The sequence below is a fragment of the Salinispora vitiensis genome (assembly GCF_000378825.1).
GTDB lineage: Bacteria > Actinomycetota > Actinomycetes > Mycobacteriales > Micromonosporaceae > Micromonospora > Micromonospora vitiensis.
This window is the reverse complement of record NZ_KB900388.1, coordinates 460,000-517,034: the sequence shown is the minus strand read 5'-3', so window position 1 is coordinate 517,034 and position 57,035 is coordinate 460,000. Positions and strand designations below refer to the sequence as shown.

General features: G+C 69.6%; 55 protein-coding genes, 3 rRNA genes, 1 pseudogene and 1 riboswitch (2 of these 60 only partly in view). Of the genes and pseudogenes, 10 read left to right on the top strand and 49 right to left on the bottom strand.

All coding sequences use genetic code 11. From position 1 onward, the window contains the following. The 9 genes from murJ to SALPAC2_RS0102440 form a co-directional block, all read right to left on the bottom strand. Positions 1-503, bottom strand: the start of a protein-coding gene (murJ, locus tag SALPAC2_RS0102480) for a murein biosynthesis integral membrane protein MurJ (protein ID WP_018215046.1). The gene continues 1,204 nt to the left of window position 1, outside the view; 503 of the gene's 1,707 nt are visible here — the first part of the coding sequence; the start codon lies at positions 501-503; its stop codon lies off the left edge, out of view. Between the two features lies 1 nt (position 504). Then, entirely contained in the window at positions 505-1,371 is an 867-nt protein-coding gene (locus tag SALPAC2_RS0102475) for a hypothetical protein (protein WP_018215045.1), read from the bottom strand. A gap of 123 nt (positions 1,372-1,494) precedes the next feature. After that, a complete protein-coding gene (locus SALPAC2_RS0102470; RefSeq protein WP_018215044.1) occupies positions 1,495-2,442 on the bottom strand; it encodes a copper transporter in 948 nt (315 codons plus the stop codon). Between the two features lie 31 nt (positions 2,443-2,473). Next, positions 2,474-3,652: a putative cytokinetic ring protein SteA gene (gene steA, locus SALPAC2_RS0102465; protein WP_026184334.1), complete on the bottom strand. Its 1,179-nt coding sequence runs from the start codon at positions 3,650-3,652 to the stop codon at positions 2,474-2,476. 117 nt (positions 3,653-3,769) lie between these two features. Next, positions 3,770-5,527, bottom strand: a complete 1,758-nt coding sequence (recN, locus tag SALPAC2_RS0102460) for a DNA repair protein RecN (protein WP_018215042.1) — start codon at positions 5,525-5,527, stop codon at positions 3,770-3,772. 70 nt (positions 5,528-5,597) lie between these two features. Then, the gene (locus SALPAC2_RS0102455) at positions 5,598-6,524 is read right to left on the bottom strand and encodes an NAD kinase (RefSeq protein WP_018215041.1); all 927 of its coding nucleotides are present in this window, start codon (positions 6,522-6,524) and stop codon (positions 5,598-5,600) included. 22 nt (positions 6,525-6,546) lie between these two features. Beyond that, the gene (locus tag SALPAC2_RS0102450) at positions 6,547-7,392 is read right to left on the bottom strand and encodes a TlyA family RNA methyltransferase (RefSeq protein WP_018215040.1); all 846 of its coding nucleotides are present in this window, start codon (positions 7,390-7,392) and stop codon (positions 6,547-6,549) included. Between the two features lie 17 nt (positions 7,393-7,409). Beyond that, positions 7,410-7,682, bottom strand: a complete 273-nt coding sequence (locus SALPAC2_RS0102445) for a hypothetical protein (protein WP_018215039.1) — start codon at positions 7,680-7,682, stop codon at positions 7,410-7,412. A 40-nt stretch (positions 7,683-7,722) separates the two neighbouring features. Further along, positions 7,723-8,349, bottom strand: a complete 627-nt coding sequence (locus tag SALPAC2_RS0102440) for a phasin family protein (RefSeq protein WP_026184331.1) — start codon at positions 8,347-8,349, stop codon at positions 7,723-7,725. 111 nt (positions 8,350-8,460) lie between these two features. On the opposite strand from SALPAC2_RS0102440, the gene SALPAC2_RS0102435 reads away from it, so the two are divergent. Continuing rightward, on the top strand, positions 8,461-8,808 hold the full coding sequence (locus tag SALPAC2_RS0102435) for an SCP2 sterol-binding domain-containing protein (protein WP_018215037.1): 348 nt from the start codon (positions 8,461-8,463) through the stop codon (positions 8,806-8,808). 38 nt (positions 8,809-8,846) lie between these two features. Here the strand turns inward: SALPAC2_RS0102435 and SALPAC2_RS0102430 are convergent, their stop codons facing one another. Both SALPAC2_RS0102430 and SALPAC2_RS0102425 read right to left on the bottom strand, forming a co-directional pair. Next, positions 8,847-9,869, bottom strand: coding sequence for an HAD-IIA family hydrolase (locus SALPAC2_RS0102430; protein WP_018215036.1), 1,023 nt, complete (start codon positions 9,867-9,869; stop codon positions 8,847-8,849). Continuing rightward, positions 9,866-10,723, bottom strand: coding sequence for a Replicase polyprotein 1ab (locus SALPAC2_RS0102425; protein ID WP_026184330.1), 858 nt, complete (start codon positions 10,721-10,723; stop codon positions 9,866-9,868). Before SALPAC2_RS0102425 ends, SALPAC2_RS0102430 begins: the two co-directional genes overlap by 4 nt. Between SALPAC2_RS0102425 and SALPAC2_RS24295 the strand changes: the two genes are divergently transcribed. Beyond that, entirely contained in the window at positions 10,712-11,917 is a 1,206-nt protein-coding gene (locus tag SALPAC2_RS24295) for a hypothetical protein (protein WP_223874884.1), read from the top strand. The genes SALPAC2_RS0102425 and SALPAC2_RS24295 overlap by 12 nt on opposite strands. Positions 11,918-12,073: 156 nt before the next feature. Here SALPAC2_RS24295 and rrf read toward each other — a convergent pair. The 4 genes from rrf to tyrS form a co-directional block, all read right to left on the bottom strand. Beyond that, a 5S ribosomal RNA gene (gene rrf / locus SALPAC2_RS0102415) occupies positions 12,074-12,190 on the bottom strand. A gap of 84 nt (positions 12,191-12,274) precedes the next feature. Next, positions 12,275-15,381 (bottom strand): 23S ribosomal RNA (locus SALPAC2_RS0102410). Positions 15,382-15,796: 415 nt separating this feature from the next. Then, positions 15,797-17,312 (bottom strand): 16S ribosomal RNA (locus SALPAC2_RS0102400). The 16S, 23S and 5S rRNA genes sit together here, the layout of an rRNA operon. 629 nt (positions 17,313-17,941) lie before the next feature. Beyond that, complete coding sequence (tyrS, locus tag SALPAC2_RS0102395; RefSeq protein WP_018215032.1) at positions 17,942-19,228, bottom strand: tyrosine--tRNA ligase; 1,287 nt, start codon at positions 19,226-19,228, stop codon at positions 17,942-17,944. A 57-nt stretch (positions 19,229-19,285) separates the two neighbouring features. On the opposite strand from tyrS, the gene SALPAC2_RS0102390 reads away from it, so the two are divergent. Further along, complete coding sequence (locus SALPAC2_RS0102390) at positions 19,286-19,714, top strand: PaaI family thioesterase (RefSeq protein ID WP_188115868.1); 429 nt, start codon at positions 19,286-19,288, stop codon at positions 19,712-19,714. Positions 19,715-19,732: 18 nt separating this feature from the next. Here the strand turns inward: SALPAC2_RS0102390 and SALPAC2_RS0102385 are convergent, their stop codons facing one another. Then, positions 19,733-20,356, bottom strand: a complete 624-nt coding sequence (locus SALPAC2_RS0102385) for a hypothetical protein (RefSeq protein ID WP_018215030.1) — start codon at positions 20,354-20,356, stop codon at positions 19,733-19,735. 18 nt (positions 20,357-20,374) lie between these two features. After that, positions 20,375-20,878 (bottom strand): GNAT family N-acetyltransferase, encoded by a 504-nt coding sequence (locus SALPAC2_RS0102380; protein WP_018215029.1) that lies wholly within the window; start codon positions 20,876-20,878, stop codon positions 20,375-20,377. A 132-nt stretch (positions 20,879-21,010) separates the two neighbouring features. On the opposite strand from SALPAC2_RS0102380, the gene SALPAC2_RS0102375 reads away from it, so the two are divergent. Together SALPAC2_RS0102375 and SALPAC2_RS0102370 are read left to right on the top strand one after the other, a co-directional pair. Beyond that, a complete protein-coding gene (locus SALPAC2_RS0102375) occupies positions 21,011-21,895 on the top strand; it encodes a universal stress protein (protein ID WP_018215028.1) in 885 nt (294 codons plus the stop codon). Between the two features lie 126 nt (positions 21,896-22,021). Next, a complete protein-coding gene (locus SALPAC2_RS0102370) occupies positions 22,022-22,861 on the top strand; it encodes a universal stress protein (RefSeq protein WP_018215027.1) in 840 nt (279 codons plus the stop codon). A gap of 11 nt (positions 22,862-22,872) precedes the next feature. Here SALPAC2_RS0102370 and SALPAC2_RS0102365 read toward each other — a convergent pair whose 3' ends face one another. Next, positions 22,873-23,613 carry an ABC transporter permease gene (locus tag SALPAC2_RS0102365; protein ID WP_223874041.1) on the bottom strand — a complete coding sequence of 247 codons (741 nt, stop codon included), beginning with the start codon at positions 23,611-23,613 and terminating at the stop codon, positions 22,873-22,875. Between the two features lie 255 nt (positions 23,614-23,868). On the opposite strand from SALPAC2_RS0102365, the pseudogene SALPAC2_RS24285 reads away from it, so the two are divergent. After that, positions 23,869-25,070 (top strand): annotated as a pseudogene (locus SALPAC2_RS24285) (sensor histidine kinase). Next, a complete protein-coding gene (locus SALPAC2_RS0102355; protein WP_018215025.1) occupies positions 25,067-25,723 on the top strand; it encodes a response regulator transcription factor in 657 nt (218 codons plus the stop codon). Before SALPAC2_RS24285 ends, SALPAC2_RS0102355 begins: the two are co-directional and overlap by 4 nt. Before the next feature lie 32 nt (positions 25,724-25,755). Here the strand turns inward: SALPAC2_RS0102355 and SALPAC2_RS25645 are convergent, their stop codons facing one another. Beyond that, the gene (locus SALPAC2_RS25645; RefSeq protein ID WP_080636854.1) at positions 25,756-26,028 is read right to left on the bottom strand and encodes a flavin reductase; all 273 of its coding nucleotides are present in this window, start codon (positions 26,026-26,028) and stop codon (positions 25,756-25,758) included. Beyond that, positions 26,025-26,222 (bottom strand): hypothetical protein, encoded by a 198-nt coding sequence (locus SALPAC2_RS0102345; protein WP_018215024.1) that lies wholly within the window; start codon positions 26,220-26,222, stop codon positions 26,025-26,027. Before SALPAC2_RS0102345 ends, SALPAC2_RS25645 begins: the two co-directional genes overlap by 4 nt. A gap of 450 nt (positions 26,223-26,672) precedes the next feature. Between SALPAC2_RS0102345 and SALPAC2_RS0102340 the strand changes: the two genes are divergently transcribed. Together SALPAC2_RS0102340 and SALPAC2_RS0102335 are read left to right on the top strand one after the other, a co-directional pair. Beyond that, entirely contained in the window at positions 26,673-27,482 is an 810-nt protein-coding gene (locus SALPAC2_RS0102340) for a helix-turn-helix domain-containing protein (protein ID WP_026184326.1), read from the top strand. Then, complete coding sequence (locus SALPAC2_RS0102335) at positions 27,479-27,664, top strand: DUF397 domain-containing protein (protein WP_050563070.1); 186 nt, start codon at positions 27,479-27,481, stop codon at positions 27,662-27,664. Before SALPAC2_RS0102340 ends, SALPAC2_RS0102335 begins: the two co-directional genes overlap by 4 nt. A gap of 365 nt (positions 27,665-28,029) precedes the next feature. On the opposite strand, the gene SALPAC2_RS0102330 is transcribed toward SALPAC2_RS0102335, so the two are convergent. The 25 genes from SALPAC2_RS0102330 to rpe all read right to left on the bottom strand — a co-directional run bounded on the left by SALPAC2_RS0102330 (position 28,030) and on the right by rpe (position 52,049). Continuing rightward, positions 28,030-28,674, bottom strand: coding sequence for a DNA-3-methyladenine glycosylase (locus SALPAC2_RS0102330; protein ID WP_018215021.1), 645 nt, complete (start codon positions 28,672-28,674; stop codon positions 28,030-28,032). A gap of 70 nt (positions 28,675-28,744) precedes the next feature. Then, positions 28,745-30,175 carry an argininosuccinate lyase gene (gene argH, locus SALPAC2_RS0102325; protein WP_018215020.1) on the bottom strand — a complete coding sequence of 477 codons (1,431 nt, stop codon included), beginning with the start codon at positions 30,173-30,175 and terminating at the stop codon, positions 28,745-28,747. Continuing rightward, a complete protein-coding gene (locus SALPAC2_RS0102320) occupies positions 30,172-31,380 on the bottom strand; it encodes an argininosuccinate synthase (RefSeq protein WP_018215019.1) in 1,209 nt (402 codons plus the stop codon). The genes argH and SALPAC2_RS0102320 overlap by 4 nt, the downstream gene beginning before the upstream one ends. Next, the gene (locus SALPAC2_RS0102315) at positions 31,377-31,892 is read right to left on the bottom strand and encodes an arginine repressor (RefSeq protein WP_018215018.1); all 516 of its coding nucleotides are present in this window, start codon (positions 31,890-31,892) and stop codon (positions 31,377-31,379) included. Before SALPAC2_RS0102315 ends, SALPAC2_RS0102320 begins: the two co-directional genes overlap by 4 nt. Then, on the bottom strand, positions 31,889-32,854 hold the full coding sequence (gene argF / locus SALPAC2_RS0102310) for an ornithine carbamoyltransferase (protein WP_018215017.1): 966 nt from the start codon (positions 32,852-32,854) through the stop codon (positions 31,889-31,891). The genes SALPAC2_RS0102315 and argF overlap by 4 nt, the downstream gene beginning before the upstream one ends. Further along, positions 32,851-34,212, bottom strand: coding sequence for an acetylornithine transaminase (locus SALPAC2_RS0102305; RefSeq protein WP_018215016.1), 1,362 nt, complete (start codon positions 34,210-34,212; stop codon positions 32,851-32,853). Before SALPAC2_RS0102305 ends, argF begins: the two co-directional genes overlap by 4 nt. Further along, positions 34,209-35,096 (bottom strand): acetylglutamate kinase, encoded by an 888-nt coding sequence (argB, locus tag SALPAC2_RS0102300; RefSeq protein WP_018215015.1) that lies wholly within the window; start codon positions 35,094-35,096, stop codon positions 34,209-34,211. The genes SALPAC2_RS0102305 and argB overlap by 4 nt, the downstream gene beginning before the upstream one ends. A 58-nt stretch (positions 35,097-35,154) precedes the next feature. Next, positions 35,155-36,327: a bifunctional glutamate N-acetyltransferase/amino-acid acetyltransferase ArgJ gene (gene argJ / locus SALPAC2_RS0102295; protein WP_018215014.1), complete on the bottom strand. Its 1,173-nt coding sequence runs from the start codon at positions 36,325-36,327 to the stop codon at positions 35,155-35,157. Next, positions 36,324-37,325 carry an N-acetyl-gamma-glutamyl-phosphate reductase gene (argC, locus tag SALPAC2_RS0102290; protein ID WP_018215013.1) on the bottom strand — a complete coding sequence of 334 codons (1,002 nt, stop codon included), beginning with the start codon at positions 37,323-37,325 and terminating at the stop codon, positions 36,324-36,326. Before argC ends, argJ begins: the two co-directional genes overlap by 4 nt. Positions 37,326-37,510: 185 nt before the next feature. Beyond that, positions 37,511-40,096: a phenylalanine--tRNA ligase subunit beta gene (pheT, locus tag SALPAC2_RS0102285; RefSeq protein WP_018215012.1), complete on the bottom strand. Its 2,586-nt coding sequence runs from the start codon at positions 40,094-40,096 to the stop codon at positions 37,511-37,513. A gap of 36 nt (positions 40,097-40,132) precedes the next feature. Further along, positions 40,133-41,200, bottom strand: a complete 1,068-nt coding sequence (gene pheS / locus SALPAC2_RS0102280; RefSeq protein WP_018215011.1) for a phenylalanine--tRNA ligase subunit alpha — start codon at positions 41,198-41,200, stop codon at positions 40,133-40,135. Positions 41,201-41,366: 166 nt separating this feature from the next. Continuing rightward, entirely contained in the window at positions 41,367-42,329 is a 963-nt protein-coding gene (locus SALPAC2_RS0102275; protein ID WP_018215010.1) for a TrmH family RNA methyltransferase, read from the bottom strand. 29 nt (positions 42,330-42,358) lie between these two features. Continuing rightward, complete coding sequence (gene rplT / locus SALPAC2_RS0102270) at positions 42,359-42,751, bottom strand: 50S ribosomal protein L20 (RefSeq protein WP_018215009.1); 393 nt, start codon at positions 42,749-42,751, stop codon at positions 42,359-42,361. Positions 42,752-42,784: 33 nt separating this feature from the next. Beyond that, positions 42,785-42,979 (bottom strand): 50S ribosomal protein L35, encoded by a 195-nt coding sequence (rpmI, locus tag SALPAC2_RS0102265; protein WP_011905775.1) that lies wholly within the window; start codon positions 42,977-42,979, stop codon positions 42,785-42,787. A gap of 20 nt (positions 42,980-42,999) precedes the next feature. Then, positions 43,000-43,614, bottom strand: a complete 615-nt coding sequence (gene infC / locus SALPAC2_RS0102260) for a translation initiation factor IF-3 (RefSeq protein WP_011905774.1) — start codon at positions 43,612-43,614, stop codon at positions 43,000-43,002. Positions 43,615-44,002: 388 nt separating this feature from the next. Beyond that, complete coding sequence (locus SALPAC2_RS0102250) at positions 44,003-44,482, bottom strand: PH domain-containing protein (protein ID WP_018215008.1); 480 nt, start codon at positions 44,480-44,482, stop codon at positions 44,003-44,005. Between the two features lie 77 nt (positions 44,483-44,559). After that, the gene (gene hisG, locus SALPAC2_RS0102245) at positions 44,560-45,405 is read right to left on the bottom strand and encodes an ATP phosphoribosyltransferase (protein WP_018215007.1); all 846 of its coding nucleotides are present in this window, start codon (positions 45,403-45,405) and stop codon (positions 44,560-44,562) included. A gap of 51 nt (positions 45,406-45,456) precedes the next feature. Next, a complete protein-coding gene (locus SALPAC2_RS0102240) occupies positions 45,457-45,720 on the bottom strand; it encodes a phosphoribosyl-ATP diphosphatase (protein ID WP_018215006.1) in 264 nt (87 codons plus the stop codon). Positions 45,721-45,791: 71 nt separating this feature from the next. After that, complete coding sequence (ribH, locus tag SALPAC2_RS0102235; protein WP_018215005.1) at positions 45,792-46,289, bottom strand: 6,7-dimethyl-8-ribityllumazine synthase; 498 nt, start codon at positions 46,287-46,289, stop codon at positions 45,792-45,794. Between the two features lie 2 nt (positions 46,290-46,291). Then, positions 46,292-47,554, bottom strand: coding sequence for a bifunctional 3,4-dihydroxy-2-butanone-4-phosphate synthase/GTP cyclohydrolase II (locus tag SALPAC2_RS0102230; RefSeq protein WP_018215004.1), 1,263 nt, complete (start codon positions 47,552-47,554; stop codon positions 46,292-46,294). Next, the gene (gene pnuC / locus SALPAC2_RS0102225) at positions 47,551-48,249 is read right to left on the bottom strand and encodes a nicotinamide riboside transporter PnuC (protein WP_018215003.1); all 699 of its coding nucleotides are present in this window, start codon (positions 48,247-48,249) and stop codon (positions 47,551-47,553) included. Before pnuC ends, SALPAC2_RS0102230 begins: the two co-directional genes overlap by 4 nt. After that, the gene (locus SALPAC2_RS0102220) at positions 48,249-48,932 is read right to left on the bottom strand and encodes a riboflavin synthase (RefSeq protein WP_018215002.1); all 684 of its coding nucleotides are present in this window, start codon (positions 48,930-48,932) and stop codon (positions 48,249-48,251) included. The genes pnuC and SALPAC2_RS0102220 overlap by 1 nt, the downstream gene beginning before the upstream one ends. 1 nt (position 48,933) lies before the next feature. After that, positions 48,934-49,995, bottom strand: a complete 1,062-nt coding sequence (ribD, locus tag SALPAC2_RS0102215; RefSeq protein ID WP_018215001.1) for a bifunctional diaminohydroxyphosphoribosylaminopyrimidine deaminase/5-amino-6-(5-phosphoribosylamino)uracil reductase RibD — start codon at positions 49,993-49,995, stop codon at positions 48,934-48,936. Positions 49,996-50,154: 159 nt separating this feature from the next. Next, positions 50,155-50,328, bottom strand: a riboswitch (FMN riboswitch). A 58-nt stretch (positions 50,329-50,386) separates the two neighbouring features. After that, positions 50,387-51,367: a GGDEF domain-containing response regulator gene (locus SALPAC2_RS0102210; protein WP_018215000.1), complete on the bottom strand. Its 981-nt coding sequence runs from the start codon at positions 51,365-51,367 to the stop codon at positions 50,387-50,389. Between the two features lies 1 nt (position 51,368). Then, entirely contained in the window at positions 51,369-52,049 is a 681-nt protein-coding gene (gene rpe / locus SALPAC2_RS0102205; protein ID WP_018214999.1) for a ribulose-phosphate 3-epimerase, read from the bottom strand. A gap of 294 nt (positions 52,050-52,343) precedes the next feature. Here rpe and SALPAC2_RS0102200 point away from each other — a divergent pair, with 294 nt between their 5' ends. Further along, entirely contained in the window at positions 52,344-53,222 is an 879-nt protein-coding gene (locus SALPAC2_RS0102200; protein ID WP_018214998.1) for a septum formation family protein, read from the top strand. Positions 53,223-53,267: 45 nt separating this feature from the next. On the opposite strand, the gene SALPAC2_RS0102195 is transcribed toward SALPAC2_RS0102200, so the two are convergent. The 4 genes in view from SALPAC2_RS0102195 to SALPAC2_RS0102180 are tightly spaced (at most 47 nt apart) and all read right to left on the bottom strand, a layout consistent with a single transcriptional unit that may run on beyond the window. Beyond that, a complete protein-coding gene (locus tag SALPAC2_RS0102195; protein WP_018214997.1) occupies positions 53,268-54,797 on the bottom strand; it encodes an RsmB/NOP family class I SAM-dependent RNA methyltransferase in 1,530 nt (509 codons plus the stop codon). Then, positions 54,794-55,720 (bottom strand): methionyl-tRNA formyltransferase, encoded by a 927-nt coding sequence (fmt, locus tag SALPAC2_RS0102190; RefSeq protein WP_018214996.1) that lies wholly within the window; start codon positions 55,718-55,720, stop codon positions 54,794-54,796. Before fmt ends, SALPAC2_RS0102195 begins: the two co-directional genes overlap by 4 nt. A 7-nt stretch (positions 55,721-55,727) precedes the next feature. Beyond that, entirely contained in the window at positions 55,728-56,288 is a 561-nt protein-coding gene (gene def, locus SALPAC2_RS0102185) for a peptide deformylase (RefSeq protein WP_018214995.1), read from the bottom strand. A gap of 47 nt (positions 56,289-56,335) precedes the next feature. Next, on the bottom strand, positions 56,336-57,035 hold the 3' portion of the coding sequence (locus tag SALPAC2_RS0102180; RefSeq protein WP_018214994.1) for a cytochrome P450. 566 nt of this gene lie beyond the right edge of the window; only the last 700 of its 1,266 coding nucleotides appear in the window; its start codon lies off the right edge, out of view; its stop codon occupies positions 56,336-56,338.

The window sequence follows — 57,035 nt, the reverse complement described above, 5'->3', positions numbered from 1 at the left end:
GGCCAGGCGAACCGTCGGTGGGCCTGGAGCACCCCGGTGAGCACGATGCCGACCCCGTACAGCGGCAGCTGCGGGGCGAACACCCGCAGCATCCGCTCGCCGCTGGCCTGCTGGGCGGGGTCGAGTCCGCCGCCCAGCAGCTCCACGATCGGGCCGGCCAGCAGCGCCACCGCCAGCGCGAGCGGCACCAGCAGGGTGAGAACCCAGGTGAGCAGCGCTCCCGTGGTCCGGGCAACCGCGTCCCGGTCCGCCGCCGCCACCGGAGCGGCCAGCAGTGGCACGACCAGGCTGGCGAGGGCACCACCGGCGACCATCTCGAAGATCACGTTCGGAGCGGCGTTCGCCACCACATACGTGCCACCAAGATCGGTGGGCGCGAGCGTCCAGGCAAACACGGCGGTACGGCCAAAGCCGGCGAGCCGACTGACCACGGTGAGTACGGCGATCAGCGCGGCGGCCCCGGCTACTCGGCCGGCGGCGGCGTACGGGGCCGGGTTCGTCACGTCAGTCGGCGCGACGGCCCAGCGCGTCCAGCTCGCGCAGCCCGGGGGTCTGCTGAATGACCTGGGTGAAGCTGATCCGCTCGCTGGCGGCGGTGAGCCCGGCGAGGACGGCGAGCAGACCGGCCCGGCCGACCGGGCCGGTGCGCGCCGCGAGGGTGACGCCGAGCAGCGCACCGAGCGCGTTGGCGCCGCTGTCGCCGAGCATCACCTCCTCGTCGAGGTCAGCGGGGAGCAGCCCAGCGGCGGCACCAGCCGCACCGGCGACGATCCCGCCGTGCGGGCTTGTCACCAACGGTGAGCCGAGCAGCAGCCCGGATTTCACCGCCCGGCCGGGCCGCAGGTCGAGCAGGTTGACCAGGTTGGCGGTGCCGGCGATCACGCCCGCACCGAGGAGGACGTCCATGCCCCGGCCGACCGCGCCCTGCCGCTGCCGGCGCGGGTGCCGGGCGACGTCCGGGTCACCGGCGAGCAGCGTGGCGGCGGCGAGCCCCGCCGCACCCACACCAACGATCTTGACCAGGCCGGCGGTGATCCGCCCTTCGCGCAGCCCAGCGAGGTGCCCGGTGAAGCCCTTGGCGGACTTCTGCTCCGGCCGCGCGCCGACCACGTCGTCGTAGAGCCCCACCGCCCCGGCGCCGAGGCCGGCGACCAGGGCAGCTCCGCCGGCAGCGGGACCCGGTGCGCCGGCGGCACCGGCGACCGCGGCACCGGTAGCGAGCGCCGGGCCAGCCGCCAGGGTCACTGACCGGCCCCGAAAGTTCGTCCGCTCCAACGCTGGGCCCGCCGGTGAGGTTTGTACCGCACGCAACGCGTAGCGAGCGACGGCGGCACCGGCGCCGGCGACGACGAGCCGACCGAACCACCTCACGCCGTCACCTCGTGCCTCGCGGCGACCAGATGATCCGCCTGGCTGTGGCCCGCGACGGGTTGCTCGGCACGCTCACTCACACCGACTCCTTCCGGTTGGCGGGACAGAACCCGATGTTGATCGTCACGATTCCTGGGGCAGGGTGGGAACCAACGACCCGGCGTTGTCACCGACACCGTAGTGACCCGCCTTGTCCTCGGTGACCTGCTGCGCCAGGGCGAGCGCGGTGACCAGTTGCCCCTGGACGGTGTTGGCGTTGTCGACTGTGGAGATTTTCGCGGCCAGTACCGCGTCGTCCCGGACGAAGGCCACCAGGTTCCCGCCTTCCGAGCCGGTGCCGCCGACCACGGTCGTGCCGGTCCGATCAAACTGCTCAGTGATCTTGACTACCGACTCATCCTTCTCCGAGGAGTCCTTGTCCGTGTACGGCGGGCCGCTGACCACCACGACCGCCTCTGCCGACTGGGTGAGCCGCTCGGAGGTGGTGAGATAGTTGGCGTTCGCGTACGCGGCCAGCACGGCCCGCCGGTCGGCCTCACTGATCGGCGTCGCCTCCGGCACCCCGTCCAGCAGCACCGTGGCCAGCAGCGCGCTGGAGGTCTCCACACCATGCCCGTTGCCGGGCAGGTTGGTGGTCGGCGCGTTGGTGGGACGGGCCGCGGTGACGGCCAGTTCCAGCAGGTCGTTGTTGTTGTCCGGGTTGATGAACTTGTCCTGCAGGTCGACCCGGCCGACCACGTCGGCGTTGCCGAGCTGAAGCATATTGACCACGCCGTCGGTGTGCTTACGCCCCGTCGGCAGACTGAGCACCAGCACTCTCTTGCCGGTGAGCCGGCCTGGCATGACCACCCCGGCCAACTCGGCGGCGAAGTCATCCTCGCGGGTCAACTCCTCCTCGAGGTTGTTGACCGTCTGGCGCAACACCTGGTTGTCTTTCCGCAGCTCATTGACGTTGTCATTGAGAGCGTCCGCCACCGGCCCGTTGAGCGCGGTGGTACCAACCACCAGGCCGATCGCCAGCGCCAGGAAAACCGCGGTCAGGGACACCACGTGGTACCGGAAGTTGATCACACCTGCAGCCTCTTTGTCGGGTGGACCGGCGTCAGAAGAGCCGTTCCAGCTGGAACACGAAATTGTTCCACCACTCGGAGACCACACCCAGGTACGCCTTACCGACGGTGGAGACCGCCACGGCCGAGGCCATCGCGGCAATCGCGGACAGCACCAGCAGCAGCAGCGAGGACCCGGAGATGTTCTGCCGGTAGAGCCGGCTCACGCCCTTGGCGTCAACCAGCTTGCCGCCAACCTTCAGCCGGGTAAGGAAGGTCGACGCCATCCCGCCCCGCCCCTTGTCCAGGAACTCGACGAGCGTGGCGTGCGTGCCGACCGCCACCAAGAGCGAGGCACCCTTCTCGTCGGCGAGCAGCATCGCCAGGTCCTCGCTGGTGGCTGCGGCGGGAAAGGTGACCGCCGGGACGCCGAGACCATTGACCCGGGCCAGCCCGGGCGCCCGTCCGTCCGGGTAGGCGTGCACCACGACCTCAGCGCCGCACCGCAGCACGTCATCGGTCACCGAGTCCATATCACCGATGATCAAATCGGGTGGGTAGCCGGCCTCAACCAGGGCGTCCGCCCCGCCGTCCACGCCGATGAGTACCGGCTTGAACTCCCGGATGTACGGGCGCAGCACATCCAGGTCGGCCTTGTAGTCGTAGCCGCGCACCACGATCAGGCAGTGCCGGCCCTGAATTTCGGTGCGGATGTCCGGAACGCCCACCCCGTACAGCAGCAGGTCCCGCTCCTGCTTCAGGTAGACCATGGTGTTCGCGGCGAACGCCTCCAGCTGGACCGAGAGCCCTTCCCGAGCATCGGCCATCGCCTTCCCGATGGTCTCCGCATCCTGCAGATCACCGTGGGCCACCGGCTCTTCGCCCAGATAGACCGTGTTGCCATCGATCCGGACGGTGTCACCCTCCTGGATCCGTTCGAAGACGCCCTCGCCCAGATCGTCCAGGAGCGGAATACCGGCTTCGATCAGCACTTCCGGGCCGAGATTGGGATAGCGGCCCGAGACCGACGGCTTGGCGTTGAGGACTGCACCGACACCAACCGCCACCAGCGAATCGGCGGCGACCCGGTCCAGGTCAACGTGATCGATCACCGCAATATCACCGGGACGAAGCCGGCCAACCAGACGTTTTGTCCGACGGTCCAGGCGGGCAGTGCCGCTGGCCCGGCCCGGCTCAGCGGGTCGGTTCCAGCGCAACATGGGTAGACGCATCGTGACCATCCTGGCATGTAAAGCGGGCGACCTTCACGCGACATGCCTGCGCGGGCCGCCAGTCCAGACAAGCACACTACGGCGAAGCGGCGTGCCGGTGGTGCTACCGGCGCGCGGTTACGCCCGCCGCTCTCGCGCGGCCACCGCCAGCAACTCCTCAGCGTGCGCGATTCCCAGATCCGAATCCGGCAACCCCGCAAGCATACGGGCGAGTTCCCGCGCCCGTTCCGTGTCCTCGACCACCCGCACTCCACTGGTCGTCACCGCACCGCCGGTGTCCTTCGCCACCACTAGATGCCGGTCGGCGAAGGCAGCAACCTGGGGCAGATGGGTGACGACAAGCACCTGGTGGCTGCGAGCCAGCCGGGCCAGCCGACGGCCAATCTCCACCGCGGCCTGGCCACCAACCCCGGCGTCAACCTCGTCGAAGACCAGCGTGGGCGGACCGCCCGAGCCGGCGAAGACCACCTCGATGGCGAGCATCACCCGGGACAGCTCACCACCGGAGGCACCCCGCTGCAGCGGCAGGGCTGGCGCGCCCGGGTGGGCCAACAGGCGCAGCTCCACCTCATCGCCGCCGTCTGGCCCGAGCCCGACCTCGACACCATTGACCGAAAGGCCGGGTTCGGACTTCCCCACTGGGCGGGGCAGCACCCCCACCTCCACCCGAGCGTGCGGCATGGCCAACCCCGCCAATTCCGTCGTGACCTGCGCCGCAAACCGGGTCGCCGCCTCCTGTCGCGCCACCGACACCCGACCCGCCAACTCGGCCACCTCGCCGGCCAGCCGGGACACCTCCCGGTCCAACTCGTCGAGCAGTTCGTCCGAAGAATCCAGATCGGACAGTTGGGCCCGCGCCCGCTCAGCCCAGGCGATCACCCCGTCGGTGTCGTCGGCGTACTTGCGGGTCAGCGCCCGCAACGCGACTCGTCGCTCGTAGACCGCCTGCAGCCGCGCCGGATCAGCGTCGAGCCCCGCCAGATACGTCGACAACTCCGCGGAGACATCCGCGACCAGGGTCGCCGCCTCCTCCAGGCGCGCCGCCAGCTCCCCCAGGGCGGGGTCGGTACCGGACTGCCCGTCCAAGGTACGGCGGGCGGTGCCGAGTAGCGTCGTGACATCCGGGGTGTCCTCGGCGGCCTCCATTCCACCGGACACGCACTGCTGGGCCAGCCGCGCCGCCGTCCGCAGCCCCTCGGCGTGCTCCAGCCGCTGCGCCTCCGTCTTCAGCTCGTCGTCCTCGCCCGGCTGCGGATCAACCCGGGTGATTTCGTCGAGACCGAGGCGCAGCAGGTCGGCCTCCCGATTCCGCTCCCGCGCGTTTCGACGCCGGCTGGCCAGGTCGTCCACCACCGACCGCCACCGGGTGAACACCTCGCGCAACGCGTCGAGCAGCTTCTCGTGCTCCGGACCGGCAAACCGATCGAGCGCGGCGCGCTGCTCGGCCGGGCGCAACAACCGCAGTTGGTCGGACTGACCGTGCACCGCGAGCGCCTGCTCACCCACCTCGGCGAGCATCGACACCGGCATGCTCCGGCCGCCGAGGTGGGCCCGCGAACGGCCTTCTGTGGTGACAGTGCGGCTGAGCAACACCGAACCGTCCTCGTCCGGGTCACCGCCCGCGTCAATGATCCGGGCAGATACGGTCTCGGCAGCCCTTCCGGCCAGCCGCAGTCGACCCTCGACCACCGCGCGGCCGGGCTCGGCCCGCACCCGCCCGGCGTCGGCGCGCCCGCCAAAGAGCAGACCGAGACCGGTCACCACCATGGTCTTACCCGCACCGGTCTCACCAGTGATCACGTTCATTCCGCCGGTCAACGGCAGCGTCGTGTCCTCGATGACACCCAGTCCGGTGATGCGTAGCTCTTCCAGCACAGCACCCGACAGTAGACGCGGTGCCCGACGCTTGACCAGTCGACAGCCGCGGGCACCGGCGGTGGCCTGCTCAGTGTCGGCTGCCCCGCCAGCCCTGCACCGGCAGATCAAACTTGGCCACCAGCCGGTCGGTGAACGGCCGGGCGGTCAGCTGCACGATCCGCACCGGCAGGGCCCCGCGCCGCACCGTCACCCGAGCGCCCGGCGGAAGGTCGTACACCCGCCGTCCGTCACAGCAGAGCACCGCGAGACTGGTAAAGGGGTCCACGGTGATGACGAGGGTGGACGTGGGCGCGGTGACCAGCGGCCGGCTGAAGAGCGCGTGCGCGCTGATCGGCACCAACAACAAGGCCTCCACCTCGGGCCACACGACCGGGCCACCGCCGGAGAACGCGTACGCCGTGGAGCCGGTGGGAGTGGCGCAGACGACTCCGTCACAGCCATAGCGGGACAGCGGCCGCCCGTCAACGTCAACGAGGAGCTCGAGCATCTGGGCCCGCTCCCCCTTCTCGACGCTGATCTCGTTCAACGCCCAGGACTCGATCGTCGGTCCATCGTCGAACTCGGCGGTCACGTCCAGGGTGAGCCGTTCGTCCACCGTGTAGTTACGACGCACCACGTCCCGGACCACCGAGTCCAGGTGGTCGATCTCAGCCTCGGCGAGAAAGCCGACCTTACCCAGGTTGATCCCGAGTAGCGGCACCTTCGCCGGCCGGGCCAGCTCGGCCGCCCGCAGAAACGTACCGTCCCCACCCAACGCGAAGACGATCTCAGCGCCCTCCGCGGCTTCCGGACCGGTCACCGGAACCGCCCCGGGCAGGTCGAGATCCTCGGCCTCCTCGGCGAGAACGCGAATAACGAAGCCGGCCGCGATCAGATCCCCGGCAACCGCCCGCGCGTGTTCGGTGCTGCGCCGCCGCCCGGTGTGCGTCACCAGCAGCGCGGTCCGGTTCACCACGCCCGCCGTACCGTCCGAGGCCCGCTGTCGGCCCCACACGCCACCCGGCCCACCCGACCGCTCACCCCGCTACCTCCTCCGTAGCCGTGCCGGACCGACCGCCGGTGGCCCCGGCCGCCACGACCGCCCGCACCCGCTCCGGATCAGCCGCCGGCGCACCCCGGCGTAACCATACGAAGAACTCGACGTTCCCGCTGGGCCCCGGCAACGGGCTGGCACAGACATCAGCGAGACCCAACCCGAGCTGGTCCGCCGCAACCGCCACCGCCAGCACCGCCTCGGCCCGCAACGCTGGATCACGCACCACGCCCCCGGCGCCGACCCGATCGCGCCCCACCTCGAACTGCGGTTTCACCATCAACGCCAGATCGCCGTCCGGTCGGGTACAGGATGCCAGGGCCGGCAACACCAGCCGCAGGGAGATGAACGACAGGTCGGCGACGGTAAGGTCGACCGTACCGTCGATGGCCGCTGGCGTGAGAGTACGCACGTTGGTCCGCTCGAAGACGCGTACCCGCTCGTCGTTACGCAGTGGCCAGGCAAGCTGCCCGTACCCGACATCAACCGCCACCACCTCAGCCGCGCCGGCACGCAGCAGCACGTCGGTGAACCCACCCGTGGAAGCACCAGCGTCGAGGCAGCGCCGCCCAGCCGCGGCCAGCCCGCGCGGGCCGAAGGAGGCCAGTGCGCCAGCCAGCTTGTGCCCGCCCCGCGAGACGTACTCCGAAACCGGATCCGCTCCCGTGACCAGCAGCGGATCTGCAGGGTTGACCAGCGCGGCAACCTTACGGGCGGGGACCCCGCGTAGCTGAACGCGGCCAGCCTCCACCAAGGCGGCGGCCTGCTCACGCGAGCGGGCCAGGCCACGGCGGACGAGTTCCGCGTCCAACCGGGTACGACGTGCCATACCTGTTTCTCCGGGTCTTAGGACTGGTCAATGCTGGCGAGGGTTTCCCGCAGCGTTTCGTATGCCGCCTCGTACTGCGCGATCTGGTCCGCCAGGGGTAGTCCGGCGGCGTTGACCATCGCCTGCACGGCGGCGTCAACCGCCGGGTTCGGCGCCGCCGTCTCGACACCGGCCGTCTCGACACCGGCCTTCTCGGCGGCGAACCCAGCCGGCGGCGCTGGTCGCGGTGCCCCCGGTCCGGCGCCTGGCGGAACGCCCGGTGTTGGACCGGGGCGGGGCAGGGCGGTCACGGCCGCCCGCCAGCGGAGCCCAACCAGCGGTGGACGGCGCTCACTCCGGGCCGCCTGGCTGCTGCTTACCCGGCGCCTTCTTCGCGACCGTCCGCTTCTCGACCGCCTGCTTCGCGACCGTCCGCTTCGCGGCCGCCTGCTTCGCGACCGTTTTCTTCGCGAGTGTCTGCTTCGCCGGGCTGGTTGTGGTCACGGTTGTTCCGGGCGAAGGGTCCGCTGCCACGGTAGGCAGAGCAGTCAGCGGCGACACCGCCGGTTCCGCAGCACCACCCGACGCCATCGGATGGACTGCGTCCACGTCCGTCGGATGAACTGCGTCCACATCCGCCACAGCGTCGCTGTCGGCGAGCGTCGTCGCCGATCCGGTTGGTGCCTCCCGTAGCTGCCGCTCCAACTCGCGTACCCGCCGGGTCAGCTCGGTCACCTCGTCGGCGGTGGCGAGGCCGACAGCGCCGAGTGCCCGTTCGACCTCGAACCGGACCAGCTTGGCTAGCGCTTCCCGGTTGGCCGCGCTGGTGGAGACCAGTTCCTCGGCAAGCGCCTGAAGCTGGACCGCGGTAGCGCCGCCCGCGCCGACCACCCGCCGCGCCGTCTCCTGGGCCTTCCTCCGAGGTGCCTCCGTCAGGCCCATGGCCAACGCAAGGTAGGAACGCCACGCGTCCTGCATGCCTGAGTCCTTCCGCGAGAGGGGAGTGTGCGGTCCTCACGCTACCGGCGTGGCCAGGCCACCCGTGCGGTACGGTGCCGGAGAGTGGGTGTGGCGAGTCGTGGAGGCGATGTGGCTAGCGTTGACGAGTGCCGGCAGGCGTTGCGGGACCTCACCGCCCGGCTGAACGGCAACGCCGAGACGGTACGCGAGCACGTCGGCTTGGACCGGACGCTGGCCTGCCGCATCACCGACCTGAACGCCGCCTTCCACGGCCGCCTCACCGACGGCCAGCTGACCGACCTCACCGACGGTGACGATCCGAAGGCCAAGATCGCCCTGAGTACCACCAGCGAGGATCTCCTCGCCCTGGTCCGCGGGGAACTGGACATCACCCGCGCGGTGGCATCCAGACGGGTATCGGTCAAGGCCAGCCCGTTTGACCTGATTAAACTTCGCAAAATCCTCGGAGCGAGCTGAGCACGGCCCTAATCCCCGCGCCCCGATGCTGGAGCTGCTCAGCTGGACGACAGGTCGAACGTCGCCAGCGCCCGCTCAGCCGCCGAGGAGACCGCCCGCACCGGGGATGACCGCCCGGTGGACCAGGCCGCCGCGCAGAGCGCCGGCAGCGCGTCCAGCGGGCGTCCCGCACCAGACAGCTCCAGCCGGCCGTCACGAACCACCGCCGACCACCCATCGGCCTCCGCCGGACCCGACACCCGCACCACCGCGGCCGGCTCGAAGAGCCCCGCCAGGTCCACTGACACAAATGTCGGTCGATGCTCTGGTCCGGCAGCCAGCAACTCGGCCACGTCGCTAACCCCAGTCAGCACAAACAAGCTGTCCAGCCCCGCTCGGACCGCGCCCTCGATGTCGGTGTCCAGGCGGTCGCCGACGACCAGGGCACGCCCCCCGCTGGCCCGCCGGGAGGCAGCGACGAAAAGCTCCGGCGCCGGCTTACCCACGACCAGGTCTGGATCCCGACCGAGCGCGATCCGCACCGCGGCGACCAAGGCACCGTTGCCGGGTAGGGGACCCCGTTTGCTGGGCAGCGTGCGATCGGTGTTGGTAGCAACCCAGGTCGCCCCGCCCCGAATCGCCACCGTTGCCTCAGCCAGGTCGGCCCAGCCAACCTGCGGGCCGTACCCCTGAACCACCGCGACCGGATCCTCCTCGGCCCGCGCGACCGGGGTAAGCCCGGCAGCGCGGATCTCGGCACGCAGCGCCTCCGCCCCCACGACCAGGATCGGTGTCCCCGCCGGATACCGTTCGCGGAGCAACTGAGCGGTGGCCGCCGCAGAGGTCAGCACCTCCTCCGGGCGGGCGACGATGCCCATGCCGGTAAGCAGGTCGGCCACCTCACTGGACCGGCGAGAGGCGTTGTTCGTGGCGTACGCGACCGCCCGGTCTTCGGTATGCAGCTGGCGCACCGCCTCGATCGCCCCGGAGATCGGCTGGTCGACCAGGTAGATCACCCCGTCCAGGTCGAAGATGACCAGGGCGTACCCGTCAACCAGCCGCCTTCCGCCGGTCCGCGTCACTTCCCGGTACCCGCCTCATCGCCGTCAGCCGGGCTTTCCGGGTCGCCACCGGGCCGCTGCGTACTGGGACCGCTCGGGTCACCAGTACCGGCCTCCGAGGTGTCGTCGGCACTGCCGACCGACGCATCGTCCGAGGCGTCGTCAGCACCGTCACGGGCCCCGGCAGAGTCAGCGTCGGGCATATCCCCGTCAACGGATTCGGCATCCGGCTCTTCCGAACCCGTGCCGAGGCCACCCGGGCCAGCGGCGACGTCCTCGACGTCCTCCTCCTCGTCGCCTTCGATCATCACCCCGTCGAGCTCCAACAGGCGCTCAGCCGCGTCGGTCGCTCCGTCAGTGTCGACCTCCGCAGCACGGGAGAACCACTCTCGGGCCTCCTCACGCCGGCCAACCGCGAGCAACGCATCCGCGTAGGCGTACCGCAGCCGTACCGTCCACGGCTCCGCCGCCTCCCCGGTCAGTTCCGGCACCTGGAGCATCGCCACCGCAGCGTCCTTCTGGCCCAGGTCGCCCCGTGCGCCAGCCGCAACGATCAGCAGTTCCCCAGCGACCGCGCGGTCCAACTCCTTCCGGTCTGCCCCCCGGTACAGATCGACCGCACGCTCCGGGCGGCCGAGCGCCCGCTCGCAATCAGCGAGCACCGCGAGGTGACTCTGTAGGCCGGTCATCCGGTGGTACGTCCGCAGCTCGGCGACCGCCGTCTGCCATTCACCGGCGTGGTACGCGGCCAGGCCGACTGCCTCACGGACGGCAGCGATACGGGCGGCGAGCCGCCGGGCTGCGAGGGCATGCGCCAGCGCTTCAGCCGGGTCTTCGTCAATCAGCTGACCGACTGCAACCAGGTGCCGGGCCACCTTCTCGGCGGTCGGCTTGGCCAAGGCAAGCAGTTCGGCACGAACGTCTTTGTCCAGGTCGGTGGCGACAATCTCGTCAGGAAGCTCCGGTCCTACCGGGGCGTTAGGCTCAGACCGGCGTTCCGCACGACGGTCGCCACCGCGGTAGCCGCCCTCACGGCGGTCACCACCGCGGAAGCCATCCCGGTCACCACCGCGGTAGCCACCCTCACGACGCTCACCACCGCCGCGGTAGCCGCCCTCACGGCGCTCACCCTCTCGGTAGCCGCCCTCACGGCGCTCACCATCCCGGTAGCCGCCCTCACGGCGGTCACCACCGCGGAAGCCATCCCGGTCACCACCACGACGCTCACCATCGCGGTAGCCACCCTCACGGCGGTCACCACCGCGGAAGCCATCCCGGTCACCACCCCGGTAGCCACCCTCGCGGCGGTCACCACCACGACGCTCACCATCGCGGTAGCCACCCTCACGGCGGTCACCACCGCGGAAGCCATCCCGGTCACCACCGCGGTAACCACCCTCACGACGCTCGCCACCGCGGTAGCCGCCCTCACGGCGGTCACCACCGCGGTAGCCGCCCTCGCGGCGGTCGCCACCGCGGTAGCCGCCCTCACGGCGGTCACCACCGCGGAAGCCACCCTCGCGGCGGTCACCACCACGACGCTCACCATCGCGGTAGCCACCCTCACGGCGGTCACCACCGCGGAAGCCACCCTCACGACGCTCACCACCACGGAAGCCATCCCGGTCACCACCCCGGTAGCCACCCTCGCGGCGGTCACCACCACGACGCTCACCATCGCGGTAGCCACCCTCACGGCGGTCACCACCGCGGAAGCCATCCCGGTCACCACCGCGGTAGCCGCCCTCGCGGCGGTCGCCACCGCGGAAGCCATCCCGGTCACCACCGCGGAAGCCATCCCGGTCACCACCGCGGAAGCCACCCCGGTCACCACCGCGGAAGCCACCCTCGCGGCGGTCACCACCACGACGCTCACCATCGCGGTAGCCACCCTCACGGCGGTCACCACCGCGGAAGCCATCCCGGTAACCGCCCTCGCGGCGGTCACCACCGCGGTAACCACCCTCGCGGCGGTCACCACCACGACGCTCACCACCGCGGTAACCACGTTCGCCGCCACGCTCAGCGGCTCGGTCATCCCGGTAGGAGGGACGGCCGTCACGACGTGACGCGCCGTCACGACCAGCTGGTCGGTCTTCGTGTCGACGGGTGCGGTCGCCGCCGTGCGGTCCTGAGTTCACAGGTTCATCCTCCCTGATTAGGCCGGTGGTGGCGGCACGCAGTGAGGGCCGACCCGGGTAGGGTCGGCCCTCAACTGAAGTTTTGCCCGGCGGTGTCCTACTCTCCCACACCCTCCCGAGTGCAGTACCATCGGCGCTGGAGGGCTTAGCTTCCGGGTTCGGAATGTAACCGGGCGTTTCCCCTCCGCCATGACCGCCGTAACACTTATCGACATATCAAACACACCCAACACCACAGGCAATGTTTGTTTGCCAAGAGTTACACAGTGGACGCGTAGCAACTTAGTAGTCAAGTCCTCGGCCTATTAGTACCGGTCAACTGAACCCGTTACCGAGCTTACATTTCCGGCCTATCAACCCAGTCGTCTAGCTGGGGGCCTTACCCCACCAAAGGTGGATGGGATACCTCATCTTGAAGCAGGCTTCCCGCTTAGATGCTTTCAGCGGTTATCCCTTCCGAACGTAGCTAACCAGCCGTGCCCCTGGCGGGACAACTGGCACACCAGAGGTTCGTCCGTCCCGGTCCTCTCGTACTAGGGACAGCCCTTCTCAAGTATCCTACGCGCACGGCGGATAGGGACCGAACTGTCTCACGACGTTCTAAACCCAGCTCGCGTACCGCTTTAATGGGCGAACAGCCCAACCCTTGGGACCTGCTACAGCCCCAGGATGCGACGAGCCGACATCGAGGTGCCAAACCATCCCGTCGATATGGACTCTTGGGGAAGATCAGCCTGTTATCCCCGGGGTACCTTTTATCCGTTGAGCGACACCGCTTCCATTCGCCAGTGCCGGATCACTAGTCCCGACTTTCGTCCCTGCTCGACCCGTCAGTCTCACAGTCAAGCTCCCTTGTGCACTTACACTCAACACCTGATTGCCAACCAGGCTGAGGGAACCTTTGGGCGCCTCCGTTACCCTTTAGGAGGCAACCGCCCCAGTTAAACTACCCACCAGACACTGTCCCTGAACCGGATAACGGTCCGAAGTTAGATACCCAAACCAACCAGAGTGGTATTTCAAGATTGCCTCCACATGCACTGGCGTGCACACTTCACCGGCTCCCACCTATCCTACACAAGCTAATTCGGATACCAATGTCAAGCTATAGTAAAGGTCCCGGGGTCTTTCCGTCCTGCCGCGCGTAACGAGCATCTTTACTCGTAATGCAATTTCGCCGGGCCTGTGGTTGAGACAGTGGGGAAGTCGTTACGCCATTCGTGCAGGTCGGAACTTACCCGACAAGGAATTTCGCTACCTTAGGATGGTTATAGTTACCACCGCCGTTTACTGGCGCTTAAGTTCTCCGCTTCGCCCCGAAAGACTAACAGGTCCCCTTAACGTTCCAGCACCGGGCAGGCGTCAGTCCATATACATCGAATTACTTCTTCGCATGGACCTGTGTTTTTAGTAAACAGTCGCTTCCCCCTGCTCTCTGCGGCCATACAACGCTCCAGCAGCACGTGCCTTCACGTCTCCGGCCCCCCTTCTCCCAAAGTTACGGGGGCAATTTGCCGAGTTCCTTAACCACAGTTCACCCGATCGCCTTGGTATTCTCTACCTGACCACCTGTGTCGGTTTAGGGTACGGGCCGCTCGGAACTCGCTAGAGGCTTTTCTCGACAGCATAGGATCACTGACTTCACCTGAATCGGCTCGGCATCACGTCTCAGCCACACGCGCCGCGGATTTACCTACGACACAGCCTACACGCTTACCCCGGCACAACCACCGGCCGGGCTCAGCTACCTTCCTGCGTCACCCCATCGCTTGACTACTACCCGCCAGGTTCCCACGCTCCCCCAGCACAGTCCGAAGACCACACCAAGCTCGGATGGTTAGCACAACGAGGTTCATCAGGGACGCTCCTTCGCGGGTACGGGAATATCAACCCGTTATCCATCGACTACGCCTCTCGGCCTCGCCTTAGGCCCCGACTCACCCAGGGCGGATTAACCTGGCCCTGGAACCCTTGGTCATCCGGCGGAAGGGTTTCTCACCCTTCATTCGCTACTCATGCCTGCATTCTCACTCGCACCGCGTCCACAACTCGATCACTCGGCTGCTTCACCCCCGGCACGACGCTCCCCTACCCATCCACACACCTACACACAACCCAAAGGCCATGCGAAGTACACGCGTGAATGCCACAGCTTCGGCGGTGTGCTTGAGCCCCGCTACATTGTCGGCGCGGAACCACTTGACCAGTGAGCTATTACGCACTCTTTCAAGGATGGCTGCTTCTAAGCCAACCTCCTGGTTGTCTATGCGACCCCACATCCTTTTCCACTTAGCACACGCTTAGGGGCCTTAGCTGGTGATCTGGGCTGTTTCCCTCTCGACTACGAAGCTTATCCCCCGCAGTCTCACTGCCGCGCTCTCACTTACCGGCATTCGGAGTTTGGCTGATTTCGGTAAGCTTGTAGGCCCCCTAGACCATCCAGTGCTCTACCTCCGGCAAGAAACACACGACGCTGCACCTAAATGCATTTCGGGGAGAACCAGCTATCACGGAGTTTGATTGGCCTTTCACCCCTAACCACAGGTCATCCCCCAACTTTTCAACGTTGGTGGGTTCGGCCCTCCACGCAGTCTTACCCACGCTTCAGCCTGCCCATGGCTAGATCACTCCGCTTCGGGTCTAGGACACGCGACTCTAACGCCCTATTCAGACTCGCTTTCGCTACGGCTCCCCCACCCGGGTTAACCTCGCCACATGCCACTAACTCGCAGGCTCATTCTTCAAAAGGCACGCCGTCACCCCTAAAGGCTCCGACGGATTGTAGGCGAACGGTTTCAGGTACTATTTCACTCCCCTCCCGGGGTACTTTTCACCATTCCCTCACGGTACTATCCGCTATCGGTCACCAGGAAGTATTTAGGCTTACCAGATGGTCCTGGCAGATTCACGGCAGATTACAGGAGTCCGCCGCTACTCGGGAACACCCACAGGAGACTGGCAGTTTTCACCTACCGGACTTTCACCGTCTACGGTCAGCCATTCCAGACTGTTCAACTAACCACCAGCTTTATAACTCCCCACACGAGTGTCAGCCCGTGCCGCAGGGTCCCACAACCCCAACCACGCAACCCCTGACAGGTATCACACGCAGCCGGTTTAGCCTCAATCCGCTTTCGCTCGCCACTACTCACGGAATCACAATTGTTTTCTCTTCCTACGGGTACTGAGATGTTTCACTTCCCCGCGTTCCCCCCATACACCCTATGAGTTCAGGTGCAGGTGACATCACATGACTGATGCCGGGTTTCCCCATTCGGACATCCTGGGATCACAGCTCGGTTGACAACTCCCCCAGGCCTATCGCGGCCTCCCACGTCCTTCATCGGCTCCTGGTGCCAAGGCATCCACCGTTCGCCCTTGACAACTTGACCACAAAGATGCTCGCGTCCACTGTGTAATTCTCAACAAACAACCAACCCGCAACCACCACCCCGCACCAGCAACACCAACCCCACCCCCAAAAGAGGCAAAACCAGCATCCGGTATACGAGACAAGCCACGCCAGGCAACACCGCCACCCCCGCAACACCACCAAACGGCAACATCACAGGAACAACGGCCCAAGAAACAACCACACGGTCATTCCTTCAGGACCCAACAGGGTGTCCAACGCCAACCCCAGCCGCATCATCAACCCCTTCCAACCACCCCCCGAAGAGAGCGTGTACAAGAGCATCAAACCGCTGCCAAAACTGACTAGCCAGTGTCTCCGACCAATGAGCACCCCATCACCCAACACAGGCAACCGAGGCTCCATACCGCCCTTCGACGGATGGCGCTCCTTAGAAAGGAGGTGATCCAGCCGCACCTTCCGGTACGGCTACCTTGTTACGACTTCGTCCCAATCGCCAGCCCCACCTTCGACGGCTCCCCCCACAAGGGTTAGGCCACCGGCTTCGGGTGTTGCCGACTTTCGTGACGTGACGGGCGGTGTGTACAAGGCCCGGGAACGTATTCACCGCAGCGTTGCTGATCTGCGATTACTAGCGACTCCGACTTCACGGGGTCGAGTTGCAGACCCCGATCCGAACTGAGACCGGCTTTTTGGGATTCGCTCCACCTCACGGTATCGCAGCCCATTGTACCGGCCATTGTAGCATGCGTGAAGCCCTGGACATAAGGGGCATGATGACTTGACGTCATCCCCACCTTCCTCCGAGTTGACCCCGGCAGTCTTCGATGAGTCCCCGCCATAACGCGCTGGCAACATCGAACAAGGGTTGCGCTCGTTGCGGGACTTAACCCAACATCTCACGACACGAGCTGACGACAGCCATGCACCACCTGTCACCGGCCCCGAAGGACCCCCCATCTCTGAAGGATTTCCGGCGATGTCAAACCCAGGTAAGGTTCTTCGCGTTGCATCGAATTAATCCGCATGCTCCGCCGCTTGTGCGGGCCCCCGTCAATTCCTTTGAGTTTTAGCCTTGCGGCCGTACTCCCCAGGCGGGGCGCTTAATGCGTTAGCTGCGGCACAGAGAACCGGAGAGGCCCCCCACACCTAGCGCCCAACGTTTACAGCGTGGACTACCAGGGTATCTAATCCTGTTCGCTCCCCACGCTTTCGCTCCTCAGCGTCAGTATCGGCCCAGAGACCCGCCTTCGCCACCGGTGTTCCTCCTGATATCTGCGCATTTCACCGCTACACCAGGAATTCCAGTCTCCCCTACCGAACTCTAGCCTGCCCGTATCGACTGCAAGCCCGCAGTTGAGCCACGGGTTTTCACAGTCGACGCGACAAGCCGCCTACGAGCTCTTTACGCCCAATAAATCCGGACAACGCTCGCGCCCTACGTCTTACCGCGGCTGCTGGCACGTAGTTGGCCGGCGCTTCTTCTGCAGGTACCGTCACAAACGCTTCGTCCCTGCTGAAAGAGGTTTACAACCCGAAGGCCGTCATCCCTCACGCGGCGTCGCTGCATCAGGCTTCCGCCCATTGTGCAAGATTCCCCACTGCTGCCTCCCGTAGGAGTCTGGGCCGTGTCTCAGTCCCAGTGTGGCCGGTCGCCCTCTCAGGCCGGCTACCCGTCGCCGCCTTGGTAGGCCATTACCCCACCAACAAGCTGATAGGCCGCGAGTCCATCCCAAGCCGAAAAATCTTTCCACCAACCACCATGCGGCAGCCAGTAATATCCGGTATTAGCCCCGGTTTCCCGGGGTTATCCCAAAGCCTGGGGCAGGTTACTCACGTGTTACTCACCCGTTCGCCGCTCGAGTACCCCGAAGGGCCTTTCCGCTCGACTTGCATGTGTTAAGCACGCCGCCAGCGTTCGTCCTGAGCCAGGATCAAACTCTCCAACAAAAACTTGAAGAAAATCCCAGCAACAAAAAACAATTTGCTGCCAAATTCAAGCCCAAGCCAACCCACCAAACAGCAGGCCAACCCAGACCAAAACGGCACTGGCTTTCCAAACACCCTGTTGAGTTCTCAAAGAACAACCACACACCATCAGAACCCCAAACCAGGGCCCCTCCGGAGGCAACCGCTCCAGCCTGTCACTCTCGCGTCAGGCACTTTTACTACGTTACCCGGTGGTTTCTGCCGTGTCAAACCGCTTTGTGGCGATCTGTCGACTTCGTCCACTTTTGGGCATCACAACGTCACCGACTGTCCGTCGCCTTCGTCGTGATTTCGGCAGACCGGCCGCTTGCGGTTTCCCGCTAGCGCGCCCGGCTCCTGCCGGCGGCTAACCTTACCCGGTCGGTTTCGCCTCACCAAATCCGCCTATCGGCGAGTCTGGGGCACCGCCCAAGCGAACAGTCCGGGCCGTGCGGCTCGGTCAGTCCGAAAGGTCGCTTCCAGCGCTCCGGCCACCCGGGGCGACCGCCCCGTTTTTGTCCGTTCCGCGCTGGCAGAGAGAAAGTTACGCGTCCGAGGGAGTTGCCGTCAAATCCGCCGGACGCGTCCCCGGTCACATCATCAGGATCTCGCTATTTTCGCAGCTCAACACCGGCGAAGGAACGCTTCCCCCGACGCAGGACCAGGTAGCGGCCGTGCAACAGGTCCGCCGGGGTGACGACCGCGTCCGTCGAGGACACCCGGTTGTTGTTCAGGTAGGCACCGCCCTCGGCGATCACCCGACGGGCCTCCTTGTTGCTTGGCACCAGACCAGACTCCTTGAGCAACCCGACCACGTCGGGCAGCTCGTCGAGGTGGACCAGGCCCGCCTCGGTCAGGGCGGCGCGCAGCGTCGCGGGGGCGAGTTCCGCCAGCGACCCCCGCCCGAATAACGCCTGGCTCGCGGCGACCACCTGGGCCATTTCCCGCTCGCCATGCACCAAGGTGGTCAGCTCCTCGGCGAGCGCCCGCTGGGCGACGCGAGCGGCGGGCCGCTCCGCGGCCTCCTTCTCCAGGGCCTCCAGCTCGGCCCGGGAACGGAAGCTGAAGTAGCGCAGGTAGCGGACGACGTCGCGATCATCAGCATTTACCCAGAACTGGTAGAACGCGTACGGACTGGTCAGCTCCGAGTCGAGCCAGACCGCCCCACCCTCGGTCTTGCCGAACTTCGTACCGTCCGACCGGGTGACCAACGGCGTGGTGAACGCCTCCACCGGCCCCGCGCCCCGGCGACGAATGAAGTCGACGCCGGCGGTGATGTTGCCCCACTGGTCGGAGCCGCCAAACTGCAGCTGACACCCGTGGCGTCGGTGCAGCTCGAAGAAGTCGTTGGCCTGGAGCAGCTGGTAGCTGAACTCGGTGAAGCTGACCCCGCTCTCCAATCGGGCCCGCACCACCTCGCGCGCCAGCATCCGGTTGACCGGGAAGTGCTTGCCGACGTCCCGCAGGAACTCCACCACCGACATCTCGCCGGTCCAGTCCAGGTTGTTGACCAGCTGTGCCGCGTTCGCACCCTGGTACGACACGAAGGGTGCCAGCTGGTCCCGAATCCGGGCCACCCAGCCGGCCACCACCTCGGGTGGGTTGAGAACCCGCTCGGCACTCTCCTTCGGGTCACCGATCTGCCCGGTCGCCCCGCCTACCAGCAGCAGCGGCCGGTGGCCGGCGAGTTGGAACCGCCGGGCGGTGACGACCTGCATGAGGTGACCGGCATGCAGGCTCGACGCGGTCGGATCGAAGCCCACATAGAAAGCCGCTCCCGGGCCGTCGAGCAACGCGCGCAGCTCGTCGAGGCCGGTGGAGTCCTGGATCAGGCCACGCCACCGAAGATCGTCGAAGAGTGTTTCCCGCTCTGCCGGCGGGGGGCTGGTGTCGGTCACAGTCCCCGATTCTCCCGCATGACCAGCCGGCACCACTACCGGGATTACCAGCCGGCTATGCTGGCCGCCCCTGCAACGACGAAGGGCTATGCCGTGGACGAGCCAGATCTGACCGGCGGCTTCGTGGGCCTGTTGGGATTGAACTACGAAGAGGTCAGCGCCGACCGGGTGATCCTCCGCTGGCAGGTCCGCCCCGAGCTACACCAGCCGTACGGCATCCAGCACGGCGGCGTCTACTGCTCGGTGGTCGAGACGGCGGCGAGCATCGGCGGGGCCACCTGGCTGGGCGACCGAGGGCAGGTCGTCGGCGTGTCGAACCAGACCGATTTTCTGCGGGCGGTCCGGTCGGGTGAGCTGACCGCCGTCGGCACCCCGGTCCACCGCGGCCGTAGTCAGCAGCTGTGGCAGGTGGAGATCACCGATGACGGGGACCGGCTGGTGGCACGCGGCCAGGTTCGGCTGCAGAACCTGACGGCGACCGGATAGCCACCACCGGTGGCCCCGCTATGCGGCGGCGGGGAGGTCCAGCACGTACGCGTCGCCCTGTCGGCGGAAGCCGAGCCGGTGATAGTAGGGGGCGACCATGCCGGGCGGGGTGACGACCTGCCGAAACCCCTTGTCGGTGAAGAGGCGGCTGCGCCGGTACACGAACTCGCCCGGGGTGAAGTCCCGGAACCGCTGGGTGACATAGTCGAGGTCGACCTGGGCCACCCCGCCCGGCTCCGCGTGCGCCAGCACCACCCCGACCACCTCGTCGGCCTTGACGACCAGGAACGCGGACCGCTGCTCGCTTCGGTGCCAGGTGAAGCCGGGGTTGAACCGGGCGATGTCGGCGGCGTGCACCCGCAGCGTGTGGGCCAGGAACTGGTCGTCGACGCCCACCTCAACCACCTGGTAGGTCGCGGCGTCGTGGCGGGTCGTCAGCATGCCACGCAGGTGCCACACATTGATGGCGGCCAGCACGACGTTCAAGCCAACCATCGGCCACACCGGGACCGCCGCGTTGTAGCCGATCAACACGACGCACCCGACCAGGTTCAGGGCGCGCAGCCGGAGGACAGCGGTCTGCAGCAGTGACCAGACCAGCACCGCTGATCCGGTCCAGCCGATCAGTTCCAGCCAGTTCACCTCGGAGAGAGTAGTACCTCAGCTCCGCGCGGCTGCCGGGGCCGGGCCGGCGAGCTCCAGAACCCACTCCTGGACCTCGACGCCCCGCCCTGGGGCGTACCCCTGATCCTCGCCGGTGACGACGAAGCCGCACTTGCGTAGCACGGCGAGGGAGGCGCGGTTGTCCTTGGCCACGCGGGCGTGCACGGGCCGGCGCGGCAGCTCACCCAGGAGGACGACGAGCGCACCGGTCGCGTACCCCCGGCCCCAGCGACCTGGATCGATCCAGTAGCTGACCTCGGTGCGTCCGTCGGCGGGGAAGGCGTTCACATGGCCTACCACCTCATCGCCGACCACCACCGTCCGCGACACCACCGTCGGGTCGGCGCGGATCCGCGCCCAGTGCGCCTCGAACGCGGTGCGGTCGGCCGGGTCGGCCGGGCCGAAAGCCGCCATCCAGTTGGCCTCGGCGTCCTGCTGGTGGGCGAAGAAAAACGGAAGATCACTATCGAGTACGGGACGCAGGCGCAGATCGGTGGGCATCGCGCGATGGTAGCTCCGTTCGAGGCTGCCGCGGCGGGGGACCAATGGCCCCCGGCTTGGGCCGACCGACCCTGATTGGGCGATTACCGGACCGGCAGGCTGAGGGTGAGCCAGCCGAAGGAGGCAGACATCATGACGAGAAACGCCGGAGCCCCGGTCGTGGTGGGTGTGGACGGTTCCGCCGCCGCGCTGGACGCCGTCCGGGTAGCGGCGCGCGAGGCGGAGTCGCGGCAGCGCCCGCTCCGGGTGGTGCACGCCTTCATCTGGCCGTTGACCGGCACCCCGTTGACCCCGGTTCCCGGTGCCCCGGTCACCGCCGGGCTGCGCAACCAGGCCGAACAGTACGTACGGGAAGCGGTGGAACAGGCCCGCAAGATCTCCCCCGAGCTGCGGATCACTGGCGTCGTGGTGGACGGTGCACCGACCCCGGTGCTGGTCGAGGAGGCGCGGGAGGCGGTGCTGACGGTGCTCGGCCACCGGGGTCTGGGCGGCTTCGCCGGGCTGCTACTCGGCTCGGTCACCGTGCAGGTCGCTGCCCGGGCGAAGGGCCCGGTGCTGGTCGTCCGCGGCGAGCCGCGGGCGGACGGCCCGGTCGTGGTGGGTGTGGACGGTTCGCCGCTGTCCACCGCGGCAGTCGCCTTCGCGTTCGAGGAAGCGACCCGCCGGGACGCTCCGCTGCTCGCCCTGCACGCCTGGCTCTTCCCCACCCCGGTCGGACCGGGGGACGTCCTGCCCCTGGTCTACGACCTGGACGCCGTCGAGGGCGAGGAGGAGCGGGCCCTCGCCGAGTCGCTCGCCGGCTTCGCCGAACTGTATCCGCAGGTCCAGGTGCGGCACCGGGTCGTACGTGGCTCGCCGGCCCGGATGCTGGTGGAGGCGTCGAGGGGCGCGCAGCTGGTGGTTGTCGGCGCACACGGGCGCGGTGCCCTCGGCGGGCTGCTGCTCGGCTCGGTCAGCCACGCCGTCCTGCACCACGGGCACAGCCCACTGGCCATCGTCCGGCACCCCGCCGGATAACCGCACCGGCGCGAGCGGCTACGCACCGGTGGACCACGCCCGGACAGCCGCCGCTGACGTCGTTGCCGGTAACCGGGTCAGCCACGTCGGCCCGGGGGACAATAGGTCCGATCGAGCCTGAAAGAGGTGCTGATGAACCGAGCCGTGGTGGTAGGGGTGGATGGCTCGCCGCCGAGCCTGGTGGCGGCGGAGCACGCCGCCCGCACCGCGGTGCGGCGGTCGCGACCGTTGTATCTGGTGCACGGCTACCTGCACCCGTCCGGGTACGGGGTTCCCATCAACCCGTACGAGTTCGGGGTTCCGGCCCCGAACGACGAAGCGCAGTCGATGCTGGACCGGGCCGCGACCGAACTGGCCGACCGCTGGCCGACGCTGACCATCCACGCGCGGCAGGTCGCCGGCGGGCCGGGAGCCACGCTGATTGAGGAGTCCCGCCGGGCGGAACTGGTCGTGGTGGGCAGCAGGGGGCACGGCGGCTTCGTCGGGCTGCTGCTCGGCGCGGTCGGTTCGCAGGTCGCGGCGCACGCGCACTGCCCGGTGCTGGTGGTCCGGCCCACCGAGAAGCCCATCGGGGCGGGCGGACCGGTGCTGGTCGCGGTGGACGGTTCGGAGTCGGCGGAGGTGGCGGTCGGGCAGTCCGCCGACGAGGCCACCCGGCAGCAGACCGAGCTGGTGCTGGTGCACGTGCACACCGCCGGTGCGAGCGATGCCACGAAGGTGCTGGACACCGCGGTGGCGTCGGTGCGCGGCAGCCATCCGGGGCTGACCGTGACCGCCCGGCAGCTACGGGCAGAGAAGCCGGACCAGGCGCTGATTGACGCAAGCCGGGACGCTGCCCTGATCGTCGTCGGGAGCCGAGGGCGAGGCGGATTCACCGGGATGGTGCTCGGCTCGGTCAGCCAGTCCCTGGTGCAGCACGCCCACTGCCCGGTGCTCGTGGCGCACGCGTACGGTCGAGGACGCTGACCGGTCCGGGCTCAGTGGTCCCGGCGCTGTGCGACAACCACCGTGAGGATGGTGGCGAGAGCCGCCCAGACGGCGTAGACCGTCCATGCGCCGGATGTCGTCCACGGATACGGTCGGCTTCCGAACTCGATATCGGCGATGCGCACCCACGCGCGGTAGGGCGTCAGGTGGCCGAGCACGGCCGTGGCGTAGAGCCGTTCGCTGAGGGCGAGCGGCAGGAGCATGAAGGCACCTACGAAGGTGGTCAGCGTCCCGATACTGTGCCGCACCAGGACACCAATGACCATGGCGACCAGCGCGGTCAGCGGCGCCATCAGCACCGAGGCGAGCAGCCGTTCCGGTACACCCGGGTCGGTGATCGACAGACCCACGCCCTTGCCGTCGAGGATCGCCTGGGTGACGAAGAAGGAGCCACCGACGACCACCAGGCCGTAGCTCAGCGACACCGTGGCGACGACCGCCAACTTCGCCGCCATCACCCCGTGCCGCGCCGGCACCGCGACGAAGGTAGCGCGGATCAACCCGGTGCTGTACTCGCTGACCACGACGTTCGCGGCGATGATGCCGACGGACAGCATGAGAACCATGCAGGAGACCCCGGTGAAGGCGTCGAACATCGCGTATCTGCTGAAATCCGCGCGAGCGGCGGCTGAGAAGTTTTCCAGATTCACCAAGTCGCCGTACGCCGAATAACAGTTGAACCCAAGAATCGCGAAGGCACTCACCAGCAGCGTCCAGGCAGTCGAACGCAAAGACCAGAGTTTAATCCATTCCGAAGCGAGAAGATCGCGGAAGCTTACCCGAGCCCTCAGGAACGCCTCCTCCGGGGAGGTCGGCCGAGGACTGAGCTCGTGTACTGGTTTCATTTCGATCACGGAAACCATCGTCCTGATAGGCGTGCCCCGGCGCGTCCCGCCAACGCTGACACTTTGCGGCCCTCAGGTCATCCTCAGTCGTACAACCGTGGTCGGATGCGTCCGGACGATCCGCCCGACTAGATTCGAGCCGTGCACGCGGCGCGGAGTCTCCTCCCCACCCGGTTCCGTTCCGACGAGCTCGGATCGTCCTGGCTCAGCAGCCTCCTGATCTTTACCAGCTGGTTGGTGACGGTCTACCCATGGATCTGGTTCCTGACCGAACCGCCCGATCAGCGCTGGTCGCGGCTCTTCGCACCGGACGTTCTCTCCCCCACCACAAGCCAGGGGATTCTGCTGGTGGCTGCAGCGGCCGCGCTGGTCGGAGGCATCCGGTTGCGACAGACGCCCCTGCCCGCCTTCACGCTCCTGCTCGCGAGCGTTGCGATACCCACCCTGGTGTGGCGGCAGCCGGAGATCGGGTCGCCGCAGATCCTTCCGATCGACATCGCTCTGGTGGTCCTCACGCTCCACCACCGACGTCGGGTGGCACTGACCGCGGCCGGCCTGGCCCTGCTCCTCCTCGCCACCTATCTGACGGCTCGTTTGATGCTCGGCGGCGAGGGCGGCATCCCATCGGAGCCCGGCATGGCTCTCTCCGTTTGCACGGCCGTCCTGCTCGGCACGGTGATCCGCCAAGCACGAACGCAGGCCGCTGTCGCACGCGAACGGGCGACCGCCGAGGCGATCAGCGCCGAACGGCTTCGGATCGCCCGCGACCTGCACGACATGGTGGCGCACAGCCTGGGGGTTATCGCGCTGCAGGCAGGCGCAGCGGGCCGCGTCATGCGAACGCAACCAGAAGCGGCCCAAGAAGCAGTCGGCAGCATCGAGAAGGTCGGTCAGGAGACTCTCGCGGGCCTGCGGCGGGTCCTCTCCTCCCTGCGCGACACCGACCCTGACACCCAGAGCTCCCCTCGCTCTCCACCCTCGACCGGCTCATCTCCAGCACCCGGGCAGCGGGCATCGACATCGAACTGCGGCAACAGGGCGAGCCCCAGACGCTGCCGATGGAGGTCGACGCCGCCGCCTACCGCATCGTCCAGGAGGCCGTCGCCAACGTGATTCGCCATGCCGACACCGATGTTTGCCGAATCCTGATCAGTTTCCGCAAGGCGGAGTTGTTCGTCGAGGTAGTCGACGATGGCTCCGGTCGCAGTCAACAGCCCGGGAGCGGATTAGGGTTGGTCGGCATGCGGGAGCGAGTCGAGATACTGCACGGCAGGATAACCACCGGTCCACGCCCGGAGGGCGGCTTCCGGGTGGCAGCCCACCTCCCGCTCCCGGTCGCATGACAATCAGGGTTCTGGTCGTTGACGACCAGCCGCTCGTCCGGTCGGCGTTGCGCATGTTCATCGCGGAAGCTGACGACATGGCGATCGCCGGCGAGGCCGATACGGGGGAGGAAGCGGTCCGGCTCACCCGCGAGCTGAGACCGGACGTCGTCCTGATGGATCTACGGATGCCCGGGATGGGAGGCGTCGAAGCCACGGTTCAGATCGCCAGACTGGCCCCCGAGACGCAGGTACTTGTTCTGACCACCTTCGATGAGGACGATCACGTGTTCGGGGCGTTGCGGGCGGGTGCCGCCGGATTCCTGGTCAAGGACATGCCTCTGGAGGGCATCCTCGATGCCGTCCGCACGGTCGCACATGGCGACGGCCAAATCGCTCCCAGTGTCACCCGCCGCCTGATCAAGCACTTCGTCGACACCCATGCCGCGCCCGCGGCCACCCGCCGGCAGCTCCCCCGGCTCACCGACCGGGAACGGGAGGTACTCACGCTGGTGGGACGAGGGTGGTCAAACTCCGAAATCGCCGACGAGCTTGTGCTGAGCCTGGCAACCGTCAAGACCTACGTCACCCGCCTGCTCAGCAAGCTGGCCGCCAGAGATCGGGTCCAACTGGTCATTGCCGCCTACGAGGCCGGCTTGGTCACCGTGGCTTGACCAGAGTCCTCGACAATTCCGTTTAGTGAATCTCAGCCGACCCACGAGAGGAAGCGGCGATAGAGGTCGGATGCTCTACTGACCTGCGAAAGTTGTGCATCCGCCTCGGCCATCAATGCGCTCAGATAAACACGCAGCGCGACCAGGTTTGCGCGGTACTCGATCAGGAGGGCGGCCCGAGCCGACTGGCAGGGCCACTCGGCCCGGCAGGTGCCGCAACCCCACAGGGGGCGCATGGGTAGGTGTGGCTGGTCGGCGACGTGCCCGCCCGGATTCGGCCCGGGGACCTTCGGGCTGGTCGTCATCGCAGCACCCGCAGCACGATGGCCGCCACGACGATCGCCAGGATGAGCGCCGCGATCAGCTGGTGCCGGGTGGTGGCCGACGACGGGGGCGTGCTCGGCGTGTTCGGCCGCACCCGGTCGCCGTCGGGCAACGGCGGCGAGCCGTACGGGTCGGGATGTGCCTGCCGGGCGGCGGGCGGGTTGTCGTCGGCCATCAGAGCCTCCTCAGCCCGGCGAGCACAGCCTCAAGGATATCGATACCTGGGTGCGAGGCGTAGTACACCCGCACACGACCCACGGCACGACCGTGAGTCCCGGCGCTCAGCAGCTGCCCTGCATCCTTTTCCGGCCCAGCATCCTTCGCTCCGTTGTGGTTGATCGAATAAGTGGGAGCGGTCCTGGTATTCCCAACTGGCTGTTCGACTGTGGCTGGCAAAGCAGACTCCCGGACGTGAGTGGATGTTGATGGACCGCTCCCACACCCGCTGGATATGGGAGCGGTCCGACAGCGCCTCCGGCGGGCTCGGACACCTCCACCGGCTTGCGCCGTCTGGTTCCACCATGGGCGTTGACCGACTACTCTCGGAACACCTCACGCCCGATTGCGGAGAGCGGCAGTCGTTCGAAGCACGGCAGGGAATTGATCTTTCGGATTGTGGAAAGGCGTGGAATCCGTGGCTGTTTCACCCTCCGAGTACCTGTTGCGCGAGCTACGGCGGCGACGCACCGCAGCAGGGCTAACCCAGGCGCAGCTAGGCGAGAGGCTTTTTCGGTCGGACTCCCAAGTGAGCGCGATAGAGACCGGCTCTAAAGCCCCAACGCGTGAATACCTAGCCGATATGGATAAAGCGCTAGATCTGGGTGACCACTTTGTGACCATATGGGACGAGCTGGTACGAGGTGACGCTACGCCCGTCTGGCTACGTGAGTGGCTGGTGGTCGAGCGCGAGGCGACATTGCTGCGGTGGTACGAGCCTGCTTACGTGCCCGGCATCCTCCAGACGGAGGCGTACGCGCGAGCAACGTTGAGTAACGGCCTTCTGATGGCGGACGAGGTTGAGGAGCGAGTCGCATCCCGGCTAGAGCGACAATCCGCCTTAACCAACAGTACGCCTACACACCTCGTGGCGGTCGTGGACGTAATGGTCTTACGCCGGCAGATTGCCGGACAGCCAGAGGTAATGGAAGATCAAATCGAACGCATGATCAAGCTCGCGGCGCTACCGCACGTGCAGGTCCTCGTAGTTCCCGAGGAGGCAGGCATCTACCCCGGTTTGCAGGGAGGGTTCATCCTGGCGACAATTGAGGACGGGAGCGTGGCGGCGCACCTGGACCACCAGGTCGAGGCACGGGTGGTGAACCAGCCGGATCGACTTGCTACTCTCCAGCGCGTCTGGGAGGTAGTTCGAAGCGAAAGCCTCTCACATAGACAGTCACTCGAAGTCATCAAGAAGGCGGCGCAGACATGGACATGACAGGTGCCAAGTGGCACAAGTCGACTTACTCGGGCGCTAACGGCGGATCTTGCGTGGAGGTGGCAAGCAACCTTCCCAGCGTCGTGTTCGTACGGGACACCAAGGACCGAGATGGTGGCAGCCTCCGTTTCAACCCCCAGGCGTGGCAGGCATTCGTCGCGCAGCTTCCCGAGCAACACTGACCCACGGTCAGCAGCACAAAGGCCCGACTCGCAGGGAGTTGGGCCTTTGCGCTAGAAGCTTCAGCTACTGTGGGCGCCCTCGGACAAGGGCCCAAAGCCCGCAGGTACAGATCACCGCGGTCCACCAGAAGGCCTTGGCCAGTGGCGAAGCCTTTCGAATCACGGTCGACATCACGTCACCTCCTCGCTCCACAACCCCATGGAGGCTATCGGGCCCAATGTCTCCGATCGATCGACCATCCGGCGGTCCCGAGGCCCCGAACGGCCCACCTCCCGCACCGTTCTGCGGCTCGACACGCGCGATCTCGAGCCGCTGCTAACCCAGATCGATGCGGCCCTCCGGCGGCGCTACCAGGCGAAGCTGCTCAGGCGCCGGGGCGAGCGGAGCGGCGCCGGGGGACGTGGCGGCGGTAGGTGCTAACGGTCGGATCACCGGCGACCCAGAACCGCCACGGCACGTCGTGCGCCCCGGTGACGCCGACCCGTGGCCCGGCCGCTACCGCAGTTTCCGGCACTGGTTCGCGGGGTGGACGCAATCGGATCGGGCCGTCGCCGAGCAGGTACTGCCCGTACGCCGAGCGGTCAACGCCCAGTGCGGCGCAGAGCCGGGCCGGCCCCCGGGCGAGGTCGCGGTCAGAGCGCGCCGTCTGACGGCGGGACCGGGCCTGGGCGTGGCCGGCGATCACTTCTCCCGCCCGCACCAGCACCGCCGAGGCCTCCCCCTCTGGGCCGGTCACCACGTTCAAGGCCCAGTGCATGCCGTACGTGAAGTAGACGTAGACGTGCCCGGATGGGCCGAACATCGCCGCGTTGCGGGGAGTGCGCCCTCGGTGGGCGTGCGAGGCCGGGTCCTGGGCGGTGCCCGCGTACGCCTCGACCTCGGTGATGCGGAGGGTGACCTCGCCGGCGCGGAGCCGGGCGCCGAGCAGACCGCGCGCCGCCGGCACGACCGGCCCGGCGAGCAGGCCCGCCAGCTGCGCGAGGCCGGCTGCGGGTTCGGGGTACGCCATCACAGCCGCGACGCTACCCCGGCAGGTGTGGGCTGCCCGAGCGGGCGGCCCACACCTCCGGTGCGCTGCGTCAGCGGGGAACGACCTGCTCGGCGGCCCACTCCCGCCAGCCGGCGAGCTGGTCGGCGGCGGCGGCGAGCTGCTCGGCAACCGGACCCGGGCCGGTGGAGCCCGGGGTGGTGCGGGCGGCGAGCGCGCTCTGGACCGACAGCACGTCCCGCACCGACGGGTCGAGGTGCTCGCTGACCGCGACGAGGTCGTCGTCGGAGACCTCGTCGAGCGCGCAGTCCCGGGCCACGCAGAGCGCCACCAACCGTCCGGTGATCTCATGCGCCTCGCGGAACGGCACCCCGCGGCGGACCAGCCAGTCCGCCACCTCGGTGGCGAGCGAGAAGCCCTCCGGCGCGGCGGCGACCAGCCGGTCGGCCCGTACCGTCATCGTGGAGATCATCCCCGCGAGGGCCGGCAGGAGCAGCTCCAGCGTGTCCACCGCGTCGAAGGCGGGCTCCTTGTCCTCCTGCATGTCCCGGTCGTAGGTCATCGGCAGGCCCTTGAGCATGGTGAGTACGCCCACCAGGCCCCCGACGAGCCGGCCGGACTTGCCTCGGGCCAACTCGGCGATGTCCGCGTTCTTCTTCTGCGGCATGATCGACGAGCCGGTGGCGAAGGCGTCATCCAGCTCCACCCAACCGAACTCCGGCGACGTCCACAGCACCACCTCCTCGCCGAGGCGGGACAGGTGCACGCCGACCAGCGCGGTGGTGAAGAGGAACTCGGCGACGAAGTCGCGGTCGGCGACGGCGTCCATCGAGTTGGCGAAGGACGTACGGAAGCCCAGTTCCCGGGCGACCGCCACCGGGTCCAGCGGCAGGCCGGAGCCGGCGAGCGCGCCGGCGCCGAGCGGACTGATCGCGGTGCGGTGGTCCCAGTCGCGCAGCCGCTGTAGGTCACGCAGTAGCGGCTGCACATGGGCGAGTAGCCAGTGCCCGAAGGTGACCGGCTGGGCGGGCTGCAGGTGGGTCATGCCCGGGGTCGCGGTGTCCACGTGCCGCCCGGCCTGCTCGACCAACGCCTCGGCCAGCTCCACCAGCCGCGCGGCCACGCCCCGGGCGTGGTCCCGCAGGTAGAGCCGCAGGTCCGTGGCGACCTGGTCGTTGCGGGAGCGGCCGGCCCGCAGCTTGCCGCCGAGCCGGCCGAGCCGCTCCAGCAGCCCCCGCTCCAGGGCGGTGTGCACGTCCTCGTCGTCCACGGTGGGCCGGAACGTGCCGGCGACGCAGGCGGCCTCCAGGTCGTCCAGGGCGGCCAGGATCTGCCCCAGCTCCTCGGCGTCCAGCAGGCCGGCACCGGCCAGGACCCGGGCGTGCGCCCGGGACCCCGCGAGGTCGTAGGGGGCGAGCCGCCAGTCGAACTGCACGCTCACCGACAGCCGGGCGAGTGCCTCGGCCGGGCCGCCGGCGAAGCGGGCTCCCCACAGGCTGGTCCGGTTGGTGCCCGCGCTCACTGCGCCCCACCCAGCCGGGCGTCCCGCTCCGCCGACATCTTGCTGGGCAGGCCCCAGAGCTGCACGAACCCCTTGGCGAGGGACTGGTCGAAGGTGTCACCGGTGTCGTAGGTGGCCATGCCGAAGTCGTACAGGCTGGCCTCGGACCGCCGGCCGGTGGCGGTGACCCGGCCGGCGTGCAGGGTGAGCCGTACCTCGCCGGAGACGTGCTGCTGCGAGTCGTCGACGAAGGCGTCCAACGCGTCCTTCAGCGGGGAGAACCACAGGCCGTCGTAGACCAGCTCGCCCCAGCGCTGGTCCACGCTCCGCTTGAACCGGGCCAGGTCACGCTCGACGGTGACCGCCTCCAGCTCCTGGTGTGCGGTGATCAGCGCGATCGCGCCCGGCGCCTCGTACACCTCGCGGCTCTTGATCCCGACGAGCCGGTCCTCGACCATGTCCAGCCGGCCGACGCCCTGCGCGCCGGCACGCCGGTTCAGCTCCACGATCGCCTGGTACGGGGTGACCGTCTCCCCGTCGATCGCGACCGGGTTGCCGGCGTCGAAGGTGATGACGACCTCGTCTGCGTCCCGCGGCTGGGCCGGGTCTGCGGTGTAGGAGTACAGGTCCTCGATCGGCGGGTTCCAGATGTCCTCCAGGAAGCCGGTCTCGACGGCCCGGCCCCACAGGTTCTGGTCGATCGAGTAGGGCGACTTCGTCGACACGTCGATCGGCAGCCCCTTCTCCTCGGCGAACGCGATCGCCTTGTCCCGGGTCCAGGCATAGTCCCGGGCCGGCGCGACGATCCGCAGGTCTGGGGCGAGCGCGCCCAGGCCGACCTCGAAGCGCACCTGGTCGTTGCCCTTGCCGGTGCAGCCGTGCGACACGATGGTGCCGCCGTGCTTGCGGGCCGCGGTCACCAGGTGCTTGACGATCAGCGGCCGGGACAGGGCCGAGACCAGCGGGTACCGGCCCTGGTAGAGGGAGTTGGTCCGGACCGCGGGCAGGCAGTACTCGGCGGCGAACTCGTCGCGCGCGTCGACCACCTCGGACTCCGCGGCCCCGCAGTCGAGCGCCCGCTGCCGGATCACCTCCAGGTCCTCACCGCCCTGCCCGACGTCGACCGCCACGGCGATCACCTCGGCGCCGGTCTGCTCGGCCAGGTACGGGATCGCGACGGAGGTGTCCAGCCCTCCGGAGTACGCCAGTACGACCCGCTCAGTCATGATGTGATGCTCCTTTCAACGTTGTCTTCGCGGCGGGCCCAGCCGGCGAGTTGATCGCCGAGCGCGGCTCCGCCGTCGGCCGCGCGGGCCACGACGAGGATGGTGTCGTCGCCGGCGATCGTGCCGACGACCTCGGGCAGGCCGGCGCGGTCCAACGCGCTGGCCAGGTACTGGGCCGCACCCGGTGGGGTACGGAGCACGGCGATGTTGCCGCTGGCGTCCACCCCGTTGAGTAGCTCGCGCAGCAGGCGCACCAGACGCGCCGGCGCGGTCTCGGCCTCCCGCAACGGCCGCTGGCCGTCCTCCGGGATCAGGTAGACGCCGCGGCCGTCGCCACCGCGCACGGTGACCGCGCCGAGTTCCTTGAGGTCGCGGGAGAGGGTCGCCTGGGTGGCCTGGATGCCCTCCCCCGCCAGCAGGTCACCCAGCTCGGTCTGCGAGTGGATCGCCTTGTCGCGGATCAGTTCGACGATGCGGGCGTGCCGGGCGGCGCGGGTCAGCGGGGCGCTCATGCCCGCTGCCCGGTGGTGCTGACCGATGCCGGTGCGTCCGGGGTGGTCCCGAGGAGGAACGTCAGCAGCGCCTTCTGGGCGTGCAGCCGGTTCTCCGCCTGGTCGAAGACGGCGCTCTGCGGGCCGTCGAGCACCTCGTCGGTGATCTCGTCGCCGCGGTGCGCGGGCAGGCAGTGCAGCACGATCGCGTGCGGCGCGGCGTGTGCGAGCAGCGCGGTGTTGACCTGGTAAGGGCGGAACGGGGTGACCCGGTCCAGCCCGTCGGACTCCTGCCCCATCGAGGTCCAGGTGTCGGTGGCGATGGCGTCGGCGTCGCGGACCGCCGCCACCGGGTCGGTGCCGGTACGTACCGACCCGCCGGTGCCCGCGGCGATCTTCTCCGCCCGGGCCAGCACCGCCGGGTCCGGGCTGAACCCGGCGGGCCCGGCGATCCGGACGTGCATGCCGGCGGCGGCGCCGGACAGCAGGTACGAGTGGCACATGTTGTTCGCCGTGTCGCCCAGGTACGTCAGCGTCCGCCCGGCGGTACCGCCGAGGTGCTCGCGGATGGTGAGCAGGTCGGCCAGGAGCTGGCACGGGTGGTACGTGTCGGTGAGCGCGTTGATCACCGGCACGGTCGCGTGCGCGGCGATCTCGGCGATCCGCTCGTCCCCGTGGGTCCGCAGCACGATCGCCGCCACGTAGCGGGAGAGCACCCGTCCGGCGTCGGCGAGGGTCTCGCCCCGGCCGAGGTGGGTCACCTGGCTGTCCACCACCAGCGAATGTCCGCCCAGCTCGGCGATGCCGACGTCGAAGGACATCCGGGTCCGCAGGCTCGGCTTGTCGAAGAGCACCGCCACGGCTCGCGGGCCGGCCAGGGGGCGGTACCCGAAGCGGTCCGCCTTCATGCCGGCGGCCAGGTCGAGCACGGTCGCCTGCTCGGCGGGGGTGAGGTCGTCGTCCCGCAGGAAGTGCCGGATCATGCCCTGGCCTCCGTCGTGGTTGGGGTGGTCGGAGTCGAAATTCTGGCCGGTTGGGCCGGTGGGCTGGGGTTGCCCGGTCCCGTTGACCGGTGCCCGGTTCCCGAGGCCGAGTCGGCGGCGGCGCGAGTCGCGTCGAGGCCCGCCGGGGTCGAGTCGGCCCCGACGCGGGTCGCGTCGAGGCCGGCCGGGGTCGGGCTGGCAGCGTTGAGGGCCGCCGGCAGGGCGGCCAGGAAGGCGTCGGCCTGGTCGGCAGTGAGAATCAGCGGTGGGGCGAGCCGGATGACACCCGGCTGCACCGCGTTGGCCAGGAAGCCCGCCTCCCGCAGCGCCTCTACGGCGACCGCCGCGACCGGCGCGGTCAGCACGATCCCGAGCAGCAGGCCGGCGCCCCGTACCTCGGCGACCAGGGGATGGTGGAGCGCCTGGACACCCCGGCGCAGCCGGTCTCCGACCCGCTCGACGTGGTCGAGCAGCCCGCTGCCGGCGATCGTGGACAGCACCGCCAGCCCGGCGGCGCAGCTGATCGGGTTCCCCCCGAAGGTGGTGCCGTGGGAGCCGGGGCGCAGCAGGTCGGCTGTGGGGCCGAAGGCGATGCAGGCGCCGAGCGGCAGGCCGCCGCCGAGGCCCTTGGCGAGCGTCACCACGTCCGGTTCGATGCCCTCGGCCTGGTGGGCGAACCAGTGCCCGGTACGGCCAATCCCGGTCTGCACCTCGTCGAGCACCAGCAGGGCGCCGTGCTCGGCGGTGATCCGGCGGGCCTCGGCGAGGTAGCCGGCCGGCGGTACGACGATGCCGTTCTCCCCCTGGATCGGCTCCAGGATCACCATCGCGGTCGCGTCGGTGACGGCCGCCGCCAGCGCGGCGCTGTCGCCGTAGTCGACGTGGGTGACGGTGGCGGGCAGCGGACGGAACGGGTCGGCCTTGGCCGGCTGGCCGGTGAGCGCCAGCGCCCCCATGGTGCGGCCGTGGAAGCCGCCCCGGGTCGCGACGACCTCGGTCCGCCCGGTGAGCCGGGAGATCTTGAACGCCGTCTCGTTCGCTTCGGCGCCCGAGTTGGCGAAGAAGACCCGTCCCGGTCGGCCGGCGAGGGCGAGCAGCAGCTCGGCTAGGGCCACCGGCGGCTCGGCGGCGTACAGGTTCGATACGTGCCCCAGCGTGGCGACCTGCTTGGAGACGGCGGAGACCACCGCCGGGTGGGCGTGGCCGAGGGTGTTGACGGCGATGCCGCCGAGCAGGTCCACGTACTCCCGGCCGGTGTCGTCGACCACCACGGCGCCGGCGCCGCCGACCAGCGCCAGCGGCGGCGTACCATAGCTGTCCATCATGGACTCTTGCCAGCGGTCGCGGAGCGGGCTCATTCGGGAATCACCATGGTTCCGAAGCCTTCCGAGGTAAAGATCTCCAGCAGGGTCGAGTGCGCGACCCGCCCGTCCACGACGTGCGCGGCGGGTACGCCCCCGCGCACCGCCCGCAGGCACGCCTCCATCTTGGGAACCATCCCCGACTCCAGGGACGGCAGCAGCTTCTCCAGCTCCTTCGCGGTGACCTCACCGATCAGGCTGGACCGGTCCGGCCAGTTGGCGTACAGGCCCGGCACATCGGTCAGGACGACCAGCTTGCGCGCCCGCAGCGCGATCGCCAACGCCGCCGCGGCGGTGTCCGCGTTGAGGTTGTGCGGCACGCCGTCCGCATCCGGGGCCACCGTCGAGAGCACCGGAATCCGGCCGGCCTCGAGCAGGTCGGTCACCACCGAGATGTCCGCCGACTCCACATCGCCGACCTGGCCGATGTCGACCGGCAGCCCGTTGACGTACGCCGGGCGTCGGACCGCGGTGAACAGACCCCCGTCCTCGCCGGAGAGCCCCACCGCGAACGGACCATGCGCGTTGATCAGCCCGACCAGTTCCCGGCCGACCTGCCCCAGGAGCACCATCCGGGCCACGTCCATCACCTCGGGCGTGGTGACCCGCAGCCCGCCCCGGAACTCACTGTCGATGCCGAGGCGGTCCAGCATCGCCGAGATCTGCGGTCCGCCGCCGTGCACCACGACCGGCTTCAGGCCGGCGTAACGGAGAAAGACCATGTCCGCGGCGAACGCCCGCCGCAGCTCCGGATCGGTCATGGCGTTGCCGCCGTACTTGACCACGACGGTCGAGCCGGCGAACCGGGCCAGCCACGGCAGCGCCTCGATCAGGGTGGCGGCCTTGGCCTGGGCGCCGGTGAGGTCCGCGGTGAAGCTCATGCCCGAACCTGCCTTCCGTCTCCGGTCGCGGTACCGCGCCACGCGGCGATCCCCGTACTCACGACGAGTACGCCGAGTTCTCGTGCACGTACCCGTGGGACAGGTCGTTGGTCCAGATCGTCGCCGCGGCCGCGCCCGCCCCCAGGTCGATGCAGATCGTCACGTCCATGCCCCCGAGGTCGACCTTGGACCGGTCCTCGGCGGCGGCGCCGCCCCGGCACACCCACACCCCGTTCACGGCCACATCGACCCGCTCCGGCTCGAACACCGCAGCGGTGGTGCCGACGGCGGCGAGGATGCGACCCCAGTTCGGGTCGTTGCCGAACAGCGCGGTCTTGACCAGGTTGTTCCGGGCCACGCTTCGGCCTACCTCGACGGCGTCGTCCTCGCTCGCCGCGCCGACCACCTCGATCGTGATCTGCTTGGTGGCGCCCTCGGCGTCGGCGACGAGTTGCTGCGCGAGGTCGTGCGCGACGGCGGTGACCACGGCGGTCAGCTCGGCCTCGGTGGGCGCAACGCCGCTCGCACCGCTGGCCAGCAGCAGCACCGTGTCGTTGGTGGACATGCACCCGTCCGAGTCGACCCGGTCGAAGGTGACCCGGCAGGCGGCCCGCAGCGCGGCGTCCAGGGTCTCCGGGTCGGCGACCGCGTCGGTGGTGAGCACGCTGAGCATCGTGGCCATCGCCGGCGCGAGCATGCCCGCGCCCTTGGCCATCCCACCGACGGTGAAGCCCGCACCGTGCCCGACCGCGTTCTTCGGCCGGGAGTCGGTGGTCATGATGGCCTCGGCGGCGGCCGGTCCCCCGTCCTGGCTCAGCGCCTCGACCGCCGTACCCACCCCGGGCAGGAGCCGGTCCATGGGCAGCCGCTCGCCGATCAGGCCGGTGGAGCAGACGGCCACCTCGCCCGCGCCGAGGTCCAGCCCGGGGGCGACGGCGGTCAGTGCCGCCGCGGTGTGCTCGGCGGTGGCGTGGGTGTCCTGGAAGCCACCGGGGCCGGTGCAGGCGTTGGCGCCGCCCGAGTTGAGGATCGCGGCGCGGACCAGACCGCCCCCGACGACCTGCTGGGTCCAGAGCACCGGCGCGGCCTTCACCCGGTTGGCGGTGAAGACACCGGCCGCCCCGGCATGCGGGCCGTCGTTGACGACCAGGGCAACGTCGGCCGCCCCGCCCTCCTTGAGCCCGGCGGACACCCCGGCCGCCCGGAATCCACGGGGAGTGGTGACGCTCACGGGGTGACCCCCCAGACGGACAGGCCGGTGGCCTCCGGCAGGCCGAGCATGATGTTGGCGTTCTGCACCGCTTGGCCGGCCGCACCCCGACCGAGGTTGTCCAGGCCGCTGACCACGATCAGCCGTCCGGCGTCAACGTCAACGGTCGCCTGCAGGTGGCAGGAGTTGGAGCCGAGTGTCGCGGCGGTGTGTGGCCACCGCCCCTCGGGCAGCACGTGTACGAAGGGCGCGTCCGCGTACGCCTCGGCGAGCACCGCCTGCGGGTCGACCTCGCGTACGGGCACGGCGGTGACGGTCGCGAGGATCCCCCGTGGCATCGGCGCCAACACCGGGGTGAACGACAGGCTGGTCGCCCCGGTCGCCTGCTTGATCTCCGGAACGTGCTGGTGCGCACCGACCCGGTACGGCGACAGGTCCCCCATGACCTCGCTGGCGAGCAGGTGCGCCTTGGCGGCGCGACCGGCGCCCGAGGTCCCGGAGGCGGCCACCACCACCACGTCGGCGGGCTGGGCCGCACCGGCGGCGATCAGCGGGGCGAGCGCCAGGATGATGGCGCTGGCGTAGCAGCCGGGGTTGGCCACCCGGGTCACGGCGGCGATCCGCTCGCGCTGACCCGGTAGCTCAGGCAGACCGTAGGTCCACTGCCCGGCGTGGGTGCCGCCGTAGTAGTTGGCCCAGGCGTACGGGTCGGCCAGCCGGTGATCAGCACCGAGGTCAACCACGCGCACCTCCGGCGGCAGCTGGGCGGCCAGCGCCGCCGACTCGCCGTGCGGCAGCGCCAGGAAGACCAGATCGGCATCGGCCAGGGCCGCCGGGTCGGTCTTGGCCAGCACCAGATCCAGCCCGGTCAGCTGCGGGTGCACGGTGTCCAGCCGGTGGCCGGCCTGGCTGTGCGCGGTGGCGGCGACCAGGTCGAATTCCGGGTGCCCGGCGATCAGGCGCAGCAGTTCACCCCCGGCGTAACCGCTCGCCCCAGCGACCGCAACTCGGATCCCCATACCTACCTCCGTATGACAATGCAGGGAAGGTTAGCAGCGACTGCATGATCATACAAAGCATTGCATGGCGATGAGGCCGTGTTCTGGATCACCGGCCGCCACCCACGGAAGGGCCCGCGTCGCGATACGCGACGCGGGCCCTTCGACGGACAACCCCAAACAGCGGGAAGAGGCGAGATCCGCCCTCACACGCCGCGGAGAGTAGCGCCGAAGCGCTCCGCGGCGCAGGCAACCGCCGCGTCCCGCGCCGCGACCGCCTCCTCCACCGTCAACGTCCGGTCCGGCGCCCGGAAGATCAGCTGGTACGCCAACGACCGACGACCCGCGCCGAGCTGCGCACCGACGTAGACGTCGAAGAGCCGAACCGACTCCAACAGCGCACCGGCCCCCGCCACCAGCGCCCCCTGCACCTCGGCCACCGGCACGTCGACATCGACCACCAGCGCCACATCGATCAGGGCGGGCGGGAAGGACGAAAGCACCGGGGCCTGCCGCACCGGGGCCGCCGGAACCGCGTCCAGGTCCAGCTCCATCGCGGCCGTACGGCGGGGCAGCTCCAGCTCGGCGATCACCGCCGGATGCAGCTCCCCCGCGTACCCGACTGCCACGCCATCCACCACCAGAGACGCACAGCGCCCGGGGTGCCAGGGGGCGTGCTCCACGGCTCGCACGGCCACCCGGTCGGCGGGAATGCCGGCGGCGGCGAGCACCGACCGGGCCGCCGCGACCGCATCCGCCCAGCCGGCCGGGCGTCCCTCGCCCCACCAGCCACCCGGCTCGACCTCACCGGCGAGCACCACGGCGACATGCCGCGGCTGCTCCGGCAATACCGCGTCGGCGGCGGCGAACTCCGCGTCCGACGGCCGGTGCTCCACCCCCATCGCCGGCGGAGAACCGGCCGCCGCCCGCGGATGGAAGACCGTTCCGATCTCGTACAGCGCAAGGTCCCGCTGGCCTCGGCTCAGGTTCCGTCGGAGCACCCCGAGCAGCGGGCCGAGCAGCATCGTCCGCAGCGCCGGCTCCTCCTCCGACAGTGGGTTAGCCAGCCGCACCGCCCGCCGCCGGGCATCATCGGCCGGCAGGCCCAGCTGGTCAGCCAGCTCGACCGACACAAACGGCGCCGAGAGCACCTCCACGTACCCCTGGTCGGCGAGCATCCTGGCCACCGCCCGCTGGCGCCGCTGCTGCCAGGTCAGGCCCCGGCCGGCGGGGGCCACCGGCAGCACCGCCGGCACCCGGTCGTAGCCGTCGAGGCGAACCACCTCCTCGACCAGGTCGGCCGGGTCGGTCAGGTCGGGCCGCCAGGTCGGCGGAGTAACCAGGAACGACACCGCGCCACCGGCGTCGACGCCCACCGCACCCGGATCCGCGGCGAGCCGATCCGGGCCGGTCACGACCGTGCAGCCGACCTCGGTGAGCAGGGCAGCCACCCGGTCCGGCGAATAGGCCACCCCGACCCGTCGCGACGGAAGATCCGCCGGCAGGACCACCGGGGTCGGCGCCGACACATGATCGATATCGAGGATCTCCGCACCGGCCGCGCCGCCGCCATGCTCCACCAGCAGCCGCACCGCCCGCTCGACGGCGACCAACGGCAGGGCCGGGTCAACACCCCGCTCCCACCGCTTGGCCGCCGCGCTGAACAGCCGGTGCCGGCGGGCCGTGCGCCCCACCATCACCGGATCCCAGTGCGCGGCCTCGAACAAAACGTTGTTGGTCTCCGCGACCACCTCGCTGCTCTCCCCACCCATCACGGCGGCGAGCGAGATCGGGACACCGGCGTCCGCGCCAGCAGCCGGGTCCGGGTTCGGCAGCCCGGCGTCACAGATCACCATGTCCTCGGCGACCAGCGTGCGCGCCACCCCGTCCAGGGTGGTCAACCGCTCCCCCGCCACCGCCCGGCGGACCACCAGCGAGCCGGTGATCCGGTCGGCGTCGAAGGCGTGCATCGGCTGGCCCAGCTCGAGCATCACGTAGTTCGTGATGTCGACCGGCAGCGAGAGGCTGCGGATACCGGCGGTGGTGAGCCGCTGGACCATCCAGGCCGGCGACGGCGCGGCCGGGTTGACACCGCGGACCATCCGCGCCGCGAACCGGTCACAGCCGACCGGATCCCGCACCTCCACCGGGTACGCGGGCTCCTCGGTGCCGGCTGGGGCGGACGCGAGGCCCGGGTCCCGGAACGCCACCCCGAAGGCGTGCGACAACTCCCGGGCGATCCCCCGCACCGACATCTGATAACCCCGGTCCGGGGTCAGCTCCACCTCGACCACCACGTCGTCGAGGCCCACCACAGGGCGGGCGTCGTCACCCGGCTTGGCGGGGCTGGAATCGGGCAGCACGATGATGCCGGCGTGGTCGTCGCCCAGGCCCAGCTCCTTCACCGAGCAGATCATTCCCTTGGAGTCGCGCCCGTACGTCCGGCGCGCCCCGATCGCGAAGTCTCCGGGCAGCACCCCGCCGGGGAGGATCACCACCACCCGGTCGCCGACCGCGAAGTTACGCGCCCCGCAGACGATCTCCTGCAACTCGCCGGTGCCGTTGGCGTCCCCGACGTCCACCCGACAGAAGCGGATCGGCTTCTTGAAGCCGGTCAGCTCCTCAATCTCCCGCACCTCGCCGACGACCAGCGGCCCGGTGACCGTGGCGGCCAAGTCCACGACGGACTCCACCTCGAGACCGAGGCCGACCAGGGACTGCTCAAGGTCGGCTGGGGTCAGGTGCGCCGGCAGGTCAACGTACTCACGCAGCCAACTGACAGAAACTCGCATGACTCAGATCACCGTCTCCGTAACTCGTGCCCGCGCCTACGCGCCGTACCCGAACGCCCGGGCGAACCGGACGTCCCCCTCCACCAGGTCCCGCATGTCGCCGACGCCGTGCCGGAACATGACCGTACGGTCGATGCCCATGCCGAAGGCGAATCCGGAGTAGACCTCCGGGTCGATGCCGCAGGCCCGCAACACCCGCGGGTTCACCATGCCGCAACCACCCCACTCGACCCACTGCGCACCCTTGCGGTGCTCCGGGAACCACACGTCGAACTCCGCCGACGGCTCGGTGAACGGGAAGTAGTGCGGCCGGAAGCGGGTTCGCGCCTGGGGCCCGAACATCGCCCGAGCAAAGTGGTCCAGCGTGCCACGCAGGTGCGCCATCGTGATGCCACGGTCCACCACCAGGCCCTCGACCTGGTGGAAGACCGGCGCGTGGGTGGCGTCCAGTTCGTCGGTCCGGTAGACCCGGCCCGGGCAGATCACGTGGATCGGCGGCGTACGGGTCAGCATGGTCCGCGCCTGCACCGGGGAGGTGTGGGTCCGCAGCACCATGCCGGAGTGCTCCGGCGCGACGTGGAAGGTGTCCATCAACCCCCGCGCCGGATGGTCCGGCAGGATGTTGAGCGCGTCGAAGTTGGTCCACTCCAACTCGACCTCGGGGCCCTCAGCCACCTCATAGCCCATTCCGACGAAGAAGTCGGTGATCTGCTCCATCAACGTGCTGACCGGGTGGCGCGCCCCGACCGGACGCCGGTCGGACGGCAGGGTGACATCCACCCGCTCCTCGACCAGCATCCGCTCGGCCTGCTCCCGCTCCAGTACCTGCGCGCGCGCGGCGTAGGCGCTCTCGATCGACCGGCGGGCCTCGTTGACCCGCTTGCCGGCGTCGGCCTTGGCGGCCGGCGGCAACGCGCCGATCTCACGTCGGGCCAGCGACGCCGGCGCCCGGTCCCCGAGGTGGGCCGGGCGCAGCGCGGTCAGCTCATCCGGATTGGCGGCGGCGGCGAACGCCACCTCGGCGGTGGCGACAGCCTCGGCCAGTGCGGCCGGGTCGAGCAGGGCAACCTGCTTCGGGTCGTACGGGTCGTTGCGGTAGGACATGGCGTACAGGCACTCCCTCACGGCGGCGCCGGCCTTGTCAGGCGGCGAAGCGAGTCTACGGACGTGCGGCTGTGCCGCAGCCCGCCGGTGGGAGTCGCGCGGAGAGCGGGTCAGGCCCGCCGCCCGCCGACACCGGCGGGCTGGCTAAACGAACGACGTTGCGCGTTCACGGGCGGCCGCTCTCCTTCGCTGTCTCGCTCGCAGTGCCGGCCTCAACAGCCGCTACTTCCTCGACCGTAGGTGTGGTCTCCACCGCGGTTGTGGCCTCGACCGGGCGCGGGGACGACGGCCGGCGCTGCGCTCTCGCTGAAGCGTACAGGCACACCGCCGCCGCGGCAGCCAGGTTAAGGCTCTCCGCCCGCCCATGCAGTGGCACCCGGACCCGGGCTGCGGCGGCCGCCGTCAGCTCGGCGGGCAGGCCGTGCGCCTCGGAGCCGAAGACCCAGGCGGTGGGGGCGGCCAACCGGCCGGCATCAACCAGGTCGTCCAGGTCGTCCGCGCCGTATCCGGTGGTGGCCAACACGGCGAGCCCGGCGGCCCGCAGGTCGGCGAGCACCTGCAACGGATCGGGCGCCCGCACCACGTCCACGTGGAACAGGCTGCCCGCCGACGCCCGCACCACCTTGCCGTTGTAGGGGTCGACCGCCGTACCGGCGAAGACCACCGTCTGGGCTCCGGCCGCGTCGGCGGTACGCAGCACCGTGCCGGCGTTGCCCGGATCGCGGATGTCGGCGAGGACGGTGACCAGCCGCGGCGCCCGGGCGAGAGCGGTGGCCAGCGGCAGGTCGAGATGTTGACAGACGGCGACCAGGCCCTGAGGAGCGACCGTCTCGGCGAGCCCGGCAAGCGCCGCGTCGGTTACCTCGGAGACGGGGAGGTCAGCGGCGGCGGCCTGGGCGGCCAGCTCCCGGTACCGGTCCAGGGCGGCCGGCGTACCGAAGAGTTCCAGGACCGTGCCCGACCGAGCCAGTGCCTCGCGGACCGCCTGTGGACCCTCGGCCAGGAACCGACCGGTGGCCTCGCGGTCCCGGCGGCGGTGCAGCCGACGGGCCGCCACGATCCGGGGGGTGCGGGGGGTGAGTGGTCCGGAGACGGCGTCGAGGCGCCTCCCGTGCGGTCGTGACTGCATGGGAGACGCCTCGCGCTGCCGTGGGTGGATCAGGCGGCCTGGGCGCCGGCGCCGCCGGTGCCCTGCTCCGCGACGGCCGCACGGGCCTTCTCGACGATCGCCGCGAAGGCGGCGGCGTCGTTGACGGCTAGGTCGGCCAGGATCTTCCGGTCGACCTCGATGCCGGCCAGCTTGAGGCCCTGGATCAGACGGTTGTAGGTAAGCCCGTTGGCGCGGGCACCCGCGTTGATCCGCTGGATCCACAGCTGCCGGAAGTCGCCCTTGCGGTCGCGACGGTCCCGGTAGGAGTACTGCATCGAGTGCAGCACCTGCTCCTTGGCCTTGCGGTACAGCCGCGAGCGCTGACCGCGGTAGCCACTCGCGGTCGCGAGCAGGGTACGGCGCTTCTTCTGGGCGTTCACAGCCCGCTTGACGCGTGCCATCTCAGCTCCTTCGTTGGTTCAGGGTGGCGCGCGTCAGCGGCCGAGCAGCTTCTTGATGCGCTTGACATCCGGCTTGGCCACCTCGACCAGCCCGGTCAGCCGGCGGGTACGGGTGGAGGACTTCTTCTCCAGGTTGTGGCGCAGGCCGGCCTGCTGCTTCACGATCTTGCCTTTGCCGGTCACCCGGACGCGCTTGCCCATCCCGGTGTGGCTTTTCATCTTCGGCATGTGGAACGTCTTCTCCCCTGCTACTCGCCGGCAGTTCCGGCGGGTCCGGCCGCCTCGGCCGGCGGTGCTGCCGCGGCGGCACCGGACTCCCGCTCGCCCCGCGGAAGTGCGCCGCCGCGGGCCGCTGTGGCAGCAGCCTTGGTGGCGCGGTGCGGTGCGAGCACCATGATCATGTTTCGACCGTCCTGCTTCGGCGCGGCCTCGACGTACCCCAGCTCCGAGATCTCGGACTCGAGCCGACGCAGGAGCCGGTAGCCCAGCTCCGGGCGGCTCTGCTCGCGACCCCGGAACATGATCGTCACCTTGACCTTGTCGCCCGCCTTGAGGAACCGCACCACGTGACCCTTCTTGGTCTCGTAGTCATGCGGATCAATCTTCGGCCGAAGCTTCATTTCCTTGATGACGGTCTGCTGCTGATTACGCCGCGCTTCGCGCGCCTTCAGTGCGCTCTCATACTTGAACTTGCCGAAGTCCATGAGCTTGCACACCGGCGGGCGCGCCATTGGCGCAACCTCGACCAGGTCCAGGTCGACGTCCGCGGCCAGCTGAAGGGCGCGCTCCAGCGGGACGATGCCCACCTGCTCACCCTCGGGACCGACCAGTCGGACCTCACGTGCCCGGATCTGCTCGTTCACGCGTGGTTCGACGCTGATGGGGCCTCCTCGAGTCGAGTCTTCTGCATTGCCGACCCGGCGGCTCCCGGGTGGGAACCGACCCGGAAAGCAGAAGGCCCCGGCAGCTGCCGGGGCCCGCTCGACCGGTCGGCACGACCAGATAGTCGCGCATCCGACACCGAGGCATGCTCGGAATCGGGGACCGGACCCGGCCGCCGCACGGCGACTCAGGTGGGAGCAGGCGCTCCGCTTTCAAAGCCAGCCGCGAAGCCGCAGCTGGCCTGGTCGTTTCCCGTAGCCTACACCCCGCGCCGGTCCACCCCAAACCGGGCATCAGCCCCGCGCCGCAGGACCGCCGTTCTCAGTGGCCGGCGGGGTCAGTGACGGCCAGGGTCAGTGGCCGGCAGGGTCAGTGGCCGGCAGGGTCAGTTGCGGCGCTGCCCGCAGCCAGCCGGGCCTGGTGCAGCCGGCGCAGCCGGCGGACCGCGTCCACCGCCAGCTCCTTGTCGGCGGCCTGGAGAGCAAGCATCGGCACCAGGTCGTCATCGTGCAGCTCAAGGCTGGCCCAGGGCGCCCCGCGGTCGAACCGGACGCCACGGACGAGCTCCCAGGGCAGCTCGTACGAGCCGATCACGTTCTGCACCCGGACCCGCTGCGCGTCAGCCTCCACCCGCGGCCGGGTGAAGAGCAGGAAGGCAAGGGCGCCGAGCACGCCGAGACCGACCATGCCGAGTTGGTCGCCTCGCTGAAACGAGCCATAGCCGCTGCCGGTCGCACCGTGCAGCGACGTCGCCAACACCGTGAACAGCAGCACCAGGGCAACCGCCGAGGCCCAGCAGACCAGCCGGATGCGCCGGGGCCGAATCCGGAACGCTTCGGTTTCGCTCACCGCACCAGTCTGCCACCCACACCCGGGCGGCCCGCGCCCGGCACACAGCCGGGCGCGGCGAGACGCCGCCGGGGACGTCAGAGACGGCAGGCCTGAATGTTGGTGACCAGGATCGCGCGGGCACCGACCTGGTACAACTCGTCCATGATCCGGTGCACATCGTCGCGGAGCACCATCGCCTGCACCGCTACCCAGCCCTCCCGGTGCAGCCGGGAGACGGTTGGCGACTCGATGCCCGGAGTCAACGAACTGGCCCGAGCCAACAGGTCGGCCGGAACGTCGTACGTCAGCATCACGTAACGCCGGGCGACGAGCACGCTCTGCAGACGGCGGAGCAGCAGCTCACACTGCGGGTGGGGCGGCGCGGCAGCGCGGCAGACCAGGACCGCGGACGAGCGCAGCAGCGGCTCACCGAAGACCACCAGGCCGGCCTGACGCAGCGTGGCACCGGTCTCCACCACATCAGCGACCACGTCGGCGAGGCCCAGCCGGATGGCGTTCTCCACCGCGCCGTCCAGGCGGATCACGTCGGCCTTGACGCCCAGCTCGGCGAGGTGCCGCTCCACCAGGCCGGGGTATGCGGTAGCGACCCGACGCCCGTCCAGGTCCTGCGCCGACGCGATGTCCTCGGGTCGAGCGGCGAATCGGAAGGTGGCCTGGCCGAAGGCCAAGTCGACCACCTCGGTGGCGGGCGCACCGGAGTCGACTAGGAGGTCCCGGCCGGTGATGCCGACGTCCAGGTCTCCGGAGCCGACGTAGGTGGCGATGTCCTTCGGGCGCAGGTAGAAGAACTCAATGTCGTTCGAATCGTCCCGGCAGACCAGGTCCTTCGGGTCGGTTCGCTGGCGGTAGCCCGCCTCGCGCAACATCTGAGCGGCCTTCTCGGCCAAGGTCCCCTTGTTGGGTACCGCGACTCGCAGCATGGCGGAATGCTCCTTGTCGGAAAGCGGAAGGGTCGGTCGGCACGGGGACACTCACAGATGTCGGTAGACGTCCTCGAGGTCGAGACCAGTAGCGAGCATCAACACCTGCACCTGGTAGAGCAGCTGGGAGATCTCCTCGGCGGTCCGCTCGGGCCCCTCGTGCTCGGCTGCCATCCAGGACTCGGCCGCCTCCTCGACGACCTTCTTGCCGACGAAGTGCACCCCCTTGTCCAGGGCCGCGACGGTGCCCGAGCCGGGGGTGCCGGCAGCGGCCTTGGCCTGCAGCTCGGCGAACAACTCCTCGAACGTCTTCACAGGGTCGATTCTTGCAACCGGCTGGCCACCGCGGCTCCACCGGGATCGGTGTGTCCCACGATGCCGAAGCGTCAGGCGCCGAAGCCCACCCGCGGGGTGGCGCCAGCCAGGCCCCGAACCGCGAGCGCCGCGTCGAGGACCGCGACGGTCGCCGCCCAGCCCTTGTCCTCCGCCGAGCCGGGCAGCCCGGCCCGGTCCCGAGCCTGCTCGATCGTCTCCACGGTCAGCACACCGTGCCCCACCGGCTTCCCCTCATCCAGGGCGATCCGGGTGAGCCCGTCGGTAACCGACCGACAGACGTAGTCGAAGTGAGCGGTGGCCCCCCGGACTACCACCCCGAGCGCCACCACCGCGTCGCAGCGCCGGGCGAGCGCCTGCGCCACCACGGGTAGCTCTACCGAGCCAGCCACCCGGGCCACCCGGACACCGGCCCCACACGCTTCGGCGGCGGCGACCGCCCGGTCAAGCATGTGGTCGGTGAGCTCGCCGTGCCAGCGGGCAGCGACCACCCCGACGGTCAGACCCCCGGCAGCAACAGCATCGATGCCCGGTTCCCCGAAGCCCGCCATCCCTATGCTCCAATCCCATCACCGACGACGGTACGGCCCGTCGGCGCCTCGACAACCTCGTCGAACTCCAGCAGATGTCCCATCCGGTCCCGCTTGGTTCGCAGGTACTCCACGTTCTCGGGGTGCGGGCGAACCGGCAGGTCCAGGCGGCCGGTGACGGTCAGGCCGTACCCCTCCAGGCCGGCCCGCTTGGCCGGATTGTTGGTCAGCAGTCGCATCGACCGCACCCCCAGGTCGTAGAGGATCTGCGCGCCGGTGCCGTAGTCCCGCGCGTCCGCGGGCAGGCCGAGCTCCAGGTTCGCGTCCACGGTGTCCCGGCCCAGGTCCTGCAGCTGGTACGCCTGGAGCTTGTGCAACAGCCCGATGCCGCGCCCCTCATGACCGCGGAGGTAGAGCACGACTCCGCGGCCTTCCTGGGCGACCCGCTCCAGGGCAGCGTCGAGTTGCGGGCCACAGTCGCAGCGCAACGAGCCGAAGACGTCACCGGTGAGGCACTCGGAGTGCACCCGCACCAGCACGTCCCGCCCGTCGCCGAGATCACCCAGCACCAGGGCCACGTGCTCAGCCGAGTCGTAGTCGCCGCTGTACCCCAGTGCCCGGAAGACCCCGTGCCGGGTGGGGAGCCGCGCCTCGGCGACCAGCTCGACCTGCTTCTCCGTCCGCCGGCGATACGCGATTAGGTCCGCGATGGTGACCAGGAGCAGCGAGTGTTCGGCGCAGAACCGCTCCAGGTCTGGGCCCCGCATCATGGTGCCGTCGTCGTTGACCAGCTCGCAGAGGACGCCCACGGGGCGTAGCCCGGCCAACCGGGTGAGGTCGGTCGCGGCCTCGGTGTGACCGGGCCGGCGCAGCACACCTCCCTCGCGAGCGCGCAGCGGGACCACGTGACCGGGCCGGGCCAGATCCTCCGGCCCGGTGCCGGGGTCGGCGAGCAGCCGGATCGTGTGCGCCCGGTCGGCGGCGGAGATGCCGGTACTCACGCCCTCCCGGGCATCCACGGTCACCGTGTAGGCGGTGCCGCGCCGGTCCTGATTGGTGTGGTGCATCGGCGGCAGGTCCAGCCGGTCACACTCACCCTCGGTCAACGCCGCACAGATGTAGCCGGAGGTGTAGCGGACCATGAAGGCGACCAGCTCGGGCGTGGCCAGCTCGGCCGCGAAGATCAGATCGCCCTCGTTCTCCCGGTTGGCGTCGTCGACCACGACGATGGGCCGGCCGGCGTTGATCTCCGCCATCGCTCGTTCGATCCTGGCAAAAGTGGTCACGCCGCAGCCTCCGCATAGCTCGATGGAATCGGCACGAGGTCGGTACGAGCAGCACGCGACGTCCGCCACCAGGCGGCGAGTCCCCAGACGCAGAAGGCGCCGTAGACGAGGTACATGGCCGCCGAGGGGTAGAACCCGCCGCGCAGCAACAGTGGCAGTCCGACCACGTCGACGGCGATCCAGATCAGCCAGAAGTCCACGTACCCCCGGGCCATGCCGTACGTGGCGAGCAGGCTGCCGGTCAGGATCCAGGCATCCGGCAGCGGCCCCCACGAGCCCAGGGCGGCGAGGACCGGGTAACTGACGGCGATCCCGACGACGGCAGCCACCAGCAGTACGAGCCGCTCCCGCCCGGTAGCCCAGCGGGGCTGCACCGCGGCGGCGGAGCCGTCGCCGCTCCGGCGGCGATTCCGTGACCAGCGCCACCAGCCGTAGAGGCCGAGCCCGAAGAAGAAGACCTGCCGGCCGGCCTGACCGTAGAGGTCATGTGCCTGTGGGGTAGCGAACGCCCCGCCGAGGAAGACGGTGAACAGCAGCGCGTTACCGATCATGCCGACCGGCCAGGCCCACACCACCCGGCGCAGGCCGAACATCGCAGCGGCCAGGCCGAAGACGTTGCCGACGATCTCGCGAACCAGCACCGGCGAGCCGGCGAGGCTCACCTGCGCGTCCAGCAGCCAGCCGAGCGGCCCCATCACGCCGGCCCGCCCACCGGCGCGGCACCGGGCCGGTCAACAGTGGCGGGCAGGTCGTCAGTGCCGGGCAGGTCGGCCGGCCCGGCCAGCTGGCCCCCGCCGAGTAACCGCTCGACGTATTTGGCCAGGATGTCGACCTCAAGGTTGACGATGTCGCCGACGCTCCGGGAGCCCAGTGTCGTCAGCCGCAGGGTGGTGGGGATCAGACCCACCTCGAACCAGTCGGGCCCGGCACCCGCCACGGTCAGGGACACCCCGTCAACGGTGATCGACCCCTTCGTCACCACATAGCGAGCCAGGTCGGTGGGGAGGCGGAAGCGGACCGTCTCCCACCGCGCGGCCGGTTCCCGGGCCAGCAGCTCGCCAACCCCGTTGACATGCCCCTGCACCAGGTGGCCGCCGAGGCGGCTGCCGAGGATGGCGGCCCGCTCCAGGTTCACCCGGTCACCGACGCGCAGGGCGCCGAGCGCGGAGCGCCGCAACGTCTCGCCCATCACATCGGCGGTGAAGGTACCGTCGGCGAGTTCCACCACGGTCAGGCAGACTCCGTTGACCGCGATGGAGTCACCGGGCTTGGCGTCGGCGACGACCAGCGGGCCGTTGATGGTGACCACCGCGGAATCCTCCGCGCTCTCCGCGATGCGGATGACCGTACCGAGTTCCTCGACGATGCCGGTGAACATGTCAGCCCTCCCTCTTCCGGGGCAGTGCGGTGATCCGCAGGTCGGGACCGACCTGGGTAACGTCCACGACCTCACAGTCGATGGCATCGGTGATCGTGGTCACCCCCGCGTCCACCAACGCGGTAGGGCCGGCACCGAGCAACCGGGGCGCGACGTAGCCGACGATCTTGTCGACCAACCCGGCGGCGAGGAAGGCGCCGGCCAGCCGCGGCCCTCCCTCCAGCAGCGCGGCGCGCACCCCGCGCTGGTGAAGCGCGGCGAGCAGCGCCGACAGGTCGACTCGGCCCACCGAATCGGTACCAACCTCCTCGGCGGTGGCGATCCAGGTGGACGCGGCGTCGTCGCGGACCCGCGCTCCGGCCGGGGTCCGGCCCGCCGAGTCCACCACCACCCGCAACGGCTGCCGGATAGCGAGGCTGCCGTCGCGCAGATTCCGAACGGTCAGGCGCGGGTCGTCGGCGAGGACGGTGCCCACCCCGGCGAGAACGGCATCCACCGTGCCGCGCAGCGCGTGTACATCCATCCGGGCCGCCTCGGAAGTGATCCACATGCTGGTGCCGTCGGCCGCGGCGGACCGCCCGTCCAGCGTCGCCGCGTACTTCCAGACGAGGTACGGCCAGCCCCGACGCGTTGAGGTCAGCCACGCGATGTTGCCCGCCTCCGCCTCAACGGCGCGGACGCCCAGGTCGACCCGGATGCCGGCGGCCCGCAGCGTGGCGGCGCCACCGGAGGCGGCCTGGTTCGGGTCGGGTACGGCGATCACCACCCGGGCGACGCCCGCCTGCACCAGAGCGGTGCTGCACGGGCCCGTACGGCCGGTGTGATCGCAGGGTTCCAGCGTGACCACCGCGGTGCCGCCCCGCGCCCGCTCCCCCGCGTGGGCGAGCGCGACGATCTCGGCGTGCGGCCCACCGGCGTACGCGTGAAAGCCCTCACCGACGACCTGACCGCCCGGGTCAAGCAGCACGCAGCCGACGACCGGGTTGGGGCTGGTGGTACCGAGGCCGCGCGCGGCAAGTTCAACCGCGCGACGCATCGCCTCATCTACGGAGACGCCGGCCATGCCTTGCCCTCCCGCCCGCCGGTCGGTGCGCGGGCGGTGATGGGAGCGGCGGCATCGGGCCGCGGGCATGCGGTGGCGGAGATCCGGGAACGGCACAGCCGCCCCGGGAGGACCGCACGGCACGCCGATACCGGCGGCCGGGCAGGGCCCGTCCGTCCCGCGCGCTGTCTCCCATCCGGACTGTCTGGACGCGGGCAGGCCCGCACCCAACCGTCGGCCCCGGATTTTCACCAGGTCCACCGGGCGGACGAACCGCTCCCGGGTCGCGGGCTTACCACGGCCAAGCCGTGGATCACCGCCGGTTCGGAATTACACCGAGTCCCGCCAGCGCGTGGTGGGTACTACCCGAAGTCTTACACGCGCTGGGGGGTCAACGGCTACCCCCAGCGTGCTACTTCACAGAACGATGACTCGAATCCGACACTCCGCGACGCCGGTCCACCGCCACGTACGACCCCGGCTGGCTCTTGGCCACCGACTTCATCTCGGAGGCGATCGTCATCGCCGCCAGTGGATTCGTGAGCCGTTTGTCGGCATCCGAGACCGAGACACCGATCGAGAGGGTGACCAGCGCGGCGCGGCGTAGGTTGCCCCGCCGATCTCTGAGCTCCACGTAGCCGCGGGCAGCGTCGGGCGCATCGTACAGCGCGTCGGCCGCCTGCTCGAAGTCCGCGGAGACCTGCGAGGTCAGCTGCCGGACCTGTTCCGGGGTGCTGACGAAGATGAAGTCGTCGCCGCCGACGTGGCCCAAGAATGCCGGTGGAAGCCCCACCGAGACGACCGCCTGGTGCAGGCTGCGGGCCAGCGCGGAGATGAAGTCGTCGCCACGGACAAACCCGTAGACGTCGTTGACGCTCTTGAAACGGTCAATGTCGATGTAGCCGACCGCGTAGTCGGCCCCGACCCGGATCCGGTCGGCGATCTCCCGACGGATCCGGCTGTTGCCCGGTAGCCCGGTCAGCGGCGAGACCTCGCGGAACTCCTTGTTGCGGCGCAGCGTGGAGCTGACCCGGGCCACCAACTCGGCAGTGTCGAAGGGCTTGACCAGGTAGTCGTCGGCACCGGCGCTGAGGCCGTGCACCTTATCCACGGTCATCCCCTTGGCGGTCAACATGATCACCGGGAGGGCGGCGGTCATCGGGTTAGCCCGAAGCCGTCGGGTCAGCTCCAACCCGTCCATCCGGGGCATCATCAGATCGACCACGGCCAGGTCGGGGCGGTGCCGCGCGATCACCTCGAGCGCCGCCTGGCCGTCACCGGCATGGATCACCTCGTAGCCGTGCAACCGCAGGTTGAACTCGACGAACCGGGCGATGTCCTCGTCGTCGTCAACGACCAGAATGACGTCCTGGCGATCCCCGTCGGGCTCCACGTCAGGCCCGGGGCGCCGCGCACCGGGCCAGGGAACGCAGCCGGCTTACGGCCTCGGCCGGGTCGTCGGCGCCGAAGACGGCGGTGCCGGCGACGAAGGCATCCGCACCCGCCTCGGCGGCCTCGGCGATGGTGTCCACGGCGATCCCACCGTCGACCTCGATGCGCAGCTCCAGGTGACCAGCGTTGACGTGTCGACGGGCGGTGCGCACCTTGTCCAACAGGTTCGGAATGAACCGCTGCCCACCGAACCCCGCCTTGATCGTCATGATCAACAGAGTGTCGAAGCTGGGCAGCAGGTCCAGGTACGGTTCGATCGGGGTGTCCCGGTCGATCGCCAACCCCGCCTTCGCACCGGCCGACCGAAGGTCCTTGGCCAGCGCGACCGGGTCGGCACAGGCCTCGGCGTGAAACGTCACGTTGTACGCCCCGGCATCGGCGTAGCCGGGCGCCCACCGCCGCGGATCCTCAATCATGAGGTGTACGTCAAAGGGGAGCCGGGTGGCGGCCCGCAGGCTCTGCACGACCGGCAACCCGATCGTCAAATTCGGCACGAAGTGGTTGTCCATGACATCCACGTGCACCCAGTCGGCGGTGTCTTCGATGGCACGCACCTCGTCGGCGAGGCGGGCGAAGTCGGCGGCCAGAATGCTCGGAGCGACGATTGGCAACGGTACGGTCACGAGGCCAGTGTACGAACGCAGCCCCCGTCGCCACCGGTGCGGCCCCCGCCGGGCCGCTCGGGTGCGCCTCGCGGCCACCCGAAGGGAACTGACCATTGCGGACCGGAAGGCCGGGCGGTGCCGTCGCTCCACAGCGGTCGTGGACGGGCGAGCCGGTGGACGGGCAAGCCGGTGGACGGGCGAGGCCTACCGAGGTTTGCCGACGGCACACCGGAGCCGGTTTGCCACGTGCCGTAAGCTGCCGCACCGTGGCGTGTTCGACGCCGCACCCACCGCGCCCGGGGAGGCCGCCGGATGAAACGAGTCACGCTGTCCGCCACGGTGGTGGCCCTGACGCTCGCCGGATGTGCTGCCGCGCCGCCGGGAACCGACGGAGATCTGGTTGACGACTGGGCCCCCCTCGCCGCCGCGACGGGTTTCACGCCCGAGGCGGGCACCTGCCACCCCGCCGTGATCAATGTTGGCTACCGCAGCACATACGAGCCGATTCCATGCGACCAGCCGCACGTGGCGGAGACGCTGTACGTCGGCACGGTGACGGGGGCCGACGCGACAGATGCCGGGCCACCGGAACCCGACTCGACCGCGATGCGCACCGCCTACGCCACCTGTGAGCAGGAGGCAAACGAGGCGCTGGGCGCCGACTGGCGCAGCGGACGGATCAGCCTCTCCGTCATTTTCCCATCACGGGGTGGATGGGAGGGGGGCTTCCGCTGGTTCCGCTGCGACGTAGGCGAGCAAGAGAGCCTGGACAATCCGAGCGCGGTGTCCCGCACCGCCAGCCTGGTTGGAGCACTTAAGGGCGACTCCCCGCTTCGGCACGCTTGCTTCGAGCCGTACTTGAGAGACAGCGAGATCGACACGATGAACCCGGTGGCGTGTACGGAGAAACACCACGCCGAGTTCGTCGGCGTCTGGTCCGGACCGGACACCGACTACGCCGACTTCGAGCGCGACGAAGACCGGACCGGCGAGGGCTGCTACAAGCTGATTGCCGACTACGCCGGGGTGCCCCGCAACGACGTGGACTACCGCACCGGCTACATCTTCTACACCCCGCTGGAGAGGGAGTGGCTCGCCGGCAACCGGGGGGTGCAGTGCTTTCTCTGGGTCGACGACCGGAACCTGACCCGGTCGATGAAGGACGCGGGTAAGGCCGGCCTGCCGCTGTAGTGCGGGCCGCGCCCGGGCGGGTGACCGCCCGGGCGCGAGAACAGGTCAGCCGCGGCGCAGCACCGCCAGGAACATGGCGTCGGTGCCGTGCCGGTGCGGCCACAGCTGCACCGTCGGCCCATCGCCGAGCCCCGGCATTCCCGTCGGCAACAGCGGACGGGCGTCAACGAAGTCGACCGGCACCCCCGCGCGGCGCGCCGCCTCAGTAACCGTCACGTGCGTCTCGACGACGTGCGGCGAACAGGTCACGTATGCCACCAGGCCACCCGGGCGGACCGCCCGCAGCCCCGCGCTGAGCAGTTCCCGCTGCAACCGGGTCAACGCCGGCAGGTCCGACGGCTGCCGGCGCCAGCGTGACTCGGGTCGCCGACGCAGCGAGCCCAGACCGGTGCAGGGCGCGTCCACCAGCGCCCGGTCGAAGTGCCCCTCCGCGAGCTTCGGCGTCGCGCCGACGGTACGACCATCCGTGTTGAGCACGGTCACCGGCAGGTCGCGGGTGGCCTGCTGGACAAGACGGGCCCGGTGTTCGGACACCTCCACCGCGGTCAGGCGCGCACCACGCTGGGCGGCGATGGCACCGAGCAGGCCGGACTTGCCCCCCGGCCCCGCGCACAGGTCGAGCCAGCGACCGTCCGGGCCGTCCAGCGGCGCGACCGTAAGAGCGTCGGCCACCAGTTGAGAGCCCTCGTCCTGGACGTGGGCCCGCCCCTCGATGAGCGCCGGCAGGTCGCCGGGGGCGCCCCCGCCGGAGTAGACCGCGTACGGGGAGAAGGCGCCCGGGGCACCGCCGACCTCGTCGGCCAGCGCCACCGGATCAGCCAACCCGGGGCGGGCGCAGAGGTGCACCGGCGGACGCTCGTTGTCCTCGATCAGCAACCGGGTGGTCTCACTAAGATCGCCGCCGAGCGCCTCGGCGAACGCCCGCACGATCCACTGCGGATGGCTGTACGCGAGTGCCAGGTGCCCGATCGGGTCGGTCTCCAGCGGCGGAGCGAGCCGGGCCACCCAGGCGTCGATATCCCGGCTGGCGACCTCTCGGAGCACCGCGTTGGCGAACCCGGTCGCCCCCGGTCCGACCGAGCGGACCAGATCAACCGTTGCCGAGACCGCGGCGTGGGCGGGCACCCGGGTGTGGAGCAGTTGGTACGCGCCGAGCCGCAGCGCATCCCGAACCGGCGGATCGATGCGGGCCACGTCCCGACCGGCGGCCTCGGTGAGGATCGCGTCGAGGGTTCCGAGCCGGCGCAGCGTCCCGTACGTCAGCTCGGTGGCGAAGGCGGCGTCCCGGCCGACCAGACCCGCGTCGCGCAGGATCGCCGGGAGCACAAGGTTGGCGTACGCGTCGTCCCGGTGGACCGCGGCGACCGCCTGATATGCGGCGTGCCGAGGCAGGTCAGCGGCGCTGCGGCCAGTGGGGCGGCCGCGCCCGCCTGCCGTCGGCCGCTGGTCGCCACGCCCCCGCCGCTCCGGGCGGCGCTCGGGTCCGGCACCCGGGCGGCCGCGGCCGGCGGCGGGACGACCGGCCCGGAAACCACCGGCCCGGTCCACATCCTGGCCGTCTACCGGGCCCGTCATGCCAGAACCTCCCCAGCGCTGACCCGGACGCCGCGGGCCCAGTCACTCGCCGGCATGGCCTTCTTGCCCGCCGCCCGGATCTCACCGAGCGCAACCGGGGTGGTGGCGGTGCCGGCAAGCACCCGGGTTTTCTCCACCAACAGCTCACCGGGCTTCAGCTCGGGGCCATCGGCGACGAGGGTGACCGGGCCGAGCTTGACCCGCTCGTCGCGGAAGGTCGTCCACGGGCCGGGAGCCGGGGAGCAGGCCCGGACGCGTCGGTCCACGGCGAAGGCGGGGTCGTCCCAGCGCACCCGGGCGTCCGCCACGGTGAGTTTCGGCGCCAGGCTCACCCCGTCGTTCGGTTGCGGCTGCGCCCGGACGCCGCCCGCCTCGATCGCATCCAGCACCGCGATCAGCAGCTCGGCGCCGGAGTGCGCCAGCCGCTCCAGCAGATCGCCGGAGGTGTCGGCGGGCCGAACCTCGTCGGTGACGGTGCCGTACACCGGGCCCGTGTCCAGACCCTCCTCGAGCTGGAAGACGCTGGCACCGGTCACCTCGTCGCCGTGCAGCAGGGCGTGCTGCACGGGAGCCGCGCCGCGCCAGGCGGGCAGCAGGGAGAAGTGCAGATTGACCCAGCCGTGCCGCGGAATCTCCAGGGCGGCCGGCGGGACCAGCGCGCCGTACGCGACAACGGGCACACAGTCCGGTGCCAGGGTGCGCAGCCGGTCGAGGAACTCCGGCTCCCGCGGCCGGGCCGGGGTGAGGACTTCGACGCCGTGCTCGTCGGCCCAGGCACCCACCGGGGAACGGGACAGGCCCCGGCCCCGGCCCGCGGGAGCGTCCGGGCGAGTGAGAACCGCTACCAGTTCATGGCGGGAGGCGGCCACCGCGGCGAGGGTGGGGACGGCGACGGCCGGCGTGCCGGCGAAGATCACGCGCATCGACCGGTCACCGCCCCAGGCCGAACGGGTTGGTGGCGGCGTGCGGGCTGAGCTTCACCGTCGGCGGGGCCGCCGCGTCGTACCACTCGGCCTGGCGGATCTCCTTCATCGCCGCCTTGCGGCCGGCCGGGTCGAGCCGGTCGATGAACAACACCCCGTCCAGATGGTCGGTCTCGTGCTGCACGCAGCGGGACATCAAACCGGTACCGACGATCTGCACCGGATCGCCGTACCCGTTGAAGCCCTTGGCGACCACGTTCTGCCGGCGCTTCGTGTCGAAGTACAGACCCGGCAGCGACAGGCAGCCTTCCGGGCCGTCCTGCTCCTCGGCGTCGGGGAACTCCAACACCGGGTTGACCAGGTGACCGACCACGTCGTCCACGTCGAAGGTGAACACCCGCAGGCCCACGCCGAGCTGCGGCGCGGCCAGACCGGCGCCGTTTTGCTCACGCATCGTGTCGATCAGGTCAGCGACAAGCTTGCGCAGTTCGACATCGAAGTCGACCACCGGGTCGGCCGGCGTGCGCAGCACCGGGTCGCCGAAGAGGCGGATGGGCTGGACGGTCACGCGGATTGGCTCCTTCGTGAGCTTGGCAACGGGCGTGCCGTACCAGTCTACGGAGTGCCCAGAGCGACCCCGGCCGGCGTACCGTGATCGGCGGCTACGGCACCGACAGTCACCGGCAGCGTCTCGTAGCCCCGCAGGGTGAGCCGGTTCCGCCGGGTGGGCTCGCCGGCCAGCGCGAGCTCGGGCAGCCGGCGCAGCAACAGCGGAAAGGCGACCTGGGCCTCCAGTCGGGCCAGCCCGGCGCCGAGGCAGTAGTGTGCACCGGCGCCGAAGGACAGCGGGGGCGACTGGGCCCGCCGCGGGTCGAACCGAGCCGGATCGGTGAAACGCGCCGGGTCGCGGTTGGCCGCGCCGAGCAGAACCAGCAGCCAGCTCCCCGCGGGCAGCTCAACCCCGGCGAGCGGCACCGACTCGCGGACCGTACGGGTGGTCAGCTGCACGGGTGAGTCGTACCGCAGCAGCTCCTCCACGTAGCTGGGAGCGAGCTCGGGTTGATCCCGCAGGGCGGTCGCCGAGTCGGGGTGGTTCAGGAGCACGACCAGACCGTTGCCGAGCAGGTTCGTGGTGGTCTCGAAGCCCGCGACCAACAGCAACACGAGGTTGGCCAGCAGCTCCTCGCCGGACAGCCGGTCACCGTCGGCGTCGTGCGCCTGGACCAGGGCGGTGGTCAGATCGTCGGCCGGGGCTCGGCGGCGCTGGGCGACCAGCTCGGTGAAGTAGTCGCGCAGCTCACGGGCGCCAGCGTCG

Bases quoted from the DNA above. Each gene is read 5' to 3' on its own strand.
- steA (WP_026184334.1), bottom strand. From the start codon at position 3,652: ATGCGTCTACCCATGTTGCGCTGGAACCGACCCGCTGAGCCGGGCCGG.
- SALPAC2_RS0102450 (WP_018215040.1), bottom strand. From the start codon at position 7,392: ATGGCACGTCGTACCCGGTTGGACGCGGAACTCGTCCGCCGTGGCCTG.
- SALPAC2_RS0102440 (WP_026184331.1), bottom strand. From the start codon at position 8,349: ATGCAGGACGCGTGGCGTTCCTACCTTGCGTTGGCCATGGGCCTGACG.
- SALPAC2_RS0102390 (WP_188115868.1), top strand. From the start codon at position 19,286: ATGCTGGCCGCCCCTGCAACGACGAAGGGCTATGCCGTGGACGAGCCA.
- SALPAC2_RS0102380 (WP_018215029.1), bottom strand. From the start codon at position 20,878: ATGCCCACCGATCTGCGCCTGCGTCCCGTACTCGATAGTGATCTTCCG.
- SALPAC2_RS0102375 (WP_018215028.1), top strand. From the start codon at position 21,011: ATGACGAGAAACGCCGGAGCCCCGGTCGTGGTGGGTGTGGACGGTTCC.
- SALPAC2_RS0102355 (WP_018215025.1), top strand. From the start codon at position 25,067: ATGACAATCAGGGTTCTGGTCGTTGACGACCAGCCGCTCGTCCGGTCG.
- SALPAC2_RS25645 (WP_080636854.1), bottom strand. From the start codon at position 26,028: ATGACGACCAGCCCGAAGGTCCCCGGGCCGAATCCGGGCGGGCACGTC.
- SALPAC2_RS0102345 (WP_018215024.1), bottom strand. From the start codon at position 26,222: ATGGCCGACGACAACCCGCCCGCCGCCCGGCAGGCACATCCCGACCCG.
- SALPAC2_RS0102335 (WP_050563070.1), top strand. From the start codon at position 27,479: ATGACAGGTGCCAAGTGGCACAAGTCGACTTACTCGGGCGCTAACGGC.
- SALPAC2_RS0102330 (WP_018215021.1), bottom strand. From the start codon at position 28,674: ATGGCGTACCCCGAACCCGCAGCCGGCCTCGCGCAGCTGGCGGGCCTG.
- SALPAC2_RS0102320 (WP_018215019.1), bottom strand. From the start codon at position 31,380: ATGACTGAGCGGGTCGTACTGGCGTACTCCGGAGGGCTGGACACCTCC.
- SALPAC2_RS0102315 (WP_018215018.1), bottom strand. From the start codon at position 31,892: ATGAGCGCCCCGCTGACCCGCGCCGCCCGGCACGCCCGCATCGTCGAA.
- argF (WP_018215017.1), bottom strand. From the start codon at position 32,854: ATGATCCGGCACTTCCTGCGGGACGACGACCTCACCCCCGCCGAGCAG.
- SALPAC2_RS0102305 (WP_018215016.1), bottom strand. From the start codon at position 34,212: ATGAGCCCGCTCCGCGACCGCTGGCAAGAGTCCATGATGGACAGCTAT.
- argB (WP_018215015.1), bottom strand. From the start codon at position 35,096: ATGAGCTTCACCGCGGACCTCACCGGCGCCCAGGCCAAGGCCGCCACC.
- argC (WP_018215013.1), bottom strand. From the start codon at position 37,325: ATGGGGATCCGAGTTGCGGTCGCTGGGGCGAGCGGTTACGCCGGGGGT.
- pheT (WP_018215012.1), bottom strand. From the start codon at position 40,096: ATGCGAGTTTCTGTCAGTTGGCTGCGTGAGTACGTTGACCTGCCGGCG.
- pheS (WP_018215011.1), bottom strand. From the start codon at position 41,200: ATGTCCTACCGCAACGACCCGTACGACCCGAAGCAGGTTGCCCTGCTC.
- SALPAC2_RS0102275 (WP_018215010.1), bottom strand. From the start codon at position 42,329: ATGCAGTCACGACCGCACGGGAGGCGCCTCGACGCCGTCTCCGGACCA.
- rplT (WP_018215009.1), bottom strand. From the start codon at position 42,751: ATGGCACGCGTCAAGCGGGCTGTGAACGCCCAGAAGAAGCGCCGTACC.
- rpmI (WP_011905775.1), bottom strand. From the start codon at position 42,979: ATGCCGAAGATGAAAAGCCACACCGGGATGGGCAAGCGCGTCCGGGTG.
- hisG (WP_018215007.1), bottom strand. From the start codon at position 45,405: ATGCTGCGAGTCGCGGTACCCAACAAGGGGACCTTGGCCGAGAAGGCC.
- ribH (WP_018215005.1), bottom strand. From the start codon at position 46,289: ATGGCGGGCTTCGGGGAACCGGGCATCGATGCTGTTGCTGCCGGGGGT.
- pnuC (WP_018215003.1), bottom strand. From the start codon at position 48,249: ATGGGGCCGCTCGGCTGGCTGCTGGACGCGCAGGTGAGCCTCGCCGGC.
- SALPAC2_RS0102220 (WP_018215002.1), bottom strand. From the start codon at position 48,932: ATGTTCACCGGCATCGTCGAGGAACTCGGTACGGTCATCCGCATCGCG.
- ribD (WP_018215001.1), bottom strand. From the start codon at position 49,995: ATGGCCGGCGTCTCCGTAGATGAGGCGATGCGTCGCGCGGTTGAACTT.
- SALPAC2_RS0102200 (WP_018214998.1), top strand. From the start codon at position 52,344: ATGAAACGAGTCACGCTGTCCGCCACGGTGGTGGCCCTGACGCTCGCC.
- SALPAC2_RS0102195 (WP_018214997.1), bottom strand. From the start codon at position 54,797: ATGACGGGCCCGGTAGACGGCCAGGATGTGGACCGGGCCGGTGGTTTC.
- fmt (WP_018214996.1), bottom strand. From the start codon at position 55,720: ATGCGCGTGATCTTCGCCGGCACGCCGGCCGTCGCCGTCCCCACCCTC.